Source organism: Capillibacterium thermochitinicola, assembly GCF_013664685.1.
Classification (GTDB): Bacteria; Bacillota; UBA4882; order UBA10575; family UBA10575; genus Capillibacterium; species Capillibacterium thermochitinicola.
In genome coordinates this window covers 1-56823 of record NZ_JAAKDE010000009.1, presented here as the reverse complement: position 1 = coordinate 56823, position 56823 = coordinate 1, and the positions used below count along the sequence as shown (strand labels likewise).

Here is a 56823-nt window from a genome sequence, read left to right as displayed (position 1 = left end):
CGCGCAAATCTGTAAGGATGCCGGCGAAAGTGCGCTGGGTCTCCGCCTGGAACTGGCCGGGAAGATCATCATTCTTTTTATGGCGGTTCCGGTCATGGTGGCCATCTTCGAGATGGTCCTCCGCCTGTTTTAGGGTTGGCGGTGAAGGGAGGATTGGGATGAGGAGGAAAAGCGGTGGTCGCCGGTGGTGGGCGGGGTGGTTTGCCGCTCTCCTTCTGGTGGCTATTCCCGTTCAAGGTCAGGAGATTGATCCGCTTGGCCCGATTCTTGACCAGGAGATTGCGGCGCTGGATCTTGAGGCCATCTCGTCCTTTCTGGCCCAGTTGGACGGGGAGACCCGGGCGCTTTTACCCCAGTGGGACCTGCGGGGTTGGGTCCGGGGGGGAATGAAACTGGATCTGGCTGAGCTGCTGAAGAAGTTGACCACCTTTCTCGGCCGGGAGGTCGTGGTCAATCTGCATCTTCTAGGGCGGTTGATCCTGCTCGCCGTGATCGGCGGGGTTCTGGTCCATTTTCAACAGGCCTGGGCGGGAGAGAGCCTCGGCAATCTGGTGGCCAACATTATTTACCTGGTCCTGATGGGGCTGGCGATCCAAAGCTTTACCGCCACAATGCAGTTGGCGTACGGTGCCTTGGAGCGGGTGAACAGTTTTGTGCTGGCGATTTTGCCCACAATCTTTACTTTACTGGCGGCGGCGGGCGGGATTACGCTGACGACGGTCTGTCATCCGGTGGTCTGGGGAGGAACCGGAATCGTACTCAGTCTCGTCCGCAACCTGGTGCTTCCCTTAATTTTATTGGCGGGCACCGTCGGGCTGGTCTCCCGCCTGGTCGAGGGCTTTTCCGTGACGAAACTGGCGGGGGTTGCCCGGCAGGGTGCGGTGCTGCTCCTCACTTTTCTGGTGACCATTTTTCTGGGGGTCATTTCCCTCCAAGGGGTGACGGTGGCCGCGGCGGACGGACTTGGTCTTACGGCTGCAAAGTTTTTGACCGGTAACCTGGTCCCGATTGTGGGCGGTGTGGTCTCCGACAGTCTGGAACTGGCCGCCGGTTGTTCGTTGCTCATCAAAAATGCCCTTGGTGCCTTTGCGGCTTTGGGCGTGGTTTTACTCTGTGCCTATCCAGCCCTGAAAATTCTGGTAGTGGCCTTTATTTACCGGTTGGCGGCGGCCTTTGTACAACCGCTGGGCCAGGACCGTCTGGCCGAATCGTTGCAGGAGATCGGCCAGACGGTGATGGTGATCTTTGCGACGGTGACCGTGGTCGGTTTGATGTTCTTTTTCTGCCTCACCATCCTGATCGGTTTGGGGAATTTGACCGCGGTTGTGCGGTGAGGCGTGCGGTAAGGCGGGTCCGGTTTGGCTTGTTTGAACGGGTGTCGCAAAGGAGGTGCTTTTTCATCAAAGAGGCGCTCAAAAGCTTGTTGGCGCTGATCTTGTTGGCCGGTTTCTGCGAGCTTCTGCTGCCCGAGGACGGAATGCGCAAGTACGGGCGGATGGTTGTCGGTTTGATTGTCCTTTTTTTCCTTGTTAATTTGGTAATGCGGGTGGGACAGGATTTTACGCTGGCCCTTCCTGAGGTCTCCGTCGCCGGGGGGCGGGCCGACCCGGCAGCCTTGGTGGCGGAAGGCGTTAACCTGCGTCAGCGGGGCGAAGAGCAGGCGGCGGCGCTCACGGCGCCGGCCGTCCAGGCGAAAGTGGAAGAGTTGCTCCAAACGATTACGGGGACCGCCGGGGTGCAAGTGGAGATCAGTACCGCGGCGGGGCAGGGCCAAAGGGTGCGGGTGGTTTTGCCGGCCGACCCGGGGGTCCCGGTGGAGGTTTTAAAGCGGACAGTGGCCGCGGTCTTGGCGATGGCGCCGGATCAGGTGGAGGTGAAAAAGGAATTTGCCGAAGAAGAGGGATCATGATGAGGGGTTTTCCCCGCCTAAATTGGTGAATTACCTTGGTTTGCAAAAGCTTCCGGCCAAGGAGCGCAAGATGGTTTTGACCCTGTTTTTGCTGGCCGGAATAGGTATCGCCTTTATGTTCTGGGGTGGAGGCGGCCGGCCCAAACCGGAGTGGGCCACTCCGGAATTACCAGTCAAAGGGCCGACGTTGCTGGAAAAGGCGGAAGAGCAGTGGTCCGAGAGCCGCCTCGAACGGGAAGTGGCCGCCATTTTGGCGCAGATTAAAGGGGCGGGACGGGTGGTGGTCGACCTGCACCTGGCGACGAGTGAGGAGAAGCAGTGGTTATACCGGGAGGAACGGCAGGAACGGGCCGCCGCCGGGCAGGGGAACAGCCCCGGCGAGCTTATGATCCGGCGGGAACCGGTCTTCCAGCGCCAAAGCGGCGGGGTCGAGGCGCCGGTTTTATGCGGGCAAAAAGCACCGGCGATCAGTGGCGTGCTGGTGGTGGCCGAAGGAGCGACCGATCCGGCCGTCCGCCGGCAGCTGGGCGAAGCAACCGCGGTTTTACTGGGGATCGCGCTCCACCGGGTGATTGTATTACCATGGGGTTAATATTTTAAAAGTTTAATAGGTAAAAACCGAGAAGTGGAGAAACTTAAAGGGAGGGTAAAGATTGGAGCTCAAACAGCCGGATCCGATTCTGACCTGGATTTTGGTGGGGGTCAGCTTTTTCCTCCTGCTTGGGGTCGGGTTTTACAGCCGGATTGCGTTTGACGCTTCCGGCCGCGGCGAGGCGTTACCGGCCCCCCCGTTGGCCGTGGCCGTTTCCGCCCAAAAGCAGTTCAGCGACGAGGCGGTTCTGGATGAGTTCCGCTGGAACCGGGACCGGGAGCGGAGTCGCCTCCAGGAAACCTTGGAAGAGATGCTGCGCACGACGGAAGGCGACCAAAGGGCAAAGGTCCATGATGAACTGCTGACTTTAATGAAACGCCAGACCATCGAGCATGAGCTGGAAAACCTTTTGGCGGCCAAGGGGTATAACCAAAACGCGGTGGCGGTTTATCCCGAGACAGTTGCCGTGATCGTCAAGGGTAAAACGTTGAATCCCGATGCGGTTGCCGAGATCGGGGAACTGGTGACCAGGGTTACCGGTTACCGGGTGGAACAGATCCGGATTATGGAGTAGAATAAAGAGGATAGCTTGGGCGAAAAAGGGCGCTGCCGTTCCGGAAAAACAAAAAGAAAAAGAGGAAAATTAGGACCAGGTGCGAAATAAAAATAAAAAATAACGGTTTCATTTGCCAAGCTAAGGAGAGTGTGACTGATGAATATTAAGGAAATCAAAGAGCTAATGCAAATGCTGGTTGAGACTGATATTACCGAACTGAATCTGGAAAGCGACGGCACAAAGATTATGATTAAAAAAGGTGTCCCCGGTGTGGTGCAACCGGTGGTTACGGTCACACCGGCGACGGCTCCGGCAGCGGTAGCGCCCGCACCCGCACCGGTCCAAAATGCCCCGGCGCCAGAGCCTGCTGAGCGGGAGCAGAAACTGGGCCCCAACCAAGAGTATGTTTGTGCCGAGATCGTGGGGACCTTTTACCGGGCGCCCGGACCGGGAGAGACCCCCTTTGTTGAAGTGGGCGAGATGGTCGAACCCGGGAAGACCTTGTGTATTATAGAAGCCATGAAGGTTATGAATGAGATTGAAAGCCCGTTCCGGGGTAAGGTGGTCGAGATTTTGGTGGACGACGCCGAACCGGTTGAGTATGGACAACCCTTGTTCGTCATCGAAAAAATCTGAGCAATTTTGCAAGCGGAAACGTCCAAACAAGTGTCGGAGGTGTAATATCGGTGTTTGGCAAGATTTTAGTCGCCAACCGGGGAGAGATTGCCTTACGCGTGATCCGGGCCTGTAAAGAGCTGGGGATTGAAACGGTGGCGGTGTATTCCGAAGCCGACCAGGATGCCCTGCATGTGCGTTATGCCGATGAGGCCGTGTGCGTTGGGCCGGCCTCGCCGTCCAAAAGCTATCTGAACATCATCAATCTGATCAGTACGGCGACGCTGACCGGTGTAGATGCGATTCATCCGGGGTACGGTTTTTTGGCCGAAAACCCGCGGTTTGTTGAGATCTGTGAGACCCATAACATTAAATTTATCGGGCCGCCCGCTTCGGTGATGGAGAAGATGGGCGACAAATCACGGGCGAAAAGAATCATGAAGGAGCAGGGCGTTCCAGTAATTCCCGGTTCGGACGGACCCTTGAACTCTGTTGAGGAAGCCCTGGACGTTGCCGCGGAGATCGGTTACCCGGTGATCATTAAGGCTTCGGCCGGTGGCGGGGGCCGGGGCATGCGGGTGGTGCATTCCCCCGAGGACTTGAAGCAAGCGGTCCAGACCGCCCAGATGGAAGCGGAGGCGGCCTTTGGCCACCCCGAGGTTTATCTTGAGAAATACATAGAAGAACCGCGGCACATTGAGATCCAGGTTCTTTTTGACGAGTACGGCAACGGAGTGTATCTCGGCGAACGGGATTGCTCCCTGCAGCGGCGTCACCAGAAAATTTTAGAGGAGAGTCCTTCCCCGCGGGTCTCGCCGGAACTGCGGAAAGCCTTGGGGGAAGCGGCGCTCAAAGGCGCGCGGGCGGTAGGCTACAAGAACGCCGGGACCGTGGAGTTTTTGGTCGACAAAGACGATCGGTTTTATTTTATGGAGATGAATACCCGGATTCAGGTGGAGCACCCGGTCACCGAGATGGTTACCGGTATTGACCTGGTTAAACAACAGATTTTGATTGCGGCCGGCGAGAAGCTGCCCTGGCGGCAGGAGGAGATAAAGCTTAAAGGGCACGCTATTGAGTGCCGGATTAACGCCGAGGATCCGGAGAAAAATTTCCTGCCCCATCCGGGGTTGATCAAATTTTACCATGCGCCCGGCGGTCCGGGGATCCGGGTGGACAGCGCCGCCTATTCCGGTTGTTTGATCACCCCCTATTACGACTCGATGATTGCCAAACTGATCGCCTGGGGGGAGACCCGGGAGGAAGCAATCGCCCGGATGATCAGGGCTTTGGACGAGTTTGAGGTGGAAGGGATTCCGTCGACGATCCTCTTCCATTTGGAGATTCTTCACCACCCCGACTTTATCAGGGGCGAAGTGACGACGGATTTTGTCAGTAACTTGCTAAAAGAGTTGCAACTGGAATAAAATCTAATCAAATCGAAAGAAATTTTGTTGCGGTGAACAGATAAGCCCGCGGCGGGCGGGTGTGAAAACAATTTCGTGATGGAGGTGGCAGGAGTGGCCAGAGATTTTAATCCTGAACACGAGTGGGACGAAAAAAACGGTTCGATTCGGATCGCCAATGAAGTGGTGGGCGTGATCGCCGGGCTGGCGGCGATGGAAGTGAAAGGCGTTTACGGGATGAGCGGCGGGATGGTGGACGGCATAACCGAGCTTTTGAAGAAGAAAAATCTTTCCAAAGGGGTCCGGGTCGAAGTCGGTGAGAAAGAAGCGGCGATTGATCTCTCGATCATTGTCGAATACGGAACGAAAATTCCGGAGGTGGCCGTCGCCGTCCAGGAGAACGTGAAACGGGCCATTGAGAGCATGACCGGACTCACGGTGGTCGAGGTTAATGTCCACATCCAGGGGGTTGAATTTCGACAGGAAGAGCCCGTGCCGGAGGAAAAACGGGTAAAATAATCGGGGGCAAGGAGGAAAGAACGGATGAAAATATCCTACCGTTTGGTCATTATCGTCAGTTCCTTAGTGATGCTGGTCCTCTCCATCTTCTTCTTCGGCCTGTTGCTAGGGGAAGACGTGTTTCGGGTGCTCGGGATGTTGACCCCCGCTGAAGAAGGTAAGGTCTTTAATCTCCTTGCGTTTCTCTTCTTCTTTATCTTCTTTATCCTGTTGTGGATGGCCGGGTTGCATACCAAGAAGGAACTCAAGACGATCATCCACGAGACGGAGCTCGGTGAGATCCGCGTCTCTTCACCGGCCGTGGAGGCCTTAGCCCTCCGGGCCGTGAAAAAGATCAAAGGGGTGAAGGAAGCGGAAATCCGCGCCATTACCGAAAATGAACGGCTCAGCTTTCAAGTGGAGATTGTCAGTTCCCCTGATATCAATATTCCGCAGTTAATCTACGAAATCCGGGAAGAACTGCGGGAGTATATCCATGCCACGCTCGGGATTCCGGTGAACAACGCGGAAGTAACCGTGACCAAAGTCACGTCGGAACCGCGGGCGCGGGTGGAATAAGGAGGGGAGGAACAATGACCGAGAAGGATAACAACCAGCTTTTACAGTTGTTCTTAACATATAAAGGCCGGATCTTTTCCTCGGCTTTGGGGATTGTGACCGGTATTTTGGTCCTTTGTCTGGGGTGGATCAAGGCCTTGTCCTTTGCCTTTTGTGTTTTGGTCGGGTACACGTTGGGGAAAAGATTCGACCGCGGCGATGAGTTGAAACTGCCAAAACTGAGAGGGCTCTTCCAAAAACGGCGAATTTATTAACTTGAGGTTGAGAACAGATGGGTAGACGCTTGGCACGCGAACTAGCATTCTTAGCTTTATTCCAGCATGATATGGGTCGGATACCCTGGCCGGATGCCGTCCGGTGGCTGCTCACCGAGCATGAACTTTCCCCCGATGCCGTCGCCTTTCTTCAGGAGATTGTGGCCGACGCCATCGCGAAACGGGAAGAGATTGACAACATTTTGCGGCATTATTCGCAAGACTGGCCGCTGGTCCGCATGGCCAGCACCGACCGGAACATTCTACGCTTGGCGGTCTATGAACTGTTATACCGGAGTGATATTCCGGTGGAAGTAACGGTGAATGAGGCGGTCGAAATTGCGAAAAAGTACGGAGACGAGGATTCCGGGAAGTTTGTGAACGGGGTTTTGGGAACCGTCATCCGTGCCATCCGGAAAATGGTGAACGTTACCGCTGAGGTGGACGGGGGAACCGATGAGTGAGTAGTTACTATCTAGGTTTGGATACCAGTTGTTATACAACTTCACTGGCGTTAACTGATGCGGCGGGGCGCATCCTTCAAGACCAGCGCCGGGTCTTAACGGTGGAAAAGGGGGCAAAAGGGCTTCGACAATCGGAAGCCCTTTTCCAACATTTAAAGAACCTCCCGGCTTTGGTTGAAGAGGCGGCGGCTTTCCGGCCCCTGAAGGGGGTGGCGTACGCGGCCCGCCCGCGGCCGGTGGACGGATCCTATTTGCCGGTCTTTCTGGCAGGGGCCAATTTTGCCCGGGTGATTGCCGCCACGGCCGGTGTCCCGCTCCTGGCCTCTTCGCATCAGGAAGGACACATCCGGGCGGCGCTGGAGGGCGCCGGGCTGGCAAGTGACGCCTTTCTCGGGCTGCATCTGTCGGGAGGAACCACGGAACTGCTGGCCGTCCAGAGGAAGACCGGCGGTTTTGCCGTCAAGCTGTTGGGCGGGACCTCCGACTTGCACGCGGGACAGATGATCGACCGGATCGGCGTGGCGATGGGCTTGCCTTTTCCGGCCGGCCCCCATTTGGAAGCGTTGGCGCAGGGGGGACAAGCCACTTTGAAATTGCCGGTGGCCGTCCAGGGTTTGACGGTCAGTTTTTCCGGGCCGACTTCGGCCGCCTTACGCTTGTGGGCGCAAAAACCGGCCCCCGCCGATCTGGCGCGGGCGGTCCTGGACTGTCTGGTCGAATCGGTCTTCCGCCTGGTGCAGGCCGGCGTGGCCACCGGTGAACCGGGCGGCCGGGAAGTATTGTTGTTCGGCGGGGTGGCCAGCAATACCTACCTGCGCCGGGAGCTTACGGCGCGGGTGGCCCGCTGGGACCAGGGGGTCCGGGTGTATTTCGGTAAAACCGAGTTATCGGCGGACAATGCGGTGGGCTTGGCTTTGCTGGCCCGCGATTACTTTACGTCGGCGGCCGCGAAGGGAGGAACAGAACATGGAGAAGATGTTGATCATCGACAGCCATAGTTTGGCGCACCGCGCCTACCATGCCTTGAAGGACACCAACCTGCGGACGAAGGATGGACTGCCCACCAGCGCGGTGTACGGGGTGGCGACAATGATCCTCCGTCTGCTGGAGGATGAACAACCCGCCTACCTGGTGGTGGCCGAGGATCTGGGCAAGACTTTCCGGCACGAGGTCTATGCCGAATATAAAGGGACCCGGAAAGAGCTGGATGCGGACCTGCTGGCCCAGTTTCCATATATCAAAGAGTTTTACGAGAGTATGGGGGCGGTGGTGCTCGGGGTCGACGGGTACGAGGCCGACGATGTGATCGGGACGATGGCCCGGGCCGCCCGGGAAGCCGGGATTCCGGTCTGCATTGTCACCGGGGACCAGGATGCCTTCCAGTTGATCGACGACGGGGTCTGTGTTTATTACACCCGGCGCGGGATCACCGATCTGGTGCGCGCCACCCCCGATTATCTGCAGAAGAAATACGGGTTAACGCCGCGGCAGTGGGCGGATTTTAAGGCGTTGAAAGGGGACCCGTCCGATAATATTCCCGGGATCCCCGGGATTGGGGAGAAAACCGCGGTTAAACTGCTGAACGACTTCGGCAGCCTGGACGCGCTGCTCGCTAGCCCGGAGAAGATTGAAAATGAACGGCTGCGCAAACTGCTGGTCGACCACCGGGCCGAGGCGCAACGCTGGCGTGAACTGGTGACGATCAAACGGGACGTACCGCTGCCGCTGGCACCGGCGGGTTGCCGGTTTCACTTTGACGCGCCGCGCCTGGCGGACTTCTTCCGCAAGCTGGAGTTTCGAAGCCTCCTGGTCCGCGTGGCGGGCCAAGAAGCCAAAGCCCCGGCGAATACCGCGGAGGTTAAGGTGGGGCCGGTCTTAATGCCGGAAGCCCGCCTGCTGGCCGGTGACGACCTGCCGGCCTTTTTCGAAGGCAGCGACCGGGAGCCGGTAGCCCTCCAGTTTTTGGCGGCGGAAGCCTCCTGGCAGCGGGGGGAAGTCCTGGGGGTTGCTTTTTCGAAAGCCGGTGATCAGCACGGCTATCTACCCCTGGGCAGTGGGGCGCCATCCTGGCCGGAGCCGTTGGTCCGGTGGCTGGCCGATCCGGAGGCCCAGAAACTGGCCTTCGACGGCAAGACCCAGATGGTCCTGGCGGACCATTACGGGTACGCCTGGGATGGCCTGGCCTTTGATGCTTTGATCGCCGCCTATCTGGTCAGCGGGGGCCGGTGGCAATTGACCCTGGAGAACACGGCCCAGACTTTACTCGGGGTCGAGCTTCCGCCCTTACAGGATGCCAAGGGGAAGAAGCGGGAGATCCTTAATCTGCCCACCGACTGGGCGGAGGATGCTTTGGCCGGTGCCGGGACGAGCCGGACGGCGGCCCTCCTCAAACTCCATCCGGTTTTGCGGGCGGAGATTGGACAGGCCGGGGTCGAGGAGTTATTTTACGAGGTGGAGATGCCGCTGGTCCGGATCTTGTTTGCCATGGAAAAAGCGGGGGTGAAGGTCTCCCCGGAGCAGCTGGCTACCCTGAAAGCCAATTATGCCCGTTGGATTAAAGAGCTGGAAACCGAGATTTACCGGTTGGCGGGGGAAGAGTTTAACATCTCTTCGCCAAAACAGCTGGGGGTGATTCTTTTTGAACGGCTGGGCCTGCCGGCGGGGAAGCGGACCAAGACCGGTTATTCAACGGATGCGGAAGTCCTGGAGGAACTGGTCGACAAACATCCGCTCGTCGAGAAGGTGCTGGCCTACCGCGGTTTGGTGAAGTTGAACTCCACCTATGTGGAAGCCCTCCTCGGGCTGGCCCAGCCCCCCGGTTACCTGATCCATACGACGTTTAACCAGGCGGTGACCGCCACCGGGCGGTTGAGCAGTACCGATCCGAATCTCCAGAACATCCCGGTCCGCACGCCCGAAGGGCGGGAGATCCGCCGTTGTTTTATACCGCGCAGCGCCGACACGGTTTTTCTTTCGGCCGATTACTCCCAGATAGAACTGCGGATACTGGCCCATTTTGCCGCCGATGAGAAGCTGCTGGCGGCTTACCGGAGCGAAGAGGATATCCACCGGCGGACGGCGGCGGAGATCTTTAACGTCCCGCCCGACCAGGTGAGTCCCGAATTGCGGGACCAGGCCAAGGCGGTCAACTTCGGAATTATCTACGGCATCAGCGGGTTCGGCCTGGCGAAAGGGGTCGGGGTCTCCCGTAAAGAAGCGGAAGCCTTCATCAATGCCTATTTTGCCCGGTACCAGGGGGTAAAATCCTATTTGGAAGAGTCGATCGCCGCCGCCCGGGAAACGGGTTATGTGAGCACAATTATGAACCGCCGGCGGTATTTGCCCGATCTCAAAGCCCGCAATTTCCAGCGGCGTTCCTTTGCCGAACGGATGGCGCGGAATACGCCGATCCAGGGCTCGGCCGCCGATCTGATAAAACTGGCGATGGTGCGGGTGGACGCGCGGCTGCGCCGCGAAAAACTCCCCGCGACCATGCTGTTGCAGGTCCATGACGAGTTGCTCCTTGAGGTGGAGCGGGCCGCCCTGCCGGAGACGGAGAAGGTTTTGCGCGAGGAGATGGAAAGGGCCTTTGATTTGCGGGTCCCGTTGGTTGTTGAGATGAAGAGTGGCGATAATTGGGGGGATTTATAGGATGCCCGAATTACCAGAAGTCGAAACCATTCGCCGGTCTTTGCTACCGCTGGTGCAGGGGGCGGTGATCGACAAGGTCCAGGTTTTTCTGGCGAAGGCGGTCAAGCCCGCTCCGGCGGAGTTTGAGACGGCGCTCACCGGAAAGCGGATCACCGGCCTGGCGCGGCGGGGGAAGTACCTTCTGTTCCAGCTGGACAGTGGGCAGTGCCTGGCGTTCCATCTCCGGATGGCCGGGCGTTTGGTCTGGCAAAGCGGAACGGCGCCGCTGGCGAAACATACCACGTTGGTCATGAAGCTACAGGACGGGAAGAGCCTTCATTTTGTTGACCCGCGTAAATTCGGCACCGCCGTGTTGTTTCCCCCGGCGGCCCCACCGGCCGGTCTCACCGCGCTCGGTTTGGAGCCGTTAACGACGGAGAAGGAAGAGCTTTTGGCTGTTTTGGCAAAGGCGGCGGCCCGGCGTTCGGGGCCGGTCAAGGGGCTCCTCCTGGACCAGCAGGTCCTGGCCGGGTTGGGCAATATCTACGCCGATGAGGTTTTGTTCGCGGCGGGGGTCTCTCCCCTCCGTCCGGCCCGGGAGGTAACCAGGGCCGAATGGGAAAAGATTTACGATTCCATGGTGCGGATTTTAAACGCCTCGCTGGCCCACCGGGGGACGTCCCAGCGGGATTATGTGGACGGGCGGGGCAAGGCCGGTGAATTCCAGAATTATTTAAAGGTTTACGGCCGGAAAAAAGAACCCTGCGTGAACTGCGGCGCCCAGTTGGTCTATGCCCGGGTCGCCGGCCGGGGGACCCATTACTGTTCCACCTGCCAAAGATAGGAGAAAAGACCCCAAGGGGGAAAGGAAAACGATGGCAACGGGTTTCGTGATTGGCCTGACCGGAGGGCTGGGGACTGGCAAAACCACCGTGGCGCGGATTTTACAGGAACTGGGGCTGACCGTGATCAGTGCGGACCAAATCGGTCATCAGCTGCTGGAGCCGGGAACCGCAGTGTACGAAAGAGTAAAGGAGTTTTTCGGACCGGAGATTCTGGACGCGGCCGGCCAGATCGACCGGCGGGCGTTGGGACGGATCGTTTTCCGGGACCCGGAAAAGCGGGGGCGTTTAAACGACCTGACGCACCCGGCGATCATTGCCCGGATCAAGGCGGAAGTGGACAGGTTAAAGCAGGCGGGGAAGGATGTGGTCGTCGAGGTACCGCTCCTTTTTGAAGCGGGTTTGGCGGCGAAGGCGGAGATCGGTTTTGATGAGATTTGGGTGGTGGCGGCTTCCCCGGCGGTGCAACTGGCGCGGGTGCAAACCCGGGACGGACTGGGGGAGGAAGAAGCCCGGCGGCGGATTGGGGTGCAAATGCCGCTTGAGATGAAGATTGCCCGCGCCGATGTGGTGGTCTATAATGACGGCAATGAAACGGAATTAAAGGAGAAAGTGAAAGCGATCTTCGCGGCGCGGAAACAGGCGCATATTTCTTCGGCGGACGCATAGGATGGACTAAGGTTTTAAGTCGGGTGGTGAAGGTTATTTTTTTCGTAATCAGAAAACGCCATCTTAAGCTCTTTCTGCTTTTGCTCCTGGTGCTTTTGGGCGGGGTGCTCCATAAGCCGGTTGGGCGCCTGGTGTTCCCATTTCCGTTCCGGGAGGAGATTGAGCGGCGGGCCGAATACGCCGGAGTCGATCCCCAACTGGTGGCCGCCTTGATCTATGTGGAAAGCAAGTTTAACCCGAAAGCCCGGTCGACAAAGGGAGCCCGCGGGTTGATGCAGATCATGCCGGAGACGGCCGCTTGGGTCAGCGCCCAAAAGGGCCTTGATTTACAGGAGGAGGATCTGGACCGCCCGGAGGTTAACATCCCAATTGGGGTCTGGTATTTGAGTTACCTGTTCCGGGAGTTCAACGGGGACCGGGTTTTAGCTCTGGCCGCCTATAACGCGGGCGGCGAGAAGGTCAAAGCCTGGCTTGCTTCCGGGGCCTGGAGCGGCCGGGTCAATGATCTGCACAGCATCCCTTATCTGGAGACCAGGCGCTACGTGGCGAAGATCATGCGAACCTACTGCGTGTACCGGTATTTGTACAATCACCGGGCCTGAACGAAACAGATTGCCGGCCGGCGGTGCAAATAGCAATTTACTCAGCGAATGATGAGTGTTGGTATGACGAAAGGATGGACAAGCAGGAAATGGCAGGAATGAAGATTGGCTGGATTTCCCTGGGTTGCCCGAAAAACCAGGTTGATACCGAATACATGATCGGCTTATCGGAAGAAGCCGGGTTCGCCAGGACGGCAAATCCGGAGGAAGCCGACGTCCTGGTGATTAACACCTGTTCATTTATTGAGTCGGCGACGCAAGAGTCGATCGATACGATCTTGGAATTTGCCGCCTACAAGCAGAAAAACTGCCGCTTGTTGGTGGTGGCCGGTTGTCTTCCCCAAAGGTACCGGCAGGAACTGGTGAAAGCCCTGCCGGAAGTGGATCTTTGGGTCGGGACCGGCGAGTATGCCCGGTTGCCGGAGCTCTTGACGGCAGCTTTGGAAAAAAAGGGTGCGGCCCGGTTGGTTGCGGACGCCCCGGCGGGCTGGCTGCCGCCCTCCCTTGCCGACCGGCCGTTGACGACCCCGCCCCATTATGCGTATGTGAAGATTGCCGAGGGTTGTAATCACCACTGCCTGTACTGTATCATTCCCAAGCTCAAGGGGGAGTACCGCAGCCGGAAACCGGAGAGCATCATCGCGGAAGTCGAGAACCTGCTGGCGCGGGGTGTGAAGGAGATCAACCTGGTGGCGCAGGATACGACGGCTTACGGTACCGACTTCGACGGGGCGTTTAACCTTAGTTCTCTCCTCTCTCGCCTGGACAAGCTGGAAGGCGATTTTTGGATCCGTCTTTTCTACACCTATCCGTCGTTGATCAATGAGGAGCTTTTGCGGACGATCCGGGACTCCAGGCATATCTGCCACTATCTGGACATTCCTTTACAGCACGTGAGCTCCGCCGTGCTCAAACGGATGGGCCGCCGGGGTACGGAAGGGGAAATCCGGGCGTTAATCGGTCGGGTGCGCCAGTACCTTCCGGAGGTGGCGATCCGCTCCACTTTTATCGTGGGTTACCCGGGGGAAACGGAGGAGGACTTTGCGCAGCTCTTGGCTTTTTTGGCCGAGGTGCGCCTGGATTGGGTGGGGGTCTTTCCCTATTACCGGGAGGAGGGAACCGCCGCCGCGCGGTTACCGGGGCAAGTCCACCACGCCACTAAAAAACGCCGGGCCCGTCTGGTTTTGGAACAGCAGCAAAACCATTCCGCCGCCAAAAACCGGGCGTTGATCGGCCGCGAACTGCGGGTTTTACTGGAAAAGGAGAAGGCGCCGGGGTGGTGGGAAGGCCGGTCTTACCGGGAAGCCCCGGGGATTGACGGGGTGGTGCAGGTCCAGGTAACCGCAGACCAAAGGAACCGGCTCGCTCCCGGTACTTTCGTCCAGGTTCAAATTGAAGCGGCGGGCCCCTATGAACTCAGCGGTAAAATAAAAACGAACGGCTAAAGGATATCCCCGATCCGATGTCGAACTCGAACATTGTGCCAATCCGGGACTACTGAAATCGTGGTGATAACAGATGAGAATAGCAGATTACTTAACCCTTTCCAGGATTATTTTGACACCGGTCTGTTTATTTTTTCTTTTTTTCCCGATGGAACATAAGGAGATCTATGCAGCCACGATCTTTATTTTGGCCGCGTTGACCGATGGTCTGGACGGTTATGTGGCCCGTCGCCGCAACGAGTCCACTGCTTTTGGAAAGTCGTTTGACCCCATTGCCGATAAAATCCTGATCGGCGGTGCCCTGTACAGTCTCTTTATGTTGGACAAGGTTAGCGGTTGGGTCGTGGCGGTCATCCTCGCCCGGGAGATCTTAATCACCGTCCTGCGTGCCAAGGCGCAGAAGAAAGGACTGTCGGTGGCGGCGGGGCTTTGGGGCAAGATTAAGACTTTTTCCCAAATCATTGCCATTACGATGATCATTCTTTCGGTGCCCGGGGCGCAGATCGTACTCTATATTGCGGTCTTCTTCACCGCTTTTTCGGGCCTTGATTATCTCTGGAAATGGAAAAGGGCGTTTTTGCCGCCCCAAAAATAACCTAAAGATTGAAAAAGGTTTTGGTATGCCGCAAGAGAGCGGCTTTGAAATTGCCGACCTGGGGCAGATATTCGCCGGTCGCCGGATCAATCCGGTACCGGTATTTTATTTTTTCCTCCTCGGTGCGGAGGGTTTTTAAGGCGTCAACCAGGAGATCAATCTCGGTTTTGGTGTTGTAAAAGCCGAAACTGACCCGGACCATCCCCGGGAGGAGGCATTTTTTCCCCGCCTTTGCTAAATTTTCCGCGGAAATAATCTCGGCTTCGGTTAACCCTAAAAGATGATGAACATAGGGACGGGCGCAGAAACAGCCGTGCCGGACGCCGATGCCGGCCTCAAAGGCCAGGTAAGCGGCGACTAAACCGTGGGGAATGCCCTCCAGGTTGAAGGAGATCACGCCCACCCGGGGGTAACGCTCCGGCGGCGGCCCGTAAAGCGTCAAACCGGGCACCGTTTTGAGCTGGTTGTAGGCGTATCTGGTCAGTTCCGCCTCGTGGGCGACCAGCCGCGGGAAATTATTCCGGGCCAGCCAGCGCAGGCTGACGGCGAGGGCGAGCGCCCCGATGAGATTTGGGGTCCCCGCTTCATCCCGGTCGGGCGGTGGGGCAAAAACAACTTGTTCCCGGGAAACAGCAATTACGGTACCGCCCCCGACCTGGTCCGGGATGCCGTTACGGAAAGCGGAGAGCGGCCCCAGGAGGATGCCGGAACCAAAGGGGGCATACATTTTGTGCCCGGAGAGCGTTAAATAAGTGATCTGGGCTGGTCCCGCCTGTAACCGGATGGGGTAATGGGGGGCCAGTTGGGCGGCGTCGACGGACAGTTGGGCCCCATAATGCTGGGCAAGTTCGGCGATGGTTTGGATCGGGTTGATGATGCCGGTGACGTTGGAAGCGCCGCAGACGGTGACCAGTTTGACCGGACGGCGCGATTTTTTCAGCTTCCTTTCGAGGTCGGCCAGATCAAGGCAGCCGTCTTTGGTGAGCTGGATAAACTGGGCCTGTTTTCGTAACCGCCAGGGCAGATCGTTGGAATGATGTTCCATCCAAGTAGTGAGGACTTCCGCATTGTCCAGGGGTAGTCGCTGGGAAAGTTTGTTCAGTCCGTCGCTGGTGTTCTTGACAAAAAGGGCGATGTACTGATCGGCCGGGGCGCCAAAAAAATCCAGGATGATCCGGCGCGCTTCCATATAGACTTCGGTGGAGAGTTGCGATTTGTAGCCAAAGCCCCGGTGGACACTGGAATACCAGGGTAAAAAGGATTGGACGGCCTGCACGACGGCGGTGAGCGGCGGTGTGGTTGCCGCATTATCCAGATTGATATAGGGCCGCTTTGTTCCATCACTCAAAGGGACAATGGTGTCGAGTCCGAGGATCTCGGCGCGTATTTGCTCATGCCAATTTTTTTCCATCGTGTGGCCTCCCCGCCTTTTTTCAAAATATACTATGCCTAAGGGAGAAGGGTTGTGAAGGGTTACCAAGAGCGGGAGCTTCCGCCGTATTTTCCAGCGAAAATGCCGTTTAACCCCCTGTTTAGCTGGGCAGATTACAAATAGACCATTCAGAAAGGAGGTTCAGAAAGTGGCTGCTGGTCAAAAACGTAATACCCTTGTGTACGCCCAGGCGAAAAAGGCTTTGGATCAGATGAAGTACGAGATCTCCAAGGAATTAAACATCGACACTTCTCCGATCCAGGGCGACTATTGGGGGTATATGACCGCCCGTGACTGCGGTGCGATCGGGGGTCATATGGTGAAGAGGATGATTGAAGCGGCGGAAAGAACCCTTTCCCAACAGGCGGTGGCCAACGTCCAGGCCGGGTTCCGCTCCGGATTGGCTGCCCAGTCCAATGCAAACGATCAGAACACGACTAATCCGAACTTAAATCTGAACACGCTTAATCAACACTATTAAAGCTTTTTCGTTGGCAATCCAAACGCGGGGGATTGCGCCCGTCAGCGAAAAAGCCCGCCTCAGGAACATAGTCAAGACAAACGAAAAGAGACAGTCCGCCGGACTGTCTCTTTCTTTATGTTTTGGGTCTTTAGATCAAACCGTATTTTTTGCCGACCCGCTCGAGGACGGCCAGGGTGTCGTCCAGATCCTCCTGGGTGTGGGTGGCCATTAAAGAGAGGCGTAGACGGGAGAGTTTTTTAGGGACGGCCGGATAATAGACGGAGTTGACGAAGATCCCGGCCTGGTGCACTTCCCGGCTGACTTTCTTCAGGATATCCTCATCCCCGATGATGATGGGGATAATTGCCGTTTCCGCATTGCCCAGGTTAAACCCCATCCGCTTCAGGTTGGAGGTCATGTACTCAATATTGGACCATAAGCGCTTGCGCAGCTGCGGTTCGTTCTGAATGACGTCGATCCCGGCGATCAGCGCCCCCACGGTGGCGGGGGGCAGCGCCGTGGAGAACATGTGCGACCGGGCGTAAAAACGCAAGTAATTGACGACTTCTTTGGAGGAGGCCACAAAACCGCCCACCCCGGCCAGGGCCTTACTCAGGGTGCCCGCCACCAGATCAATCTGGCCTTCCATCTTGAAGTGTTCGGGGGTGCCCCGCCCGTTCGGACCGATTACCCCGGTGGCATGGGCTTCGTCGATCATGATCCGCGCATGGTAACGGTCGGCCAGAGCCTTAATTCCCGGTAGATTAGTGATGTCCCCGTCCATACTGAATACGCCGTCCACGATGATCAGTTTCCCGTTGTAACCCTGTTTTTCCGAAGATTGCAAAACCTTCTCCAGGCTGTCCAGGTCATTATGTTTAAAAGTGCGGAGGGTCCCGCCCGACAGGCTGCACCCGTCGATGATACTGGCGTGGTTTAAGCGGTCGTTGATCGCCACGTCGTTCTTGCGGACGAGGGCGGAGACACAGCCGACATTGGAGGCATAACCGGAGGAAAAGACAACCGCGTCTTCGCAGCCTTTCATCTTGGCCAGTTTATATTCGAGTTCTTTATGAAGTTCAAGGTAACCGCCGAGCAAAGGGACGCTGCCCGCGCCCGCCCCGTATTTTTCCAGGGCTTTCCGTGCCCCTTCAACCACGGCCGGGTGGGTGGTGAGGCCCAGATAGTTGTTGGAGGCCATCATGATCATTTCCCGTTCCTCATTGGTGTAACGGTCAAGGATTTTGACCCGGTGTTCGGATGGACTTGTTAGGATCCGTGACCAGTGGTGATATTCATTGTTGATCAACTCTTCCGTAAACTCATAAAAGGGCCTAGTTTTGGCGAAGATGTCCCGGTCGGGCAGTTCCAGAAAATCACTGAGGTTTTTTCCTTGGTATTTCACCTTAATCCCCTCCTTAGGCTTATGCCGTTACGGTCCGACGGAGTAAATACTGTCATCAAAGGCAAAAAAAAAGAAAAAAATCTTGTAAAAGGAAAATATGAACATCATTAATCTTACTCCATTTTTTGGCTTGAAGCAAGGGTGAAAAGAAAGTGAAGCGGACTTATATGAACAATTGGATTTCGGCCTCCCGGGCCAGTTGCAGAAAGGTCGTCACGTCGCCGACCGAGAGGTGGTCGTAGTCGATTAACTCCGCTTCGGTGATCCCGAGCATCTCCATGGTGCCGCGGCAGGCGATAAAATTGACCTGGCGTTCCATCGCCATGGCCAGCAATTGGCCGACGGTTTCAGTTTGGCGCAGCCGGATCAGTTTGTTCATGAAAAGCGCGCCGAGGCCGCCGAAGTTCATCTTGGAGAGGCCCAGTTTATCCGGGCCGACCGGTAAAAGGAGTTTAAAGAGGCGTTCCAGGGGATTATGGGCCCGGCCCCGTTCCTTCCGGAGGAGGGCGAGCCCCCAGAAGGTGAAGAAAATGTAGGCCGTAAACCCTTCCCCGGCGGCCGTCCAAGCCATGGCCAAGGCCGAAAGGGCTTTATCCAGATCGCCACTGAAGCAAATAATACAGATCGCCGGTTTTTTTTGCGGCAACCGTCCAACCTCCTTTGCAATTTGATTATGATTCGGCAAATTGATCAATTTGTTTGTTATTTGTCATTTATTTGTTATTTATACATGGTAAAACAAGAATTACCTTTATCGTCGTTTCGGAAGATATGCTATAATCGTAAACATGGAGGAGATATTATGTTAAGCATCTTCCGCGAAGGGTTTTTTAAAGATCTCCTAATTTGGTTTGTCATCAGTGTGGTCCTGGCGTCCCTGGTGGCGGCGGGGGTCGGTTTGGTCACCGACCGGTATTTCTCCGCCACGGTGGACGGTTTAATCGGGGATCAGGGGGAGTATGATCTCTTGTTTCAAGTCCGCAGCGACTTGAAAGAGACGGCGGTTGCCCGCCTGAAGGAGATCATTAAAGAGCGTGTCCCCGGGTCCACCGTTAAAGTGGGCGTCAGTGTCGCCGGGAAGACCGCTGTTTTTGTCGGGCTGGCGCCGCAGCACCGGAAAAAAGCGGTTTACACTAATCTGAACAACTACTTTCGTGATATTCCGGGCGCGGGCGGGTTTAGTCTCATGACCGAACCCCGGTTAACCATGTCGGCCATCCCCGGCAGTGTGGCCGATCTTTATATCCGTGAAGCCGAGCGGATTCCCGGTGTCCGTTTTGCCTTTCGCGACGGGGGTAGTATTGCGGTTATTTTGGAGAAGGCTACCAAGATGAAGGAGGTCAAAGCGGCGCTGGAAGAGCTTTTGGCCAGTTACCGCCTGTTGGAGATCGGGTTTCCGGCCGGCTATCATGTGGGCAACCCGATTGAGGTCGGACGCAATCTAACGGAGTTATTGGCGGGCAAGGGTGGCGTGACGCTGATTCGGAACGTCACCTCCGGGAAGAGCAGTGATGACCAGGAAGCGTTGCTCCTGACCATGGCGGAGATGAAACGGTTCCTCCTCTCCTATGCCGGACAGGTCAAAGTGATTCCCGCCCAAGGGGTTACGCTTAATCAGGGGGACCTTTTGGTTCTCTTTGACGATGCGGAGCATCCCCTGGCCGCGGGAGAAACGGTCGGGGCCCAGGATGTGATTGTGAAGGTCACCGGTGAAGAGGAAGACGGGGCGCTCCCCGGGCTGATCATTCAGGGGGATTCGGCCGGTTTTACCAGTGCATCGGCGCGGCTTTTGGGTGACGACCAGAAAGCCGGGGCGATCGTCGCCCACGTGATTATCAACAGCCCCAAACAGCAATTGGCGGAAGCCCTGGACGAAGCCATTGCTTTCCTCAGCCAGTTCAACTCCTTTCAGGAGTTGCCGGCACAAGCACGGCAAGTGATCACGGCGGCGGAGACGATTCAGGCCGCGTTGAACAACATTAATGGTCTTGGGGCGGACAATGCGGATCTGGCGAAGATCCAGAGGATCGCTTCGTTACTCGAAGGGGTCAGTCATGAGCTGCAGGATATGGCCGACCATTTGGCCCGGCTCCGCTGGGTGGAAAACCAACTGGATAAAGCCCTCCGTGGGTTGGAGGGGATCCATGCCATTACACGTTTGGGTTTTGTCCCGCAGAATCTGGGTTACTTTGGGGATCTGGGGCAAAAGATGGGCCGTCTGGACCGGGAGTTGCAAACCTTGATTGAGAACTTACGGGAGAAAGCCCGGGCCCTGGATGATTTCATCAACCGGTTTAATCCCTTGGTCCATACCCTGCTCGACTGGGAGAGGAAGACGACGAAGCTGGCCGGGCAGCTTGACCAAGTCGGCGACGTCTTGGGCGGGGGCAGTACCGGTTTTGCCGCCTTAGCCGAGTTGACGGGGGTTACCGATGCGAGTTTGCGGCAGTTTGCCACCTTTGATTTTGAAGCCTTACGCCAGGGGCTGTCGCCTTTGGAGAATGGTTTTGCCGAGCTCTCGGCCGGTAATGTGCCGCTGATCCTTGGCGAACTGGAAAAGATCAAGTCTTCCCTCCCCAAACTGAAGGACGAGGAGATTGCCAAGACGATTACCCTTCTGGACCGCTATTTAGGGGGTGAAACCCTGCCCGGTGAAAAGGTGGAACTCTTTGTGAATGCCGACTATGACCAGAAAGAAGTGACCCGCCTGGTCAATAGTTTCTTTGATTCGGAGGAGGTCCGGATTCTGTCATTGCCCGCGGGAATTCTCCAACCGGATGTCCGGAATGAGGTTACGCGGCTCTTGGGGGAAGTCCGGGGGGTCATCGCCGCCCTGACCGTGTTGATTCTGGCGGTTTTAATCTTTTTGCAGGATCAGGCCCCGATTCTGGCGGCATTACACCATTTGGAACTGCTCTTTCCGTACCGGGAAGCAACCGGGAAGGCGCGGGCACAGCAGCGTAAAGGAACGGCGATCCGCCGCTTCTTCCCGAGGATCTACGCGGCAGGCTTGGGCGGAGGCTGGCTGTGGGCGACGGTCAACCTGGCCGGGGCCAATGTTCCTTACTTCCCCAACCGTTATTTTTTACTGGTTGGTGCCCTTTTTGGCCTCCTTTTTTACCGGATGGCGGAGAAGTTCCACCGTTTGAATCTGGACGAAGTGGTTGCCGGTTATGCCCTTGGGTTTGATTTTACCACGGTGATGCGGGAGATTGTGATCCCGGCCGGACGGCCCGGGCTGATGCAAAAACTCAACCGACGGAAGATGGTGATGAAATGAACACCCCCCCACGACAGCCATTATTACAGATTCAGGGGTTGAAAAAAAGTTACCGCAAGCGTCCGGTTTTAAAAGGAATAAATCTTAATATTTTTGCTGGTGAGACGATAATAATTATGGGACCGAGTGGGTGTGGAAAATCCACTTTGGTCCGGTGTATTAACCGTTTGACTGAACCGGACGACGGCCATATTATCTTCGACGGGGTTGAAGTGACGAGTCTTCCTTTTGCGCAGTTATCGGGGCTCCGCCGCCGGATTGGTTTTGTCTTTCAGCAATTCAACCTGATCCGCCGGCTCAATGTCCTGGAGAACGTCACTTTTGCGCTGCGCATTTACGGCCAGGAAAAAGCGGAGGCCGAAGACCGGGCCATGCAGGCGCTGGCGCGGGTTGGCTTAAAGGAACGCGCATTGAATTTCCCGGCCGAACTGAGCGGCGGGGAACAGCAGCGGGTTGGGATCGCCCGTGCTTTGGCTTTAGAACCCCAGTTGATGCTCTGGGATGAACCCACCGCCGCCCTCGACCCGATCCTGGTCAGTGAGGTTATTGAGATCATGGAGGAGCTTGTCCGGCAGAAGGAGACCACGATGCTGGTGGTCACCCACGAAGTCGGTTTTGCTTCCCGGGCGGCCGACCGGATTATCTTTATGGACCACGGAATCATTGTGGAAGAAGGGCCTCCTGATGTGGTTCTTTCGACACCCCAATCGGAGATTGCCAAAAAATATAAAAAGCTCTTACAAACTTGACGAAAACATGTTATACTATGCCAGTAATATTTTTGTTTCGGGGGTGTATTTTTGAAGGGGTTTCAGCAAACTTTGCAGAATAGAATTGCTATCAAAGGCCAAGCCCTTCACTCCGGGAAAATGGTGGCGGTGGAACTCATACCCCAGCCGGTCGATACGGGAATCCGGTTTTGCCGGGTCGACCTGCCGGACCAGCCTGTTTTGCCGGCCAAGCCAGCCAATATCATTGATACGACGCGTAATATCGCCTTGGGGACGAGGGAGTGGCGGATACAAACCATTGAACATTTGATGGCAGCGTTTCATGGTTTGGGCGTGGACAACCTGCTGGTGGCAGTGGATGGGCCGGAAATTCCTCTGGGAGACGGGAGCGCCCGCTTTTTTGTGGAGGAGATCCTCCGGGCGGGGTTGCTTGTTCAGGAAAAACCGCGGAAAGTACGGAAAATTACCAAACCGGTCTGGGTGACCGATGGGAAAGACCCCCGTGCTTATCTGATTGCGCTTCCCGGCGAGGGCTTTCGGGTCACTTACTGCTTTACCTCCGACCATAAAGTAACAGGTAACCAGTTTGCCCAGTATCTGATCACCCCTGAGACTTTCCTGGAAAACATCGCGCCGGCCCGGACCATCGCGTTCTGGCGCGAGATCGAGGCACTGCGTAAACAAGGATTGGCGCTGGGCGGTAATATGGAGGTCGCAGTTGTGGTTGGCGAAGATGGTTATTTGAATGAATTGAGGTTTCCCGACGAGATTGTCCGCCATAAAATCCTCGATATCTTAGGCGATCTTTACCTGCTCGGCCCGTTGGAAGGCGAGATTATTGCGGTCCGTTCCGGACATAAACTCGATTTGGAGCTGGCTTTAAAACTCGAGGAATGTTTAACTTAAGGAGGTTTGGGTGTGGAAATAAATCAGATTAAAGAATTATTGCCACATCGTTATCCCTTTTTACTGGTTGACCGGGTGCTTGACCTGGAACCGCGGAAAAGGATCAAAGCTTTGAAGAATGTGACCAATAACGAGGAGTATTTTACCGGACATTTTCCGGAAAGGCCGGTGATGCCGGGCGTCCTAATTATTGAGAGTATGGCGCAGGCGGCCGGTTTAACCTTACTCGTGGAAAAAGAACACCGGGGGAAGATTCCCTTTTTCACCGGGATCGACAAGGCCCGCTTCCGGCGGCCGGTGGTGCCGGGGGATCAGCTTTATTTAGATGTGGAGCTTTTGCGGGTGAAAGGCAATTTCTGCTATGCCCAGGGGAAAGCGACGGTGGACAACGAGGTTGTCGCCGAAGCGCAACTGATGTTTGTTTTGGGTTCGAAAGAAGCCCAAGATGAATAAAAAAGGATATACTTCGGTTAGGGGGTCCCAGATTGAAAGTAGTAGAGAATAAAGTGGTAACTTTGAGGGAGATTCACGAAACGGCTATAGTTCATCCCGGAGCAAAATTGGGAAAAAATGTTGTGATCGGTCCGTATGCGATCATCGGTGAGAACGTAGAATTAGGTGATGGGTGTGTTGTGGGACCTCATGTGGTGATTGACGGATGGACGAAGATTGGCTGTAACAACAAATTTTACCATGGCGCTTCAATCGGGGTAGAACCGCAGGATCTGAAGTTCAAGGGTGAAAAGAGTTTCTTGTTTATCGGTGACGGTAATGTCTTCCGCGAGAATGTCACGGTGAGCCGCGGGACCGAAGGCGGTGGCGGCGAGACCCGGATCGGGAACAACAACTTGTTCATGGCCTACTCCCATGTGGCCCATGATTGCCAGGTGGGGAACAATGTGGTGATCGCCAACTGTTCGGCGCTGGCCGGGCACGTGGTGGTGGAAGACCGGGTGGTCATCGGCGGGCTCACCGGGGTCCATCAGTTTACTAAAATCGGCAAGATGGCCATGATGGGTGCCTGCTCCAAGATTGTGAAGGATGTACCGCCGTTTGTGATTGTTGATGGTAATCCTGCCCGGGTCGCCGGGATTAATGTGGTTGGACTTCGGCGCAATGGGGTTCCACCGGAGGTCCGTGAAGAGATCAAACGGGCCTACCGGATTCTTTACCGTTCCAACCTTACGATCGAGCAAGCGATCGAAAAGATGGAACATGAGTTGCAGGGTACGGAGGAGATTGATCATTTCATCCGTTTTCTCCGCAGTGCGGAACGGGGAATCTGCCGGTAGCCGGGGAATAAAGGGACGGCGGCAAGCCAAGACTAGACAAATATGGTCTAGTCTTTTTTCGATCAGACAGAAATCGATGTTTGGAGGGGAAAAACAATGACATGGGGAATTTTAGCTGGAGAAGGCCGTCTGCCATTGGAAGTCGGCAAAGGAATGCGTGCGGAAGGAATTGAACCGGTTGTGCTGTGTACCGGAAAAAATGCCGACCAATTCGTGGAAATGGGGTTTACGGTCGGCCGGGAGCAGATGGGACAGTTAGGGGCAATGCGCCGTTTTCTCCAGGACCATCAGGTTGACCAAATAGTTATTGCCGGCCGGTTTGGCAAGGAATTTTTGCTGGCCGGGTCGGTAGACCAAGAAATCATGGAGATCCTGGCCAAACTGACCAGGCGAAACGACGATGCGCTGCAATTGGCGGTGGTCAACTATTTTGAGGAGCATGGGATCAGAGTGGAGACCCAGACCAGATTTTTGCGGGCACTCATTCCGGACCGGGGGATCCTGGCCGGCCAGGACTTAAGTCCGGAGGAGATGGCCGACGTGAGATTGGGTTACCGGATGGCCAAAGAGATCGGCCGGCTGGATATCGGGCAGAGTGTCGTGGTGAAAAAGGGAATGGTCTTAGCCATTGAGGCGGTGGAAGGCACCGACCAAACCATCCGGCGGGGCGGGCTGTACGGCGGCCCCGGGGTCGTGGTGGTTAAGGTCGCCAAACCCGAACAGGATCTCCGGTTTGATATGCCGGCGATTGGCTTGAACACCCTTGAAGCCATGATTGAGATTAAAGCGCGGGTTTTAGGGGTTGAGGCCGGGGCCACTTTCCTCTTGGACCGGGAAGAACTGTTGGAAAGGGCGGAGAAGCACGGGATTACCGTAGTGGCCATAGATGAACTTACCATAAAAGGCAACTAATGCGAGAAGGTATTTGCCGCGCCTGGGCGAATATGTTTTAAGTGGCAAAAGATTTGCTCGAGGAAGCGAATAAACAGGGAAAGAAGGAGGGGGAAATGACGAAAAAGAAGCTGATCATCGCTTTTCTCCTTTGTCTTGTCATCTCCACCCTTCTTTTTTTTCTGATCCGGACTTATTGGTGGCCGCAAAGCGAGCCGATTCCATTATTACCCCTGGTTCAGGAGGAAGACATCGCCCCGGTGACCAATGCGGGCGAGGGACCACAGTTAAAAGGTGTGCAGATCGCGCTGGTCAATAAGGATAACCACCTGAACTGGAAATTAACCGTTGAGCGGGTGATTGAAGAGGGGGAGATTTGCCGTCTTTTTGGGATCAAAGGGGAGTATTTTACGGTGAGCGGCCGAAAATACCTGGTTGAGGCGGCGGAAGGCGAAATGGGCCAGGACTTTACTTGGCTCCGCCTCACCCCGGAAGTGGTTTTAACCGGGGAAGGAATCCGGATGGTGGCCGCCGAGGTGAATTGGGAAGCGGCGGCGGGCGAAGAGATCACCGGCCGCGGGCTGGAAGCGGATAGAAAAAACGTTAAGATCCAGGCGGAAAGATTTACGTTTAATCTGGAAAAGCAAAGGATGACTTTGCCCGGTACATCCCAGTGGTCTTTCCAGTAATGTCGTGTGAATGGGGTGAAGAAGGCCGATGGCCCAGAAGAGATCCATGATCCTTTTCGTAACGGTTGTCCTTGTCTTGGTCAGCGCTTTACCGGGATGGGCTGCTGAAAAAGGCCGTGAAGAGGTGGAGGTCGTCGTTCCGCCCCAAGGCTTGACCGAACTTGATTTGGAAAAAGAGTTCTGTGTCTATTGGGGTTATCCGGGTGCGCCGGTTGAAGTGATCGTGGCGGGTTCCGGACTGCGCCTCACGGCGTTAAAAATCAGTTATGACCAGCGTAACCAGCTGTTGACCGCGGAAAAGGCCGTGCGGCTGGAAACCGGGAAGATGGTTGTTACCGGAGAAACGCTAGTTCTCACTTCCGAGCTTGTGCGGTTACCGGAAGGGGGCGAAATCACCACCATTGAACCGGAAAGGTTGCGGATGGTGGTGAAGGGTCCCTTTTCTTACCACTTGGAAGAGGAAACTTTTCAAGGCGAGGGCGGGTTTACCCTCTGGGGATCCGAGTGGGTAATGGAAGGAGAGCGTTTTGACGGCAGTCTGCGCGAGGAACAAGTTACCGCGATGGGTTCGCCCGTCATCCGCTGGGAAAACGGGATGATGGTGGGCGAGGCCGGGACGGTGATTACTTACGATCTGGCCAGTGGACAAGCCACCGCCGAAGGGCCAACCAAAACCCGGTTTTATCAGAATAGAGGAGTGCATTCCAGTGGCGATTGAAGCGCAAGGTTTAGTGAAAGAATACGGGAAACGCCGCGTTGTGGACCAGGTCAGTCTGGAAGTCAACCCGGGCGAGGTTGTCGGTCTTTTGGGCCCGAACGGAGCCGGAAAGACCACCACTTTTTATATGATCGTCGGTTTGGAAAAGCCAGTTGCCGGACGGATTAAGATTGATGGAACCGACGTTACCGGTTTCCCCATGCATCTGCGGGCCCGCTACGGGGTTTCGTATTTGGCCCAGGAACCCTCGGTTTTCCGGAAACTAACCGTGGAACAGAACATACTGGCGATCTTGGAATTGGTGATCAAAGACAAGAAACAGCGGCTCGAACGGTGTAACCAGCTGCTGGAGGATTTTAACCTGACGAAGGTGAGAAAACAAATGGGGTTCATGCTTTCCGGCGGTGAGCGCCGCCGCGTGGAGATCGCCCGGGCGCTGGCCCAGAACCCCCGTTACATTTTGTTGGATGAGCCCTTTACCGGAGTGGACCCGATTGCCGTTGCCGATCTGCAGGATATTGTCGGTGAATTGAAAAAGCGGGGTTTGGGAGTCCTGATTACCGACCACAGTGTCCGGGAAACCCTGGCGATCACCGACCGGGCCTATATCATGTATTCCGGGAAGATTCTCGTTTCCGGAGATGCCAAGGCCATCGCCGAAGATGAGAAAGCGCGGAAGTTTTATCTGGGCGACCGCTTTAATATGTGAAGCGGGCAGGGATAATTTCTCAATAAACGGGAGTAATCAGTATGCGGATTATCACAAAGTATTTGATCAGAGAACTGATGGGGCCTTTCTTATTTGGCTTTTTAGCCTTTAGCGGTATGTTTATCGGATGGTCCTTGGTCAATGTGATCCAATGGGCCGAATCATATTCGGTGCCATTGCTCACCGTTTTACGCCTTTGGGCTTACAATGTCCCGGAGAATCTCGCTTATGGGGTTTACATCGGGATGCTCCTGGCGACCCTTCTGGGGCTGGGCCGGATGACCAGTCACAGTGAGACCATTGCGATGCAAGCAGGCGGCGTCAGTTTTATGCAGATTGCCGCCCCGGTTCTGATTATTGGTGCCCTCTTGACGGTAGGAACTTTTTATCTCAACGAATCCCTGACGCCAATGGCGAAACGTGCCTACCGGGAAGAACGGACCTTTATCCGGCAGGGCAAACCGAAAGGGATTATCGATGAATATTTCTCGGCGGAACGACTCAAAGGCGGGAAAAAACGGCTGATTTACGCCGAACAATACAATGCGACGGAAGAAAAATTTATCAATGTGACGATCCAGGAGATGGAGCATGGGCAGCTGGTCCGGACCCTGAAGAGCAAAGAATTGTTATGGGGCGAGAGCGGATGGTACTTTCGGGAAGGAGAAATCTTTAACTACCGGGAAGAGGCGGTGATCCCGGTCCGGGTGACGGAGGGATACAATCCGTCCGGTTTTGAAAAAACACCCGAGCAAGTCGTTCGCTTGTCCAAGCAGCCGGAAGAGATGGACTGGTGGGAGTTGAAATGGTACCTGGAGAACACGGAGTTAAGCACCAGAAAACGGCGGCAGTACGAAGTGCAGCTCCATCTAAAGATGGCTTTCCCCTTTGCCTGCCTGGTCTTTGCCCTGTTGGGAACGCCTTTGGCCTTACAGTCTCAACGGCGTACCTCTTCGGCGGGTTTAGGAATTACCCTTTTGAATGTGATCTTTTATTACGTTTTAATGGCCGTGGGGACTTTTCTGGGACAATCGGGAATAACGTCGCCCTGGGTGGGCGCCTGGCTCCAGAACCTAATCATTGGTGGTTACGGCTTGTATCTTTTTGTCCGCAAAGCATTCAACATCTAGCAGAGGGGGAGCAAAGTGTACGGTATTGTTCTGGTGTTGACCATCGCCTTGCTGGGTGGGGTAATTGCCCTTTTGGGCGACCGGGTTGGGATGAAGGTCGGCAAAAAACGGTTATCCCTCTGCGGGCTGCGGCCTAAATATACGTCGATGATTATAACGGTGGTAACCGGAGTTTTGATCGCCGGAACCACTCTTTTGTTACTCACCATGGTCTCCAACGACGTACAGACGGCGCTATTTCGGATGAAAAAATTACAGACGGAACTGGCGCAGACGAAAACCGATCTGGATGCGGCCAAAGCGCGGATGCGCCAGGTGGAAGCCGAAACCAAGGCGCTGCAAGAGAGTAAGGTGGCGCTGGAGGTTGAAAGGGAGCGTTTGCGTAAGGAGATTCAGGCGTACGCGGGGGAGGCCGCTTTGCTGCGGGCCAACGCGGAGCGGGGTGAAACCGGCGAAAAGCTAAAAAAAATTGAAGCCAACGGGGAAGGGCAGGCCAAGTGAATGCAGATTTTGGCGATTGACCCGGGGAGGGTGAAATTTGGGTATGCGGTGTTAACCGCCGACGACCGGCGGGTGTTGTGCCAAGGGATCGCGGAAGTTACCGGCCTGGTTCGGGTGGTGCAAGAACTGGTGGACCGTTTTCAGGTGACCACGGTGGTGATCGGCGACCGGACGGCCGGTGCGGAGTTTGCCACGACCCTCCGGGCGGCTTTAGAGGCCAATCACGTAAGTTTGGTTCCGGTGCGCGAGGATGGTTCCAGCCGGGAAGGCCGGCACCGCTTTTTACAGGCCAACCGGCGGGGATGGCGCCGCTGGGTTCCCCTGGGTCTGCAGTCCCCCTGGCGGCCTTATGATGATTATGTCGCGGTGGTACTTGGCGAACGTTATCTTGATCGGCAATGAAAAGGGGCCTAACCAGTTGTTTTTATTTGTGCTTTACCGGATCAGGTAGTTGTAACCTTCGATGGTGAACTCATCTGCGATCTCCAGTTTGTCCCGGACCTGCCGTAAAACGGCACTGTCGATCCGCGCCGGAGCCTCGCCCAACGTCTCCCGGTAGATGCGGCGACTGACCGTACTTTCCGGGTGGTTCTGGACAAACTGAATAATCTCCTCGATCTCCCGCTGTTTGTTCTTCATATGCTTCCCCCTCTTTCTCCTGTGGCTTTCCCTTAATAATTTATCCCGCGGAAGGCGGAAATACGCTGATTATTTATAGGGTGATTACCATATGGACCCGCTTGAGCGGAGGTTCTTAAAGATTAGGCGTTTTGTTAGTAAGCCGGAGGTGCAGGACCAACATAATATGTACAAACACCCGTATTAAGGGGAGAAAAGGAGGAGTAAAATGGCGGTAGAAGTAATCGCCGAGGCTCAGGTCCAGGTCCTGGTGGAAGACACCATCGATCTTTTTACTCCGGCACAAAAAATCGACGAAATTCGCGCCAATGTCCAAGATTTACGCTGCCATGTTATCCCCGGCAAAGTAATTTTCCAGGGGATCCTGCACAAACAGATCTTCTTCGTGAACGAGGATAACGTGGTGGTGCACCAGGGAGTAGATATCCCCTTCTCCGGCTTTGTCGATATTCCGGAAGCCGAGCCGGGACAGTTCTGTCAGCTGGCGGCTTCCGTTGAGTTCATCGATTTTCAGCTCCTTAGTCCCACAACACTCCGGGAGACCACGGTGATCCTGGTTAATGTGCGATTGTTGAGCAACGTTCCGCTGCCGCTGGTGTTGACCGTCAACCAAAACACACCCCAGCGGCCGGCCGTCTTTAACGGAGTAAAGAATGCCTTTGTCGCCCGCGGACCGGGCCGGTCGGCAAAAAAATAAAGAAAAATAAATCTCCAGGATTTGATGGTTGCTTTTTTTCGTCTGATCATGTAAAATAATTTAAGGATTTACAAGCGCCCGTAGCTCAGAGGATAGAGCACTGGCCTCCGGAGCCAGGTGCACAGGTTCGATTCCTGTCGGGCGCGCCACTAAGAAATTAAGAAGCGACGCGGTTTTCACGGCGTCGCTTTTTTGGTTTGGCCCCCTTTTTGGCAATCCCTTTTTAGTTTATTTTCGGAAATTCCCCCCAATTTCGTATTCGCTTCCTGCTGCTTTTTGGGCAAGACGTGACTACAAATGTTTTCAGTCGGTGAGAAATGGATGTACCGTCAGCCATTGCCGGGGTACCCCGGGATCAAGGCCGGCGTGAATGGGTTCTGGATTAAGAAGGGGGTAGCCCTGAAGCAAAATCCTGGATAATATAAAACGTCTCAGAGGTTGTTCCCCATGAGACGCACATACCAGTAAGGGTTGGTATATTAGTGATATATTAAGTAATATATTATATAATTATATATGAGATATATTAGAAGATCGGCTTAAAAAAGCCAATTTCAAAATGTTAATTTTGGAGTTATCGTCATTTTCTTACTGAAATGAATTTGTCTGTGGTATGACGGCCCGGGTTTTTACCCACAGTGTTTTTGGGAGGATAATCTGAAGATGAAAGGTTAATTCATTGAGGTATGAAATCAAGTGAGGGGTCAATAATTTGTTGTATTCCCTGTTTTTTACATGCCATTTTACGCTCATCCCGGGAGTCAGGCCTTTGACCGATGAAGTGATGGTGAATGGATCGATGATTGGATCACAGAATAAGATGTTGTTCTCTCCGACAAGTGTTTTATATTGGTAGGCAAAGCCGGTGATGAAAACCCGGTCATATAAAACTCTGATCCGGACATCTCTAACTTCCGTCCAGCATCGAGTGATCTTAATAACTTTTTTGGGCGGCGCATAGTTTTTTTGGATAAGGTAGCGGACATCCTGCTCACAAATTACTACATCAGTACAGATCGGAATGAAAAAAGTATCGGAGGTCCCAATATAGTTACCTTTGTTAATGGCAATGGCGGTATACATTCTCCTGAATCCCTCGCCTTCCTTTATATCCCGTTCGGTCTGGCCGGCGTGAATATTTGCTAAAAGGGAAGGACTTTTTCCGGAATCCAAGTTTCCAGCTGGATTTTGTCCGGGGAATCCAGCACGCTTTTTAAATGGTCGCTGTCGTCAAACTCTTTGTAGTGCAGATATTTTCTTTGAATATCCTGCGTCCGAACCCAGCCGTAATGTTTGACCCGGATATCCGATTGATAGACCGGGATGGGTCCTCTTGCCTCCAATGGAATTCTCCCGCAGTGAAGTTTCCGCCGGGGCCAGGAATAGGTCTGACGGGGATTATAGCGGAATAACATCCGGACCCTTTTCACCCACGGATCCCAGGATCCGTCCACCCGGTAGTGCTGCCGGTCGCCCCAAAAATCGAAAAGCCGGAATTCAACGGCGTCAAATTCATCTTGACTAATTAAGCCGATAACTTCATGGGCCATGCGTTTTTCGAAAACTTCATCGGCATCGATGGCCAAAATCCATTCCGGACCACGGTTGACGGTATAATCCCATAATCGGATCCTTGCAGTGCTTTCGTCCTTTGCCATCAAGGATTCGGTTTCCCGGTAAAGCCGGACTTTGGGAAAGGAGAGACAGAGATCCGGAGTGTGGTCGGTTGAGCCGTCGTCAAGGATGATGATTTCATCAACAAACTTTGATAACTCGGATAATACTTCCGTAAGATAACGGTCGGCTTCGTTACGGACGAGCATCATCGCGGTTAATTTGGGTAAGGAGCCCGACATGGGAGGATACCTCGCTAACGGAATATTTTTTCGATCAGCCGTTGCCAGCGTCGCCGCCAGACCGGTAAAGCGAAATGTTGGGCGACCGCCCGGGCGTTATCTCCTAAGTGACGCCGTTCTTCCGGTGAGTTAATCAGATCCCGGATCACTTCAATCAATACTTCGGCGGATGGATTGATGATGATGCCGTTATGATCATGGATGACGAGATCGGCGAGGCCGCTGTTTTGGCCGACGATCACGGTTTTACCCAAGGACATGGCGGCCAGGCATATCATATCGGTTTCCTGGAAACTTTTGCCCGGCAACAGCACAAGATCCGCCTGCTTCAAGATTTTGCCGGTAACCGGTTCGGTAATTAAAAGACGGCGGGGATGCTTTTCGGACCATTCCGTCAGATACTTGACTGTAGCCGCCGGGCCGGCATTTGCCAACTGAAATTCGATACGGTCATCCATCTCCAGCAATGTTTCCATGGCCCGGATGGTTTCGCTGATTCCAGCTTCAGGGGTGAGGGGGCCGGGGAAAAGGATCCGGACCGTATTTGTGCATGACTCCGGCGCGCCCGGCCTCGCGGCGACGGGGGCTTCTTCTTCTGCCCAGGCGGGTATGAAGTTCGGCAGATACTCGAAGGTATTATACAGTCCGGGCCAGGTGGCGGTGGCCCAGTGGATGAGACCGCTCTCGACGGTGACCACCTTTTGGGGGGCGCGCAAGGCCATCCAGAGGCGGCGCTTCCACTCTTCCCGTTCCGCTTCGGTCGGTAATTTTGCTTCAAATAACGGATCATCCCAGGAGATGCCATGGGCTACAGCGATGGACGATTCGTGGACCTGCGGGTAAGCCAGGATGAGGTCGAAATAGATACACCAGTCAAATCCGTGCGCTTTTTCGTAGAAATCATCGGAGGTGGCGGGCCAGGTGAGAAGCTGGGCTCCGTCCCGCAGAACGCCAAAGACCGGCACCTCCGGAAGCAGTTGACTATGCCAGCCGTTTCCCGGTTGAAACCAGGCCGCTTCATAACCGAGATCCAAGAGTAATTTGGAGAGTTCGATGGCATACTGCCGCCGGTAATCGGAGACGAATTTCCGGGCTAGGGGGTCCATTAATTTCAATGTGGCGATGGCAACGGATCCTTTACGCATCGATTTCACCTCGGTGTTTATCGAAAAACGGCTTCAATCACCTTACGCCAGCGGTGTTTCCATTTTTCCAAGGAGAAGGCTTCCGATACGGTTTTGGCGTTTATACTCAGCCTCTGTCTCAGCTCGGGATCTTCGATCAAACGGGCTAAAGCTTCCATCAATGTCCGGGTATTCAGCGGCCGGAGCAATAAGCCGTTATATTCGGGGATGATCAGATCGGTAAGGCCTCCGGTGCAACCGGCGATGACCGCGCAGCCGGATGCCATGGCTTCCAGACAGGATAAGGAGGTTCCTTCGGAAGCTTTGGTCGGGATGATGGCGATGTCCATTTGCCGGTAAATCTCGGGCATTTGGTGGGGAGGACGCCAATAATAATAGACCTGTTCATATCGGCTGGCCCAGCGCAGCAGCTCACCTTCGTGATGGTCGTTATGGCTGCGCCCGACAATATGAAACTCAGCCTGGGGATATTTGGCCGCCAATTTTTCGATGGCGGCGATCGTTTCGTAAATTCCCCGGACGGAAGTTAGCCGGCGCGGATAAAGAATCCGCACGGTTTCCCGGGGTACTTTTTCTTTTAGCGGGTAAAAACTATGCAAATCCACAAAATTGGGGATATAGATCATTTTTTCGCTTAATCCGGGCCAGGTGGCATTGATATACCGGATCGTTGCCGTATCGCAGGAAACGATCGCTGCGGGGCGGTTTAAAGCGCTCCACCAACGGTAACGCCATTCCCGGCGATGGCGTTCGGTGGGCACAATCCTTTCCCAGGTGGGATAATCCCAATAGATGCCGTGGGAGATGGAAATACTTTTCTTAAAGGCCTGCGGGTAAGCCAATAAGGTACTGAAATAAACGGCAAAATCGATCCGGTTGGCCTGTTCATGGAAAGCATGGTTTAAGGCCGGGCAAGTTTGGTATTCCGCCTCACCCATCGGGATGCTGTAAAGGGGAACTCCCGGAAGGATTTCCTGTTCCCAACCGGAGCCGATCTGCCACCACTCCACGTGGTAACCCATCTCCAGCAACAGCTTGGTAAATTCAATGCCATAACGTTCCGCGCCGCCGTAGATCATCCGGTTGCCGTCGTTATGGATGTGGTATGAGGTGAGAATGCCAACTCTGCCTTTACTCATCGGGATCACCTTATGCATAATATGCACAAGAGCCGGTTCCGGGGAACCGACTCTTGTGCGAATTGACGAAATTACTCGACTGATACGGCGACGAAAACAAAATCCGTATTGAGCGCTTTTCCCAACAAGGTAGGCCCGCTTTTGGTCCCCGGCAAACCGACGGATATGTTGACCTGGGCGTCGGCCGCCGGAGCAAGGCCGGAGATGACCTTTTGGTCAATGAGCCCGATAAAGCTGCCGATATATTGTTGGGTTGGTGCCGGGTCTTCCGACAGGAATACGCTGACGGTCAGCGCGTTAGCCAGGAGGGTTGCTTCCCGGTCGGTCGTCCCGGATGCCGGTCCCCAGTCAGCGGTTAAATAGACATCGGCATTGACCTGGCCTGTATTAGCGACGGCGATCGAATTAGCGACGACATCGCCGGCTTCGATCGTTTCATCGATGATCGCGGTGGTAGGGTTAATCGAGATCGCAAGGTCATACGTCTCCAAATCATTGTTTAGATTTGTCTGTGCAAAAGTAAATGGCATATAAATCACTCCAATGCTTGGATTTTAGGCTTCAATATAAAAATATGAAAATATTATCTGAAAGGTACTTGAAAAGGTACTTATAGCAGCCTGAGCATTTGGTATATTTTAGGCCGGGCTCTTGGCCATGGCTGCCATCTGTTCCCGGTGCTCAAGGAGCGGTCCGGACGGGGATTGATTTTACTCCGGGGCGGTGCGGAGTCAGGAGGGATTGGCGCGGCGGTGACGAAGATCCGAGGGTAATTGGGTTTTTCGGGGGGAAACTAAATTGCGTCGTGAAAAACCAGGGATGGGGGCGTGTGGAAGAATGGCGTTGTCAAAAGGTGAGGCGCAAAAGCGGATTGGCGAGTTACGCGAAGAACTGAACCGCCACAATTACCTTTATTATGTCTTGGACCAACCGGAGATCAGTGATGCGGAGTACGACCGTTTATACAGAGAACTGGTGGCTTTAGAAGAGCAGTATCCCGACTTGATTACGGCCGACAGCCCGACCCAACGGGTCGGCGGGGAACCGGCGGCCGGTTTTCGCAGCACCCGCCACCGGATCCCGCTTTTATCCTTGAATAATGCCTTTAGCGAACAGGAACTGCGCGATTTTGACCAGCGGATTAAACGGGCAGCCGGCTTGGAGGATCCGGCATATGTGGCCGAGTTAAAGATTGACGGGTTAACCGTCGCCCTTACCTATGAGGACGGTGTGCTGGTGCAGGGGGCGACCCGGGGCGATGGGGTGACCGGGGAAGAGATTACCGCCAACATCAAAACGATCCGGACCATTCCCTTGCGGCTGCGGGGTAATCCCCCCGGGCAGGTAATCGTCCGCGGCGAAGTCTACATGAGACGGGCCGATTTTACAGAATTGAACCGGGTCCGGGAAGAACAGGGGGAAGCACTCTTCGCCAATCCCCGGAATGCGGCGGCCGGATCGCTCCGGCAGTTGGACCCGAAGGTCACCGCTTCCCGGCGGCTGGATGCCTTTTTTTATGATCTGCTTTGGTGGGAAGGGGCCAGGGACGTACCCGCCACCCAGTGGGAGGCGATCAACCAGCTTAAAGAGTGGGGCTTTAAAGTCAACCCGGAATCGGCCTTATGCGCTTCCATCGAGGAGGTAATTGCCTATTGCCGCCGCTGGGCGGAGAAGCGCTTTGCTTTGCCCTATGAGATCGACGGGATTGTGGTTAAACTGAACTCCCTGGCCGCCCAGGAAGCGCTGGGGTCGACCGCGAAAGCACCCCGGAGTAAAGTGGCTTTTAAATTTCCCGCTGCGGAAGTGGAGACCAAAATTGAGGACATCATGATCAGTGTGGGCCGGACGGGGGCCCTTACGCCCTTGGCCTTGCTCACTCCGGTCCAAGTCGGCGGTTCTGTGGTCAGCCGCGCGTCCCTTCATAATGAGGATTACATCAGGGCAAAAGAGATCCGGATTGGGGATCCGGTGATTATCCGGAAGGCGGGGGAGATCATCCCCGAGGTGGTGCGGGTGGTTAAGGAGAAGCGCACCGGGGAGGAAGTGGAGTTTAAGTTTCCGCAGGCTTGCCCGGTTTGCGGTGCGGCGGTAGCCCGGGATCCGGACGGGGCGGTGATCCGTTGTCTGGGGGCGGCCTGCCCGGCCAAGCTCCGCGAGTTTATCCTGCATTTCGCTTCCCGGTCGGCGATGAATATTGAAGGCCTGGGGCCGGCCATTATCGACCTGCTCCTGGAGAAGGAGCTGATCAAGGACCCGGCTGATTTATATAGTCTGAAGTTTGATGACCTGGTGACTCTGGAGCGCTTCGGGGAGAAATCGGCCCGTAATTTGCTGGCGGCCATTGAGCGCAGCAAAGAGGTACCCTTTGCCCGTGTCCTTTACGCCCTGGGGATCAGGCACGTCGGGGCGGAGATGGCCCGCCGGCTGGCCAATGCCTTTGGGAGTATGGACCGGCTGCTGGCGGCAACACCGGAAGAACTGATGGCGGTCCCTGAGATCGGGGCCACCATTGCCGCCAGTATTGCGGCTTATGCCGCGGAAGCGCAGAACCGAAGACTGATCGAAAAATTGAAAGCCGCCGGGTTGCAGATGACGGCGGCCCCGGAGGCGCCGGCCGGCGCGTTGCCGCTCAGCGGTAAGACCTTTGTCTTAACAGGAACCCTAGCGTCGATGACCCGCCGCGCGGCGGAAGAGGCTATCCGGCGTTTGGGCGGAAACCCCGGTTCTTCGGTGAGCCGCCGCACCGATTATGTGGTGGTGGGCGAGGACCCGGGGTCCAAGTACCAAAAAGCTCAAGAGTTGGGGGTTCCGATCTTGACGGAGGAGGAGTTTGTCCAGCTGTTACAGGATTATGCCGGACGTGAAGAAGAAAAATGAAATTCAAGTCACTGGAGTAAACGACTCCGGCAGGATAATGCATAACATGAGCGATGGGAAGTATTTTTCTAAAGCAGCAGGGGAAGGAGTAGGCCGATGGTTCTCACCAAGGAACAAGTACGGGCCTTGGCGGAAATTGCCCGGTTGGGGGTGAGCGAGGAAGAGCTTGCCGTTTTAACGCCCGCGATCAATCGTACTTGTCAATACATTGTTGCAATCCGGGAAGCCCCTGTACCGGAGGGAATAACGGATGTGCCGCCGGGCGAACCGGCCAACCCGGGACGGGAGGACGAGGTACAGCCCTCCTGCTCCGGGAGGCCATCCTAAGCAATAATCCGCAGCAGGCCAGGTTTTGCCATCAGACGCCGCGGTTTTTCGAGAACTGATCCTTTATAATATCTGGACGTGGAACGGAGAAGGGGATCACGCATGGAGCTTACCAAGATGGATGTAGTTGCCTTGCGAAAGGCGCTGGACCGGCGGGAAATATCAGCGGTGGAGCTGACCACCTACTATTTGGACCGGATCGCGAAGCTGAATCCGGAGCTTAATGCTTTTATTACCGTCCCGCGGGCGGAAGCCCTCCAGATGGCGGCCGCCGCCGACCGGCGGATCGCCGCGCAAGAGAACGTCTCGGCCCTCACCGGGATTCCGGTGGCGATCAAGGACAATATTTGCACGAAAGGGATCCGGACGACTTGTGCCTCACGCCTGCTGGCGGATTTCTATCCCATTTACGATGCCACGGTGGTCGCCAGGTTGAAAGAAGCCGGGGCGGTGTTGATCGGCAAGACCAACCTGGATGAGTTTGCCATGGGTTCGGCAACGCAATATTCGTTTTACGGGGTAACGCGTAATCCCTGGGACCGGGACCGGAGCGCCGGCGGTTCCAGCGGCGGTTCGGCGGCGGCCGTGGCCGCCGGGATGGCGCCCCTGGCTTTAGGGAGCGATACCGGCGGTTCGATCCGGCAACCGGCGGCTTTTTGCGGAATCTGGGGGTTAAAACCGACCTACGGACGGGTTTCCCGCTACGGTTTGGTCCCCTATGCCCCGTCCTTCGACCAGATCGGGCCGCTGGCCTCAAGCGGACGGGACCTTTTCCTTTTGTTCCAGGCGATTGCTGGTTACGATTCCTTGGATCCCACTTCCCTCCCCGGCCAGGCTGGCATGGACGGGGAACTTTCCCGTTCGATCCGGGGCTTACGGGTGGGGCTCCCCCGGGAATTTTTCGGGGCGGGGTTGGACACCGGACTTAAAGAACGGGTCTTGGCGGTGGCCAGGGTTTTGGCGGAAGCCGGTTGTGAGCTGGTGGAGCTTTCCCTGCCGTCCGTGGCGTACGCGGCGGCCACTTATTATCTCCTGGCTTATGCGGAAGCCAGCTCCAGCATGGCCCGGTACGACGGGGTTCGTTTCGGGAGCCGGGAAGAGGCCGACCAGGGAATCGCGGGGATGATGACCGCCCCCCGGCAGGGTTTGGGGCTGGAGGTAAAACGCCGTATTCTGTTGGGAACCTATTTTTTAAGCCCCGGGTGCTACGAAGAGTATTACCGGCAAGCACAGAAGGTCAGGGCCTGGATGAAGCAGGATTTTGCCGCCGCGTACCGCTGTTGTGATCTGCTCTTAACCCCGACGACGGCGGCACCGGCCTTCCGGTTTGCGGAAGAAGCAAGGGATGAACGGGCTTTGCTTTTGACGGAACAATATACGGTGGCGGCCAATTTAACGGGCTTCCCCGCCCTGTCCTTCCCCTGCGGCCGGATTAACCACTTACCGGTAGGGGCGCAGCTGATGGGTCCGGCGGGGACGGAGACCCTTTTGATCCGGGTGGCGATGGCTTATGCGGAGCGGGCATGACGCATGAAAACAAAGGATTGCCAAATTAAGTTAATAATTTAGTTAAGATGAATATTTAACCGCGTTTAATTAAAAAAAATAAATTCCGTTGAAAATTGCTTTTTCGTGAAACATAAGCCAGGCGGAGCCCGAATACACTAAAAAAGAGGAAAAGCAGCAATAGCGAAACGTTGCTTTCTCCCGTTTCAGGGAGGAGCCGGGTACAATTTGCTGCTTTTTGTTATAAATATCCATAATTCCTTGACGAGCGCGGAAAAACAAGATAAAGGATTTTTGGCTTTTATCTCAAATGTATAATGTTGATATGTATGGAGGGGAGAATGAATGTTAACAAATTTGGCAAAGAACCAGGAAGAAACGGTGTCAACTTCCACTGACGCGCAGGCGGCAGACGAATTGTTGAAGATCGAAAATCTTCATACTTATTTCCATACGGAAGAAGGCATAGTCAAAGCAGTCAACGGTGTCTCTTTCGATCTGCGCCAATCTCATGTTTTAGGAGTGGTCGGCGAAAGCGGTTGCGGAAAAAGTATGACCGCCCTCTCGGTGATGCAACTTCTCCCTGAACCAAAAGGGAGGATCCACGCGGGAAAGATCCTTTACAACCGCGGGGAAAAAGGGGTTATTGATCTGGCGCAGCAAGACCCGCGTGGCCCCGTGATGCGCAGTATTCGGGGAAATGAGATCGCCATGATCTTCCAGGAACCGATGACATCATTAAATCCGGTTATGACCATCGGGGAGCAGATTATGGAAGTCGTGGAACTCCACCGCCAAGTTTCGCGGAAAGAAGCCTTGGCGATCGCCACGGATATGATCCGGAAAGTCGGGATCCCCAGTCCTGAACAGCGGGTGAAAGAGTACCCCCACCAGCTCAGCGGTGGCATGCGACAACGGGTAATGATTGCGATGGCGCTTTCCTGCAACCCCCGCTTGTTAATCGCCGATGAACCGACGACGGCGTTGGATGTGACCATTCAAGCACAGATCCTTGATTTAATGCAGCGGTTGCAGGAAGAATACCGGATGGCGATTATGATGATCACCCATAATTTAGGGGTGGTGACCAAGATCTGTGACGAGGTCGTCGTTATGTACCTTGGGCAAGTGGTGGAGCGGGGAACGGTCCGCCAGATTTTAAAGGAATCATTACACCCCTACACCATTGGTTTGGTGCGGTCGATCCCGACGATCGGGCCGCGTCATGAACGCCGGTTGACGCCGATTCCGGGCGTGGTGCCCAATCCGACCGCGGCTTTACCGGGATGCGCTTTTCAGGACCGCTGTGACCGCCGGATGGCGATCTGTAGCGAAGAACCACCCACGGTGGAAGAGAACGGACATCAGGTGAGGTGTTGGCTTTATGGTAAGTAACCAGATAACGAACAAAGATCCACAGGAACAAATTATCCTGGAAGTAAAGGATCTGCAGAAATATTATCCGATCCAGCGGGGTGTTTTTCGTTCGACCGTTGGTCATATTCGCGCCGTGGATGGGGTGAGCTTTAGCGTGCGCGCTGGCGAGACCCTTGGTTTGGTCGGGGAGAGCGGCTGTGGGAAGACCACCACGGGCCGGTGTATCATCCACTTGGAAAAACCAACCGGCGGGGAGATGTTTTTTTATAAGGATGGGGTTAAAACCGCGATTACCCAGAAAACCATCCGGAACCTCCGCCGTGATCTGCAGTTCATCTTTCAGGATCCTTATTCCTCGCTGAATCCCCGCATGACGGTGGAACAGATTGTGGCCGAGCCTTTAATCACCCATGGGCTCAAGAACAAAACCGAGCTGCGCGACCGGGTGGTTGAACTCTTGACCGCCGTTGGTCTTTCCGGGGACCATCTTCGCCGGTACCCCCATGAATTCAGTGGCGGCCAGCGGCAACGGGTGGGGATTGCCCGCGCCTTGGCTTTAAAACCGCAATTGGTCATCTGCGACGAACCGGTCTCGGCGTTGGACGTTTCGGTTCAAGCCCAGGTCATTAACTTGCTCCAGGATTTACAGGAACAATACGGCCTGACTTATCTGTTTATTGCCCATGATTTGAGTGTAGTTTATCATATTTGTAACCGGATCGCCGTAATGTATTTGGGACGGATTGTGGAACTGGCGGAGGTGGATGAACTATTCGCCAATCCGAGACACCCCTACACGGAAGCGCTCTTTTCCGCCATTCCGCTTCCCGATCCGGACAACCAATTGGAACAGATTATTTTGGAAGGGGATGTGCCCAGCCCGGCCGACCCGCCCAGCGGGTGCCGTTTCCATCCCCGGTGTCGTTATGCCCAGCCCATCTGCAGCCAGGAACAGCCTGAGCTTCAGGCGCTGGCGGGGAGTGAAAACCATTTGGTGGCCTGTCATTTCGGAGAAAAACTGTCCTTGCGCGGGCTGAAAATTGCTTAAAATTAAACAACAACAACTTAAGGCTTTGGTTTTACAACATAAGGCTTTGGGCTTTATGATATGGAATGATAAGTATCGGATGGGGGGTGGTTAAGGGAAAAAAAGTTGATTCTTACCGTGACAGTTTATTTAAATTTTGGAGGTGTGAAAGATTGAAAGGTAAAGTTTGGTTATGGGTTATTCTCGCGCTTGTAGTGATCGTGGCCGGGGTAGTCATCTGGACCGGTCAAGGCCCGAAACAGGCGGGAGGGAGCCAGAGCGTCAAGTTCGATCCGAACATCTTTGTTTATGTGGGGGCCGGCGATGCGGAAACGCTTGACCCGTCGAAGGCCTACGATACGGCTAGTTCAGAAATTATCTTTCAGTATTACGACAATTTAATTGCTTACAAAGAAGGAAGCCTGGATGAGTTCGTGCCGATGTTGGCAACCGAGGTGCCCTTGGTGGCGAACGGCTTGATCTCCCCGGACGGGAAAACCTATACCTTCCCGATCCGGAAAGGGGTTAAGTTCCATAACGGCGCCATTTTAACCCCGGAAGATGTGGAATATTCCTTTGAACGGAATATCCTGGCTGATCCGACGGGCGGCCCGATGTGGATGTTGATTGAGCCCTTGTTTGGCGTAGCTACGATTAAAGATCTGGCTTGCCAGATTGCCGGCGTTGATTCCTTTGAGGAAGTCGACGAAGCCGGGCTCGTGGCTACCGCGAAACGCGTGATGGACGCGATCGAGGTCAAAGGGGATAACGTTGTCTTCCATCTGCATGCTCCATATCCACCGTTCTTGTCGATCCTTGCCCGGAACTCCAGCTGGTCGGTGATCCTCAATAAAGAATGGATGATTGCCAACGGGGCTTGGGACGGCAAACCGGAAACCTGGATTAAATGGCATGACCTACCCACCGAAGAACAGACTCTCTTTGACAAAGCGATGGGGACCGGTCCATACAAACAAGTGGAGTGGGACCGCAGCAACAGTAAGCACACGATGGAAGCCCATGCCGATTACTGGCGGGGACCGGCCAAGATTAAGACGGTGATCGTCAATAACGGTGTGACGGAGTTTAACACCAGAAAATTGATGTTGCAAAAAGGCGAAGCGGACGCGATTTATGTTCCTGTTGAAAATTCTCCGCAGTTGGAGGGGATGGAAGGAGTAACGATCATCCGGAACCTCCCGCGGTTGAGTAACGTGTGCGCCATCTTCAACCAAGAGATCAACGCCGTGGACAACGAGTTTGTCGGCAGCGGCAAGCTGGATGGGAACGGAATTCCCCCGGATTTCTTCTCGGACATCAATATCCGGAAGGCTTTCTGCTATGCCTTTGACTACGAGTCCTTCATTAAAGAAGTGGTCCTGGGTGAAGCCTCTGTTCCCTATGGCGTCATTCCGTTGGGCTTGAGTGACTTCTTCGATACCAACGGTCCGCGTTATGAATATAATCTGGAGAAGGCCACCGAATACTTTAAGAAAGCCTTCAATGGCGAAGTCTGGGAGAAAGGCTTTAAACTCACTCTGGTTTGGAACATTCCCAATACCACCCGCAAGACCGCATGCGAGATCTTAGAGCACGGAATTGAGTCGATTAACCCCAAATTCCAGGTGGAAGTTCAAGGAATGGAATGGGCGACCATGTTGCCGCGGCGCCGCGAAGGGCGTTTACCGATGGTCTTCATCGGCTGGCTGGCCGACTTTGCCGACCCGCACAACTTTGTCTACCCATATCTGCATAGTAAAGGCGATTTCATGGCCTTTACCGGTGAAATTGGCCGGAAGTTTGCGGAGGCCGAGTTTGATGAACTGGTTAACGCCGGGATTAAAGAATCCGACCCGGCCAAACGGAAGGCGATTTACACCGAACTGCAGAAGAAATCGATTGAACTGGCACCCCATCTCATGCTTTATGATGCCTATGACCGCAGAGCACATCGGGATTGGGTGAAAGGGTATGTCTTTGATCCAATCTGTCCGGCGTTTTACGATTTCTATGCCCTTTCCAAGAGCCTGGATAATTAGAAAAAAGACCTTTTGCAAGCGGGGGCTCAAGGAAGCCCTTGGGCTCCCGCTTGTTATATTATTTTCAATGCGGTAGGTGTAGTAGATGCTCTCTTATATAGTTCGGCGCTTGTTATTCTTACCGGTGGTGCTCTTTGGGGTGACCGTCCTAATCTTTGCGCTCATCAGTACGCTGGGGCCCTGGACGCGCGTGGCCACTTTTGTCCCGTCACCTGACGCCGAGCGCCATGTGGATCTGGAGGCGATCATCCGGAAATACAACCTGGATGACCCGCCCCTCAAAATGTACCTGCGATGGGTGAACAATCTCCTGCGCGGCAATTTGGGCTGGTCCCAGTCCAGCCATATGACGGTGAATGAGGCGATCGCCCGCCGTTTCCCGGCGACGTTGGAGCTGACACTGTTTGCGGTGATCCCCGTTATTCTTGGGGGGATCTTTTTGGGCGTAATTTCAGCGGTAAATCATAATAAACCCATCGACCATGCCACCCGGGTGATGGCGATTACCCTTTGGTCCATGCCCGACTTTGTGCTGGGCTTGGCCGTGCTGATGGTGGGCTTTGGCATCTTGGGTTGGTTCCCGCCGGGGCGTTTAAGTGCCTGGGCCGAACTGGAGATCCTGAGAACGTCGTTCCGTTCTTATACGGGGATGCACACCATCGATGCCCTTTTGAACCTGCGCTTCGACATTTTTTGGGATGCTTTGCGCCATATCATCGCGCCGGTCTTTACACTGGCCTGCTTGTGGTGGGCTTTTATGCTCCGGATTACCCGTTCCAGTATGTTGGACGTCTTGAATCAGGACTATGTCCGGACCGCGCGGGCAAAAGGCTTGGACGAGAAGACGGTCATTAGAAAACACGCCTTGGGAAACGCGCTGATCCCGGTGACCACCGTGGCCAGTAGCATGCTCCTGGGGTTGTTGGGCGGGGTGGTAATTGTGGAAACGGTCTTTAACTACCCCGGACTGGGCCTCTTGACCTCGACGGCGGCGACGCGGTTGGATGTGCCGTGTGTGGTCGGGGTGGCGCTCTTTTACGCCGTTATTTTAGTCGTGGTTAACTTGGTCGTGGACGTATTGTATTCAATCATTGACCCCCGAGTACGATTGGAGTAGGTGTGAAATGAATATCTTTAGACGACTGGTGAAAAACCGCATCTCGCTTTTTGGCCTGATTTTACTGTTGTTTTTTGTGGTCGTAGCCATTGCCGCACCGTGGCTGGCTCCACCGAAGGAAGGCAGTGATCCATACCGGATTCCGCGCCGGGGTTGGACGCTGGAGCCGACTCCGCCCTCGGCCCAATATCCGCTGGGATTAACCCAAGGGCAGTATGATATTTATTACGGACTGGTCTGGGGGACGCGGACGGCATTTCGGGTTGGCATCATCGTCATTGCTTTCCGGGCCCTCATCGGCATTATCCTTGGTTCGATCGCTGCCTACTACGGCGGAATACTGGATGAAATCCTCATGCGGTTTACCGATATCTTCATGAGTTTCCCCTATTTAATTGGGGTGGTTGTTTTTGTCTCCATCTTTGGACCGGGTTTAAACAATGTGATGATTCCCTTAATTGCGCTGGGTTGGATGCCCTACGCCCGGATGATCCGGGGCAACATCTTGGCGGTGAAACAAGAGGAATATGTGCTGGCGGCCAGGGCCATCGGGGTCAGCGACTTTAAGATCATTACCCGGCATATTCTGCCCAATTCCATCTTTCCGGTGCTGATCCAGGCTTCGATGCAGATCGGTTCCATTGTCATCAGCGTTTCGGCCTTGAGTTTTCTCGGGCTCGGTGCGCCCGAAGGTTATGCCGACTGGGGGCAGATGCTTAGTTTTGCCCGGAACTGGATGCTCGGTGACCAGGGTAATGTGCTGAAATACTGGTTTACGGTGGTTTATCCCGGTCTGGCCATGGTCCTCTTTGTCCTTTCCTGGAATTTGATTGGCGATGCCTTCCGGGATATTATGGACCCGCGGATTCAGGCCTAGAATGAAGCCAGGATAAAGTTTGCTTTTTGCGTTTTTATCCCCTTTGTTTTTATACATACTTCATTTTTTCTTGGGTAAGGCTAAAAGAGAAACGGAGGGGATGAAATGCAGAAAAGAAACTGGATTATCCTGTTGGCTTTTCTTTTGACGGCAATATGTGTGGTACCCGCCGGCGCCAATTGGATCTATACGGTACGGCGGGGAGATACTTTGTTCCGAATTTCACGCCGGGTCGGGGTGAGCGTCAACACTTTACGGAGCTGGAATGGTTTATGGACGGATCATCTCCGGGTCGGGCAGCGGCTCACCATCCCGACGCAGACCACGGCCAGGGCAGCCGGGGGATCCCGCGCCGGTGTCGACCGTTATTTACTCGCCCGTTTGGTCCATGCCGAAGCGGAAGCCGAACCATACAGCGGTAAAGTAGCCGTGGCCGCGGTCATCCTGAACCGGGTCGAGAGCCCCAAATTCCCGAATACTTTGGCCGGGGTAGTTTTCCAACCTTTAGCCTTTGAGTCGGTGGCCAACGGCCGGATTTACAACAATCCCAGCAGTGAGGCGATCAAAGCCGCCGGCGATGCGATCAACGGGTGGGACCCAACCGGCGGGGCGTTGTACTTTTGGAACCCGTCGAAACCGGTCAGCCGCTGGATCTGGACCCGACGCATCATTGCCCGCATTGGACGGCATGTCTTTGGCCTCTAATTTCACCCGCAACCGGCTTTCCGTTTAAAAGCTGGCTGGCGGGGAAATAATAGGCAAGAAAGGTCCGGTTCGAAAATAGGACTAAAACAGGGGTGATGATCGATGGTGAACTGGAACAGCGGGCTGCTGCGGATGGTTTTTACCTTCCTGAGCCTCTTTTTCCTGGCTTATGTGTTGCCGGGGCTCTCCGCCTATACCGTGACCCATCTCTTGGTGGTCAGTATCTTGTCGGCTTTCTTGGCGACCATTGGGGAAACCGTCGTCCTGGCCGATACACCGATGAAAAAGGGTTGGCTCCTCTTCGGTGTTACGGCTTTGACCATCTATTTTTATGCTTTTGTCTTCATGCGGGAGCGCCTTTCGGCGGTCAGCGTGTTGTTGGCCGCCGGGCTCGTTGCCGTTCTTGATTACCTGCAACGGATACGCGTGGAAGCGGGTGCCGGACGGGATGTAACCGGCGAAGGCCAGGCGGAGCCCGGCCCCGAGCAACAGGAATAATAAACCGGTTGATCATGGCGGGCATTTCCGCTAGAATAAATAAGCAACAAACAGACGAAAACATTCTGGGATATGCGACGCTCTGCTTTTTGAACCTACAGCATTACGACGGGAGATCTATATTTAAACGTGGATATCGGGCCTCATTCAGTGCAGAGGAGGATAGAAGCGTTTGTGCGATCACCCACCTATCCGCAGGATAGGTGTCAAAAAACAGACGACGGTATCCTGGTTTTTTTATTACCCAATAAATCGCGAAAAGATTATCCCGAATAGATAAAGGAAGAAAGCCCTCCCCGGGCAGGGAGGGCTTTTTCTTTTGCCTTTTGCAAACATTTGTTTGGCAAAAAAGAGGATCGGGGTCGGCTTTGCCCAATTATATACGAAAGTGAAAAAACGGAGGGGTTCGATGGCGCGGATTCGCTGCCTGCATTTGGCCGATCTCCACCTCGGCTGGGCACCCCGGGACTGGGGGGGCCGGGAGGCCGAACGGCAACAGGAACGGGATAGCTTATTAAGAAAAGCCGTTGATCTGGCCCTTGATCCGGCGGCCCAGATCCAATTGGTTTTGATTGTCGGCGACCTCTTTGAGTCCCATCGCCCGCCGGCGGACCTGGTCGCCGGCGTCCTGGCGGAACTGGAACGGCTGGTGCGCGCCGGACTTCAAGTGGTGACGGTACCCGGGAATCATGATGAGATTACCTACCACGATTCGGTGTATCGTAAGTACGGCCGGGAGTGGCCGGGCCTTTTGGTGACCAACCCGCACCCGGAACGGATTGGGGTGCTGACCCTTGGCGGAACACCCTGTTATCTCTATAGTCTGGCCTATACCGGCGGTTTAACCGGGGGAACGGAGCCGCTTCGGGATTTTCCCCGGGGCACGGAAGATGGGCTGCACGTGGCGATCTTCCATGGCTCATTGGACTGGATGGCCGGCGAGCGCAGTCTTCCCCTGTCGACGCAGGGCTTGGCGGAGGCCGGTTATGACTATGTGGCACTTGGTCATCTCCATCAACATCAGGTTAAAACAGTAGGCAATACCTTGTTTGTCTACCCGGGCATGGTCGAGGGAAAGAACTTGAGCGACCCGGGAACCGGATTCTTTACCGTGGTCGAGCTAGGCGCAGGTGCGCCGCGGGTTGACAAAATACCGGCGCCGGTCCGGCCTTACCGGCAGGTGACGCTGGATGTGACCGGAATGGACGATGGCCGATTGGGAGAGGAAATAAAAAAGATGGCCGATCCCGAGGCCGTGGTGGATTTTCGGCTCACCGGGGTCCTTTCGTTCTTACCCGATTGGGCGCTCCTGACGGAGCAACTGAAGCGACAATATTTTTACTGCGAAGTACGGGATGAGACCGCCTTTCTTGATCCGGCCATCCTCGAAAAGTGGGCCGAAGAACCGACTTTACGGGGGGCTTTTTTACAGCGGATGTTAAGACGGATGGCGGCGGCCGCCACCCCGGAAGAACAGCGCCGCAACTATCTGGCCATGGCAAAAGGCATTGCGGCTTTACAAGGGGGGAAAGCCCGTGGGGAACGTTAAGTTTGACCGGGTACGTTTGACCGGGTTCGGTCCCTACCGGGAAACTACAGAATTTATCTTCACCGATGGGCTTAACGTCTACGTGGCCCCCAACGAGTCCGGAAAATCAACTTTGGTCGCCGGGATCACTGCTTTGCTCTTCGGTTTACCCCAGACTACCGACCCCACGGTTTTTGGGCAAGCCCGTTACCTGAACTGGGATCACCCCCTTGGTTTCGAGGGCGAGTTGTTCTGGCGGGTTGACGGGGAAAGCTACCGCCTGCGGCGGAACTTTCAAAACAACCAGATCTCCCTCGCCCGGCTGGAAAACGGTGAGTACCGGGAGATCATCGGTGGAACCCATAATCCCCGGGCCCAGCGGCGTAACCTGCGTTATGAGGAGAAACTGAAAGCATTAATTGGCCTCAATTCCCAGGGCTTGTTTGAAGCTACTTTTTGTCTGACCCAACCGCTCCCGGAGGCCGATGAGCTGGACGGCCGGGTCCAAGAGTTGCTTTCCGGTACCGGGGTGGGGTTTAAGTATGCCACCGACCAACTGGCCAAGGAGTTACGGGAGCTCACCCGTTTCACCGGCCGCCGGGGTGTGACGGCCAAGGATGCTTTTGAACCCCGCCTCTTGGAACAGTTGGCGGCGGAGATTGAAACGACGAGAGCGGCGATTGCGCGGGACCGGGAGCTTGTCGACCAGTTGGAAGCGGTCCGGAAGCGGTTGGTGGAAAAGGAGAACGCCCGGGGGAATCTGGAGGAAAAACTGGCGGCGCAGGAACGGATGTTAAACCTCTGGAGCCAGTGGCAGCAATTGAAGCAGAATTACGAGGCGGCGCGGCAGGTCTATACCCAGGTGCAGAAGAGTAGGGAACAAGCGCGGGAGTTAGATGCGACGCTGCGCCGGATCGAGGAAGAAAAGACCGCTTATCACTGGGGGCCGGCTGTACCGCCCGAAACGGCGGCGATCCTTGGTGAACTGGAGGCCATCGTTCAGCAAAAGACCCGGCTGCACCAGGGGATTTCCGAGTTGGAAGCAGAAAAGGGCACCGTCCTGGCGGCCGACCAGAGGACCGGTAATGTCGTTTCCGGTCCGGACTGGTCAGCCCTGGGGCCCCAGCCCGTGGCGGTAGTGGAGAGGCGCCGCGAGCAAGCGGCGGAGGCGCTCGCCTTCTGGGCCGAATGGGAGCAGTTGGAAGCGGCGGTGGCCGAGAACTGGCGGGTCCGGGCGGAAGAGTACTCATTGTTTGAAGGGGCCGATCCGGAACTTGTTGAAACGTTAAAAGTTTGTGAGTCCCGGCGGGCCTATCTCCGTTCCGTGTTGGAAAATGCCTCTTTGAAATGGGAAAACGCGAAAGCGGAACGAAGACGGCTTGACTACCGGCGGCACCTCCGGCTGGTTTTGGCGCTCGGTGCCGCGGCCGCCGGTGGTGGGCTGGCCGTCCTTTGGGCCGGCGGGCGTGCCGGCCTCCCCCTCGCGTTGCTGGCCGGTGTGCTGCTCGGTGCCGCCGGCGGTTATCTGGCGGGTTGTCTGTTCCTTCCCGCTGGGTTACGGGCGCAGGTCCAGCAGGAAGTGGTGAAGAATGAGGCGCAGGTTAATGCGGCTAAGCGCGCGATCGATGAATTCGAAGCACGGGTTAAACCATTTACGGACCGCTACCCGGAGGTGGCGGCCGCCGTCCGCCGGTGGGAAGATTTGGTGGACGAAGGTGAAGAACTGGTCCGCCGGCAACAGGAGTTACGCCGCCGGGAGCTGGGGGCCTACGCCGGCCCGGTGGCGCAGTGTCCCTTGACAGCCGGTGGGTTGCTTTTGAACGGGCGCTGGCCCGATTTGTTCTCCTTCGCGCAGGTGGTGGCCCCGGACGAAGATTTGACCTGTCTGGGCGAACTGGTGGCCTGGCTGGCGGAGAAACCGGCCCGTTGGTGGCAGCAGTTACAGGCGGAAGCCACTGCTTATGAAGAGGAACAGGCCCGGCGGCGCCGGCAGGAGGCCCGGCAGGAGGCCAACGAAGAGTATCTGGCAAAACAACGGCAGCAACTGGCCGCCTTGGCGCAAAGGGAAGAAGAATTACGGGGCCGGATCGACCCGCTCCTGACGGCGGCGGGCGGCGATTACCAGGAGGCGAAAAGGCTTTGGGCCAACTGGCAGGAGCTGGAGCAAAAAGAGGAGAAAGCCCGTGCCGCCCTGGAGAACATCCTGGCGATCCATAGGGTTAATTCCTTGGCGGATCTGGAAGCCAAAAGCGATGACGCGTTCCTGGAGGCGCAAACGCTCCTCAGTGAACGCCAGAAGTTGGTCGCGGCCCACCCGGGCCTCGCCCAACTGGAAACCGCCACCGAACCGGAGGCGATTGAGGCCGGTTATGCCCGGCGGCGGGAAGAAGTTGCCCGCGCCCAGGCTGAATTGCGCGTCCTTGATGAGGAGATTCGCCGGCTCACCATGGAGCTGGCCCGGCTGGAAGGCCAGGAACCGGTGAACATCGCCCGGGCCGAGGAAAAATTGACGGAGCTTACGGCGCGCCATGCGGAGGTTGAACTGACTTGCGACGCCCTTGCCGTCGCTTATCAGGAATTGACCGCTGCGATCCATGATTTTCAGAGCACTTACCGCCGCCGCCTGGCCGCGGCGACCACCGAATATTACCGGGGCATCACCGGGTTCAGTGGACGCCGGGTGGAACTGGATGAAGCCTTCCGCGTGACCGTGTCCATCGACGGACGGCCGGTGGCGCCGGGCCAACTGAGCCACGGGGCCCGCGACCAGTTGTATATCGCCCTGCGCCTGGGCATTGCCGATCTTTTGGCCACCGAGGCGGTTTTGCCTTTTGTTTTCGATGATCCGTTTTTAAACTGCGATGCGGAGCGTTTGAACAAAATCCGTGCTTCATTGCAGCTGCTGGCCGCCGAACGGCAAGTGATCCTCCTTTCCCACCGGGTTGATTTTGCCGCCTGGGGGGAGGAGTTGGTGGTCAGGAGGCTGTCTTGAGCGGCCGTTAATTTCGTAAGGCGCAAGACCCGAAAGGGTCTTTTTTTTGTAATAGTAATTTTCGGGATAAGACCGGATTTAAGCATAAAAAAGATGTTGGGTCGATAGTAATGGCAAAGGGGAGATTTGTTCATAAAGGAGGGGGAAAGATGGAATACTTGGCACGAATCACTTTGGAGCACCAGGGAATCCAGGAAATGCTCCAGGTCCAAAAGGAACTGAACCAGCGACTGAAGAAAGCCAAGGGGGTTAATATCGTGCATCTGGAGAACACACTCCGTTTTTGGCGGGACTTTCTCGCCCAGGAACATATGAGTTGGGAAGAGGAATTTGCCTTTGCCCTTTACCGTAAATTGAACCATGGTTTACCCGAGCGTTTGCAGGGTGACCACGAACGGATCAAAGCCGCGCTGGCGAAACTGGAGGCCACCATCAAACCTTTAAGCAGCGGCCGGCCTAACGCGGGCCGGGAGTTTGTACGCTGGGGTGAAGAGTTCACGGCGACGGTAACCGACCATCTCGCCCGGGAAAATACGGCCCTGCTGGCGCTAAAGGGGCAAGGGGAGACGGGGCAGGATCTGGGGGGCCAACCGGAAGACGCACCCTGGGACCGGTTGCGACAGCTGGTTCAGGTGGCCGATGAGCTTTGCCAGGAATATCTGCAAAGACCAAGTGCTCTCCGGAGCCGGCAGGAAAACATGGTGGCCGTGGAGGAAGGACCGGAACAGGACCGGGAACCGGGACCGGTGGAGACCGGTGGGATTGAAGGACCGCCCGAAGCCGAAACAGGTGAAGCCTGTTCACTTTAAGCGGTAGTCAACCGCGTCTCCTGAAAATTTTTGGCCCGAACAGATTTCGGGCCTTTTTGGCCGGTGGAAATCTGGTATAATACGGGGAGAAGGAAGCAAAAAAGTTAGACCAGGAGCCAAAACGATGCACTATTGGGCCGATCTTCACGTACATTCACGCTACGCGATGGCCGCCAGTAAAGAGATCACCCCCGAACAACTGGTCTTTTGGGCGCGCCGGAAAGGATTAACGCTCATCGGGACCGGCGATCTCACCCACCCCGGGTGGCGGGACGAGCTCCGGACCAAACTGGAAGAGGCGGAAGAAGGCCTCTGGCGTTTGAAACCGTCCTGTGAGCTCCCGCCCGGTTCGGACCTGCCGATGGCCCCGACGGTCCGGTTTGTCCTGGCGGGAGAGGTCAGCACCGTATATAAAAAGGCGGGGAAAACCCGGAAGGTCCACCATCTGATCCTGTTGCCCCATTTTGAAGCGGCGGAGCGTCTTGCCGGCCGCCTGGAGCGTTACGGCAACCTGCACAGTGACGGGCGGCCCACTTTGGGATTGGACAGTCGTGATTTATTGGCCATTACCCTGGAGGTGGCTCCCGCGGCGGTGCTGATCCCGGCCCATATCTGGACACCCCATTATTCGGTGTTCGGAATGAAGACCGGCTTTAACAGTCTGGAAGAGTGTTACGGGGACTTAACCGCTGAAATCCATGCCGTGGAGACCGGATTGTCCTCTGATCCGGCCATGAACCGCCGGCTCAGTATACTTGATGATTACGCCCTTGTCTCCAACTCGGACGCCCATTCCCCAGCCAAGCTGGCCCGGGAGGCAACACGGTTCGAAACCGAACTCTCTTTTTCCGGCTTGCGGCGGGCGCTCCGCCGTCCGTTTCCGGGGCTAATGGGAACGGTTGAGTTTTTCCCGGAAGAAGGAAAGTACCATTGGGACGGGCACCGGGCCTGCGGGGTGCGCTGGTCTCCCCAGCAGACGATGGCTGCCGGGGAAAGATGTCCGGTCTGTGGACGCCGGGTTACCGTCGGCGTACTCCACCGGGTGGCGGTCCTGGCCGACCGGGCGGAGGAAGGACAACCCCCGGCGGCCCGTCCGGCGGAAAGGTTACTGTCCTTATCCAAAATTATTGCCGAAGCAGAACAGGCGGGAGAAGGAACGAAAAAAGTCCAGCGTCTGTACGACCGGATGCTGGCGACCCACGGTCCCGAATTGAGTATTCTTCGGGAGGTTCCCCTCGAGGACTTAGCGGAGACGGCCGGGGTGCGGGTGGCCGAAGGAGTACGCCGGGTACGCCTGGGCCTGCTTAAGGTTACCCCCGGGTACGACGGGGTGTATGGTACGGTTGAAATTTATTAAAGCAACCCACCCGGAAGGAAGTTGTACAGGAAGGAAGTTGTCAGTTGCCAAAGGCAGATGAATTGTCACCGGCCCACTGGGCTTACCTGGGCGATGCCCTCTACGAGGTTTATGTGCGCGAACAATTGGTACGGGACCCGGCTTACCGCAATACGGGCGAACTGCACCGGGAAGCCATCAAATATGTACGGGCGGAGGCCCAGGCCCGGATCGTGAGTTACATCACCCCCCGCCTTACGGCGGAAGAGCGAGAGCTGATCCGTAAAGGACGGAACCAAAAATGCGGGCATATTCCGGCCCACACCAATGCGGTGACGTACCGTTACAGTACAGCCTGGGAGAGTCTCCTCGGTTATCTGTACTTGACGGGAAGGAAAGAACGCATGGCGGAGTTGATGGCGGCCGGTTTTGCTTATTTAAAAGCAGAACAGGAGAGAGCAACACCACAAGCCGGGTCGAAGCCCAAAGCCGCCCGACAGGAGGGAGAAACATGGAAGTAAAGCTCTTAAGCCATACGCCCGAACCGGAGCGGGTCGTCGCCACGGCGGCGCGGCTCTGCTATGCCCCACAGGCCGCGGAGGAAGTGTGGGCGGGGTTTACGCCGGAGAAACAACAGGAATTTATCGATAAGCTTGTGGACTACGGCCACCTTTCCCCCTTTGAGCATGTGGCTTTTACTTTTGCCATCACCGGGGTGAGCCGGGCTTTAAGCCACCAGTTGGTGCGGCACCGGATTGCTTCCTATTCCCAGCGATCCCAGCGTTACGTCAACGAAGCCGCTTTTGCGGTGGTCGTTCCTCCTACGGTGGCGGCCGATCCGGTGGCGCAGGAAGAGTTTATGCGGGTGATCGGGCAGATCCAGGCCGGGTATAACCGCCTGACGGCGCTGGGGATCCCGAAGGAGGATGCCCGTTATTTACTGCCGAATGCCTGCCAAACCCAGTTGATCATGACGATGAACGCCCGGAGCCTGTTGCATTTCTTCAGCTTGCGTTGTTGTCGCCGGGCCCAGTGGGAGATCCGGGCATTGGCCTGGAAGATCCGGCAGGAAGTGATCAAGGTCGCTCCCCTGCTCTTTCGGGAAGCGGGACCGGCCTGCCTGGTCCAGGGCAAATGCTCCGAAGGGGCGATGACCTGTGGCCGGCCTTATACGCGGGAAGAGGTTGACGGAGAGGCTTAGGGAAGATCGGATGGACAAATGGGGCTGTCAATTGTCTTGGCCAATTTGTACGGTTTTAGATTAAGCTTTTGTGTTCTATGATCTGTCCGGTGTCCGCGGGGCTGCGGGCAGGATAATCTTCATCCAAAGAGGTGGAAGCGGATTATGGCGGCGCAAGAACGGGGAGAATGGCTGGAAGGGCGAAATCCGGTCTGGGAGGCACTGCAGGCCGGAAGGAAACTGAAAAAAGTGTATATTGCGAAGCAGGCCCATGGCCCACAGGTAAGCGCCATTGTCGCCTTGGTGCAGGAACGGGGGATCCCGCTCGAATATTGTGAACGAAAGGAATTGGACCGCCTGGCCACCACGGGTCGCCACCAAGGGGTCATGGCGTTGGCGGAGCCGCTGACCACCGTAACCGTGGACAACCTGTTGGCTCAGGCCCGCGCCCGGGGCGAAAATCCGCTCCTGGTGTTGTTGGATGGCGTCGAGGATCCCCACAATGTGGGGAGCATCATCCGGACGGTGGAGGTCGGTGGCGGTCATGGGGTCATCCTGCCGGAGCGGCGGTCCGCCGGTTTAAACGCAACGGTGCTGAAAGCATCGGCCGGCGCGGCGAATCATCTTCCGGTGGCGGTGGTTAAAAATACAGTGCGCGGGATTGAAGAGCTGAAAGCCAAAGGTTGTTGGGTGATCGGTGCCGACCAGGCCGGGGATAATCTCTGGACGTCAACCTTTGACTTGACGTTGCCGCTCTGCCTGGTTCTGGGCAGCGAAGGGAGAGGCCTTTCCCGGTTGGCCAAGGAGAAATGCGACCTCCTGCTGCGAATTCCCATGCAAGGGCGGGTTTCTTCGCTTAACGTTTCCGTAGCGGCGGGAATTCTGCTCTACGAGGTACTCCGCCGTCGCCGTCCACATGACATACAGGAGAAGGATTAAACCCGGTCCAATATTATGTAATTAATCCAGCTAACGGCGGTGAAGATAAGCAATTTGCCTTGACGATTGTAATGGCCTGTTGTATAATGTTCAGTAAATGGGACATGTTATATCTTTTATTTTGTCTGGAGGCGATGTTCGTGGGGGCCAATCCGCAAAAAAACTATGAAGTTTATGATAATATGATGGATGAGGCAATTGTCGAAGCCGCCAGGCAAGGTAATATCGGTGCCCAGGAGTACCTGATTAATAAATATAAAAATTTTGTCCGTGCCAAAGCCCGTTCTTATTTTTTGATCGGGGCTGACCGGGAAGACATCATCCAGGAAGGGATGATCGGCCTTTATAAAGCGATCCGGGATTTCCGCCATGATAAGTTGGCTTCTTTCCGTGCTTTTGCCGAACTTTGTATCACCCGCCAGATTATCACGGCGATTAAAACGGCGACCCGCCAGAAGCACATCCCGTTGAACTCTTATGTCTCATTGAACAAACCCATTTATGACGAAGAATCCGACCGGACCTTGATGGACGTAATCTCCGGGAACAAAGTGACCGACCCGGAGGAGTTGGTGATCAGCCGGGAAGAATATGTGGATATTGAGAATAAGATGGGTGAATTTTTAAGTGATTTGGAATGGCGTGTTTTGGTTTCGTATCTGGACGGCCGTTCTTACCAGGAGATTGCCCAGGACCTGCACCGGCACGTCAAATCCATTGACAATGCGTTGCAACGGGTGAAAAGAAAGCTCGAACGTTATTTGGAAAAAAGGGAAGAGAGCAACTTTAAAGGCTAACGCCAGAAATCGCCAGGAATGGTCCATAAAATAAGTGTTGACATAGAAACGAAGCTGTAGTATAATCATTTTTGCGATTGACGGAGGGGTACCCAAGTGGCCAAAGGGGGCAGACTGTAAATCTGTTGCGTGATCGCTTCGAAGGTTCAAATCCTTCCCCCTCCACCAAATAATATAAAACCGCGGGGTGGAGCAGCTGGTAGCTCGTCGGGCTCATAACCCGGAGGTCGAAGGTTCAAATCCTTCCCCCGCAACCAAGAGCCCTCATAGCTCAGTAGGTAGAGCGCATCCATGGTAAGGATGAGGTCACCAGTTCGATTCTGGTTGAGGGCTCCATTTTATTTATTTTCTTTTCCCGGTTGAGAACGGAACTGTGGGTAAAAAGCAGGAACAAAAAGTTACATAATTATAACAAAATTGAGGGCAAGCAAAGACTATCGAATCCGGATTAAAGATGGTCTTTTTCTTTTTATGGACGGTTGGAAGGGAGTAAAGAGGCGGCTGAATGGAGAATCTATGCTATAATGATGAAGGAATTTTATGTTTTTAGGAGAATAAAGAGTTATTTGCGTTACCCATAATGGTTCATAAAGGAGGATCAGAAATGGCAAAG

At 55.4% G+C, this 56823-nt stretch carries 58 protein-coding genes, 4 tRNA genes, 1 other RNA gene and 1 pseudogene (1 of these 64 only partly in view); 55 read left to right on the top strand and 9 right to left on the bottom strand.

Going from position 1 to position 56823, the window contains the following annotated elements:
- From spoIIIAD to pgsA, 18 genes are all read left to right on the top strand, one after another.
- Positions 1-133 carry the 3' portion of a stage III sporulation protein AD gene (spoIIIAD, locus tag G5B42_RS05035; protein WP_181339363.1) on the top strand. 251 nt of this gene lie to the left of the window's left edge, so 133 of the gene's 384 nt are visible here — the last part of the coding sequence; the start codon falls outside the window, past its left edge; its stop codon occupies positions 131-133.
- A 25-nt stretch (positions 134-158) separates the two neighbouring features.
- Positions 159-1334 carry a stage III sporulation protein AE gene (gene spoIIIAE / locus G5B42_RS05030; RefSeq protein WP_181339362.1) on the top strand — a complete coding sequence of 392 codons (1176 nt, stop codon included), beginning with the start codon at positions 159-161 and terminating at the stop codon, positions 1332-1334.
- Positions 1331-1909 carry a stage III sporulation protein AF gene (locus G5B42_RS05025; protein ID WP_331274048.1) on the top strand — a complete coding sequence of 193 codons (579 nt, stop codon included), beginning with the start codon at positions 1331-1333 and terminating at the stop codon, positions 1907-1909. The genes spoIIIAE and G5B42_RS05025 overlap by 4 nt, the downstream gene beginning before the upstream one ends.
- Positions 1887-2501, top strand: coding sequence for a hypothetical protein (locus G5B42_RS05020; RefSeq protein WP_181339360.1), 615 nt, complete (start codon positions 1887-1889; stop codon positions 2499-2501). Before G5B42_RS05025 ends, G5B42_RS05020 begins: the two co-directional genes overlap by 23 nt.
- Before the next feature lie 61 nt (positions 2502-2562).
- Positions 2563-3075: a SpoIIIAH-like family protein gene (locus G5B42_RS05015; protein WP_181339359.1), complete on the top strand. Its 513-nt coding sequence runs from the start codon at positions 2563-2565 to the stop codon at positions 3073-3075.
- A gap of 138 nt (positions 3076-3213) precedes the next feature.
- A complete protein-coding gene (accB, locus tag G5B42_RS05010; protein ID WP_181339358.1) occupies positions 3214-3693 on the top strand; it encodes an acetyl-CoA carboxylase biotin carboxyl carrier protein in 480 nt (159 codons plus the stop codon).
- A 50-nt stretch (positions 3694-3743) separates the two neighbouring features.
- On the top strand, positions 3744-5099 hold the full coding sequence (accC, locus tag G5B42_RS05005) for an acetyl-CoA carboxylase biotin carboxylase subunit (RefSeq protein ID WP_181339357.1): 1356 nt from the start codon (positions 3744-3746) through the stop codon (positions 5097-5099).
- A 78-nt stretch (positions 5100-5177) separates the two neighbouring features.
- A complete protein-coding gene (locus G5B42_RS05000) occupies positions 5178-5597 on the top strand; it encodes an Asp23/Gls24 family envelope stress response protein (RefSeq protein WP_181339385.1) in 420 nt (139 codons plus the stop codon).
- 24 nt (positions 5598-5621) lie between these two features.
- On the top strand, positions 5622-6155 hold the full coding sequence (gene amaP / locus G5B42_RS04995; RefSeq protein ID WP_181339356.1) for an alkaline shock response membrane anchor protein AmaP: 534 nt from the start codon (positions 5622-5624) through the stop codon (positions 6153-6155).
- Positions 6156-6169: 14 nt separating this feature from the next.
- A complete protein-coding gene (locus G5B42_RS04990) occupies positions 6170-6409 on the top strand; it encodes a DUF2273 domain-containing protein (protein WP_181339355.1) in 240 nt (79 codons plus the stop codon).
- Between the two features lie 17 nt (positions 6410-6426).
- The gene (nusB, locus tag G5B42_RS04985) at positions 6427-6873 is read left to right on the top strand and encodes a transcription antitermination factor NusB (protein WP_181339354.1); all 447 of its coding nucleotides are present in this window, start codon (positions 6427-6429) and stop codon (positions 6871-6873) included.
- On the top strand, positions 6870-7871 hold the full coding sequence (locus G5B42_RS04980; protein ID WP_181339353.1) for a tRNA (adenosine(37)-N6)-threonylcarbamoyltransferase complex transferase subunit TsaD: 1002 nt from the start codon (positions 6870-6872) through the stop codon (positions 7869-7871). The genes nusB and G5B42_RS04980 overlap by 4 nt, the downstream gene beginning before the upstream one ends.
- Positions 7840-10524 (top strand): DNA polymerase I, encoded by a 2685-nt coding sequence (polA, locus tag G5B42_RS04975; protein WP_181339352.1) that lies wholly within the window; start codon positions 7840-7842, stop codon positions 10522-10524. The genes G5B42_RS04980 and polA overlap by 32 nt, the downstream gene beginning before the upstream one ends.
- A 1-nt stretch (position 10525) precedes the next feature.
- Entirely contained in the window at positions 10526-11347 is an 822-nt protein-coding gene (gene mutM, locus G5B42_RS04970) for a bifunctional DNA-formamidopyrimidine glycosylase/DNA-(apurinic or apyrimidinic site) lyase (RefSeq protein ID WP_181339351.1), read from the top strand.
- A 31-nt stretch (positions 11348-11378) separates the two neighbouring features.
- The gene (coaE, locus tag G5B42_RS04965) at positions 11379-12014 is read left to right on the top strand and encodes a dephospho-CoA kinase (protein ID WP_181339350.1); all 636 of its coding nucleotides are present in this window, start codon (positions 11379-11381) and stop codon (positions 12012-12014) included.
- Positions 12015-12040: 26 nt separating this feature from the next.
- Positions 12041-12616 (top strand): lytic transglycosylase domain-containing protein, encoded by a 576-nt coding sequence (locus G5B42_RS04960; RefSeq protein ID WP_331274046.1) that lies wholly within the window; start codon positions 12041-12043, stop codon positions 12614-12616.
- Positions 12617-12690: 74 nt separating this feature from the next.
- Entirely contained in the window at positions 12691-14061 is a 1371-nt protein-coding gene (rimO, locus tag G5B42_RS04955; protein WP_231133244.1) for a 30S ribosomal protein S12 methylthiotransferase RimO, read from the top strand.
- A gap of 73 nt (positions 14062-14134) precedes the next feature.
- Entirely contained in the window at positions 14135-14656 is a 522-nt protein-coding gene (gene pgsA, locus G5B42_RS04950) for a CDP-diacylglycerol--glycerol-3-phosphate 3-phosphatidyltransferase (RefSeq protein ID WP_181339348.1), read from the top strand.
- A gap of 1 nt (position 14657) precedes the next feature.
- Here the strand turns inward: pgsA and G5B42_RS04945 are convergent, their stop codons facing one another.
- Positions 14658-16067, bottom strand: coding sequence for an aminotransferase class V-fold PLP-dependent enzyme (locus G5B42_RS04945; RefSeq protein WP_181339347.1), 1410 nt, complete (start codon positions 16065-16067; stop codon positions 14658-14660).
- 169 nt (positions 16068-16236) lie between these two features.
- Here G5B42_RS04945 and G5B42_RS11810 point away from each other — a divergent pair.
- Positions 16237-16452 (top strand): annotated as a pseudogene (locus G5B42_RS11810) (small, acid-soluble spore protein, alpha/beta type); the annotation flags it as partial.
- A 247-nt stretch (positions 16453-16699) separates the two neighbouring features.
- Here G5B42_RS11810 and G5B42_RS04935 read toward each other — a convergent pair.
- Together G5B42_RS04935 and G5B42_RS04930 are read right to left on the bottom strand one after the other, a co-directional pair.
- Positions 16700-17956, bottom strand: coding sequence for an aminotransferase class I/II-fold pyridoxal phosphate-dependent enzyme (locus G5B42_RS04935; protein ID WP_181339345.1), 1257 nt, complete (start codon positions 17954-17956; stop codon positions 16700-16702).
- Between the two features lie 163 nt (positions 17957-18119).
- Positions 18120-18602, bottom strand: a complete 483-nt coding sequence (locus G5B42_RS04930) for a DsrE/DsrF/DrsH-like family protein (protein ID WP_181339344.1) — start codon at positions 18600-18602, stop codon at positions 18120-18122.
- A gap of 156 nt (positions 18603-18758) precedes the next feature.
- Here G5B42_RS04930 and G5B42_RS04925 point away from each other — a divergent pair, with 156 nt between their 5' ends.
- The 12 genes from G5B42_RS04925 (at position 18759) to G5B42_RS04870 (ending at position 29205) form a co-directional block, all read left to right on the top strand.
- The gene (locus tag G5B42_RS04925) at positions 18759-21236 is read left to right on the top strand and encodes a hypothetical protein (protein ID WP_181339343.1); all 2478 of its coding nucleotides are present in this window, start codon (positions 18759-18761) and stop codon (positions 21234-21236) included.
- Positions 21233-21985: an amino acid ABC transporter ATP-binding protein gene (locus G5B42_RS04920; RefSeq protein WP_181339342.1), complete on the top strand. Its 753-nt coding sequence runs from the start codon at positions 21233-21235 to the stop codon at positions 21983-21985. The genes G5B42_RS04925 and G5B42_RS04920 overlap by 4 nt, the downstream gene beginning before the upstream one ends.
- A 72-nt stretch (positions 21986-22057) precedes the next feature.
- Positions 22058-22873: a UDP-3-O-acyl-N-acetylglucosamine deacetylase gene (gene lpxC / locus G5B42_RS04915; RefSeq protein WP_231133243.1), complete on the top strand. Its 816-nt coding sequence runs from the start codon at positions 22058-22060 to the stop codon at positions 22871-22873.
- Positions 22874-22879: 6 nt separating this feature from the next.
- Complete coding sequence (gene fabZ / locus G5B42_RS04910; RefSeq protein ID WP_181339340.1) at positions 22880-23326, top strand: 3-hydroxyacyl-ACP dehydratase FabZ; 447 nt, start codon at positions 22880-22882, stop codon at positions 23324-23326.
- A 32-nt stretch (positions 23327-23358) separates the two neighbouring features.
- A complete protein-coding gene (lpxA, locus tag G5B42_RS04905) occupies positions 23359-24165 on the top strand; it encodes an acyl-ACP--UDP-N-acetylglucosamine O-acyltransferase (protein ID WP_181339339.1) in 807 nt (268 codons plus the stop codon).
- Between the two features lie 96 nt (positions 24166-24261).
- A complete protein-coding gene (locus G5B42_RS04900; protein WP_181339338.1) occupies positions 24262-25077 on the top strand; it encodes an LpxI family protein in 816 nt (271 codons plus the stop codon).
- A gap of 95 nt (positions 25078-25172) precedes the next feature.
- Positions 25173-25745: a hypothetical protein gene (locus G5B42_RS04895; RefSeq protein WP_181339337.1), complete on the top strand. Its 573-nt coding sequence runs from the start codon at positions 25173-25175 to the stop codon at positions 25743-25745.
- Between the two features lie 46 nt (positions 25746-25791).
- The gene (locus G5B42_RS04890) at positions 25792-26463 is read left to right on the top strand and encodes a hypothetical protein (protein WP_231133242.1); all 672 of its coding nucleotides are present in this window, start codon (positions 25792-25794) and stop codon (positions 26461-26463) included.
- Positions 26453-27172 (top strand): LPS export ABC transporter ATP-binding protein, encoded by a 720-nt coding sequence (gene lptB / locus G5B42_RS04885; protein WP_181339335.1) that lies wholly within the window; start codon positions 26453-26455, stop codon positions 27170-27172. Before G5B42_RS04890 ends, lptB begins: the two co-directional genes overlap by 11 nt.
- 41 nt (positions 27173-27213) lie before the next feature.
- Positions 27214-28302 carry an LptF/LptG family permease gene (locus G5B42_RS04880; protein ID WP_181339334.1) on the top strand — a complete coding sequence of 363 codons (1089 nt, stop codon included), beginning with the start codon at positions 27214-27216 and terminating at the stop codon, positions 28300-28302.
- A gap of 15 nt (positions 28303-28317) precedes the next feature.
- On the top strand, positions 28318-28803 hold the full coding sequence (locus tag G5B42_RS04875; RefSeq protein WP_181339333.1) for a DUF3084 domain-containing protein: 486 nt from the start codon (positions 28318-28320) through the stop codon (positions 28801-28803).
- On the top strand, positions 28804-29205 hold the full coding sequence (locus tag G5B42_RS04870; protein WP_181339332.1) for a RuvC family protein: 402 nt from the start codon (positions 28804-28806) through the stop codon (positions 29203-29205).
- 33 nt (positions 29206-29238) lie between these two features.
- Here G5B42_RS04870 and G5B42_RS04865 read toward each other — a convergent pair whose 3' ends face one another.
- A complete protein-coding gene (locus tag G5B42_RS04865; protein ID WP_181339331.1) occupies positions 29239-29442 on the bottom strand; it encodes a hypothetical protein in 204 nt (67 codons plus the stop codon).
- 208 nt (positions 29443-29650) lie between these two features.
- Between G5B42_RS04865 and G5B42_RS04860 the strand changes: the two genes are divergently transcribed.
- Together G5B42_RS04860 and G5B42_RS04855 are read left to right on the top strand one after the other, a co-directional pair.
- Positions 29651-30139, top strand: a complete 489-nt coding sequence (locus G5B42_RS04860) for a DUF3794 domain-containing protein (RefSeq protein ID WP_181339330.1) — start codon at positions 29651-29653, stop codon at positions 30137-30139.
- A 74-nt stretch (positions 30140-30213) separates the two neighbouring features.
- Positions 30214-30288, top strand: a tRNA-Arg gene (locus G5B42_RS04855).
- Between the two features lie 439 nt (positions 30289-30727).
- Here the strand turns inward: G5B42_RS04855 and G5B42_RS04850 are convergent.
- The 5 genes from G5B42_RS04850 to G5B42_RS04830 form a co-directional block, all read right to left on the bottom strand.
- Positions 30728-31222, bottom strand: a complete 495-nt coding sequence (locus G5B42_RS04850; protein ID WP_181339329.1) for a hypothetical protein — start codon at positions 31220-31222, stop codon at positions 30728-30730.
- 59 nt (positions 31223-31281) lie between these two features.
- Complete coding sequence (locus G5B42_RS04845; protein WP_181339328.1) at positions 31282-31995, bottom strand: glycosyltransferase; 714 nt, start codon at positions 31993-31995, stop codon at positions 31282-31284.
- 14 nt (positions 31996-32009) lie between these two features.
- Positions 32010-33140, bottom strand: a complete 1131-nt coding sequence (locus G5B42_RS04840) for a glycosyltransferase family 4 protein (RefSeq protein ID WP_181339327.1) — start codon at positions 33138-33140, stop codon at positions 32010-32012.
- Between the two features lie 17 nt (positions 33141-33157).
- Complete coding sequence (locus G5B42_RS04835) at positions 33158-34279, bottom strand: glycosyltransferase family 4 protein (protein ID WP_181339326.1); 1122 nt, start codon at positions 34277-34279, stop codon at positions 33158-33160.
- Between the two features lie 71 nt (positions 34280-34350).
- On the bottom strand, positions 34351-34809 hold the full coding sequence (locus G5B42_RS04830) for a hypothetical protein (protein ID WP_181339325.1): 459 nt from the start codon (positions 34807-34809) through the stop codon (positions 34351-34353).
- Between the two features lie 307 nt (positions 34810-35116).
- On the opposite strand from G5B42_RS04830, the gene ligA reads away from it, so the two are divergent.
- From ligA to G5B42_RS04720, 22 genes are all read left to right on the top strand, one after another.
- On the top strand, positions 35117-37156 hold the full coding sequence (ligA, locus tag G5B42_RS04825; RefSeq protein WP_181339324.1) for an NAD-dependent DNA ligase LigA: 2040 nt from the start codon (positions 35117-35119) through the stop codon (positions 37154-37156).
- Positions 37157-37252: 96 nt separating this feature from the next.
- Positions 37253-37483 carry an Asp-tRNA(Asn)/Glu-tRNA(Gln) amidotransferase subunit GatC gene (locus G5B42_RS04820; RefSeq protein ID WP_181339323.1) on the top strand — a complete coding sequence of 77 codons (231 nt, stop codon included), beginning with the start codon at positions 37253-37255 and terminating at the stop codon, positions 37481-37483.
- Between the two features lie 102 nt (positions 37484-37585).
- Complete coding sequence (gatA, locus tag G5B42_RS04815; RefSeq protein WP_181339322.1) at positions 37586-39010, top strand: Asp-tRNA(Asn)/Glu-tRNA(Gln) amidotransferase subunit GatA; 1425 nt, start codon at positions 37586-37588, stop codon at positions 39008-39010.
- A 324-nt stretch (positions 39011-39334) separates the two neighbouring features.
- A complete protein-coding gene (locus G5B42_RS04810) occupies positions 39335-40384 on the top strand; it encodes an ABC transporter ATP-binding protein (protein WP_181339321.1) in 1050 nt (349 codons plus the stop codon).
- Entirely contained in the window at positions 40374-41414 is a 1041-nt protein-coding gene (locus tag G5B42_RS04805; protein WP_181339320.1) for an ABC transporter ATP-binding protein, read from the top strand. The genes G5B42_RS04810 and G5B42_RS04805 overlap by 11 nt, the downstream gene beginning before the upstream one ends.
- A 152-nt stretch (positions 41415-41566) precedes the next feature.
- Entirely contained in the window at positions 41567-43432 is a 1866-nt protein-coding gene (locus G5B42_RS04800; RefSeq protein WP_181339319.1) for an ABC transporter substrate-binding protein, read from the top strand.
- 85 nt (positions 43433-43517) lie between these two features.
- Positions 43518-44549: an ABC transporter permease gene (locus tag G5B42_RS04795; protein WP_181339318.1), complete on the top strand. Its 1032-nt coding sequence runs from the start codon at positions 43518-43520 to the stop codon at positions 44547-44549.
- 7 nt (positions 44550-44556) lie between these two features.
- A complete protein-coding gene (locus G5B42_RS04790; RefSeq protein ID WP_181339317.1) occupies positions 44557-45426 on the top strand; it encodes an ABC transporter permease in 870 nt (289 codons plus the stop codon).
- Positions 45427-45531: 105 nt separating this feature from the next.
- Positions 45532-46131: a cell wall hydrolase gene (locus G5B42_RS04785; protein ID WP_181339316.1), complete on the top strand. Its 600-nt coding sequence runs from the start codon at positions 45532-45534 to the stop codon at positions 46129-46131.
- 102 nt (positions 46132-46233) lie between these two features.
- Positions 46234-46629: a hypothetical protein gene (locus tag G5B42_RS04780; RefSeq protein ID WP_181339315.1), complete on the top strand. Its 396-nt coding sequence runs from the start codon at positions 46234-46236 to the stop codon at positions 46627-46629.
- 59 nt (positions 46630-46688) lie between these two features.
- Positions 46689-46868, top strand: a non-coding RNA gene (ssrS, locus tag G5B42_RS04775) — 6S RNA.
- Positions 46869-47017: 149 nt separating this feature from the next.
- Entirely contained in the window at positions 47018-48178 is a 1161-nt protein-coding gene (locus G5B42_RS04770) for a metallophosphoesterase family protein (RefSeq protein WP_331274045.1), read from the top strand.
- A complete protein-coding gene (locus G5B42_RS04765; RefSeq protein WP_181339313.1) occupies positions 48165-51149 on the top strand; it encodes an AAA family ATPase in 2985 nt (994 codons plus the stop codon). The genes G5B42_RS04770 and G5B42_RS04765 overlap by 14 nt, the downstream gene beginning before the upstream one ends.
- A gap of 149 nt (positions 51150-51298) precedes the next feature.
- Complete coding sequence (locus G5B42_RS04760) at positions 51299-51958, top strand: hemerythrin domain-containing protein (RefSeq protein WP_181339312.1); 660 nt, start codon at positions 51299-51301, stop codon at positions 51956-51958.
- Between the two features lie 124 nt (positions 51959-52082).
- Positions 52083-53315, top strand: a complete 1233-nt coding sequence (locus G5B42_RS04755) for an endonuclease Q family protein (protein WP_181339311.1) — start codon at positions 52083-52085, stop codon at positions 53313-53315.
- Between the two features lie 44 nt (positions 53316-53359).
- Positions 53360-53815, top strand: a complete 456-nt coding sequence (locus G5B42_RS04750; RefSeq protein ID WP_181339310.1) for a Mini-ribonuclease 3 — start codon at positions 53360-53362, stop codon at positions 53813-53815.
- Complete coding sequence (gene thyX / locus G5B42_RS04745; protein WP_181339309.1) at positions 53806-54495, top strand: FAD-dependent thymidylate synthase; 690 nt, start codon at positions 53806-53808, stop codon at positions 54493-54495. The genes G5B42_RS04750 and thyX overlap by 10 nt, the downstream gene beginning before the upstream one ends.
- A gap of 144 nt (positions 54496-54639) precedes the next feature.
- Positions 54640-55413 (top strand): 23S rRNA (guanosine(2251)-2'-O)-methyltransferase RlmB, encoded by a 774-nt coding sequence (rlmB, locus tag G5B42_RS04740; RefSeq protein ID WP_181339308.1) that lies wholly within the window; start codon positions 54640-54642, stop codon positions 55411-55413.
- A 134-nt stretch (positions 55414-55547) separates the two neighbouring features.
- Complete coding sequence (gene sigH / locus G5B42_RS04735) at positions 55548-56210, top strand: RNA polymerase sporulation sigma factor SigH (protein WP_181339307.1); 663 nt, start codon at positions 55548-55550, stop codon at positions 56208-56210.
- An 82-nt stretch (positions 56211-56292) separates the two neighbouring features.
- Positions 56293-56378, top strand: a tRNA-Tyr gene (locus G5B42_RS04730).
- A 13-nt stretch (positions 56379-56391) separates the two neighbouring features.
- Positions 56392-56467, top strand: a tRNA-Met gene (locus tag G5B42_RS04725).
- A 3-nt stretch (positions 56468-56470) separates the two neighbouring features.
- Positions 56471-56546 (top strand) — tRNA-Thr (locus G5B42_RS04720).
- The last annotated feature ends 277 nt before the right edge of the window (positions 56547-56823 follow it).

Excerpts from the sequence above, each read along its gene's own strand:
- G5B42_RS04830 (WP_181339325.1), bottom strand. The coding sequence starts at position 34,809 with ATGCCATTTACTTTTGCACAGACAAATCTAAACAATGATTTGGAGACG.
- thyX (WP_181339309.1), top strand. The coding sequence starts at position 53,806 with ATGGAAGTAAAGCTCTTAAGCCATACGCCCGAACCGGAGCGGGTCGTC.
- mutM (WP_181339351.1), top strand. The coding sequence starts at position 10,526 with ATGCCCGAATTACCAGAAGTCGAAACCATTCGCCGGTCTTTGCTACCG.
- G5B42_RS04870 (WP_181339332.1), top strand. The coding sequence starts at position 28,804 with ATGCAGATTTTGGCGATTGACCCGGGGAGGGTGAAATTTGGGTATGCG.
- G5B42_RS04865 (WP_181339331.1), bottom strand. The coding sequence starts at position 29,442 with ATGAAGAACAAACAGCGGGAGATCGAGGAGATTATTCAGTTTGTCCAG.
- G5B42_RS04925 (WP_181339343.1), top strand. The coding sequence starts at position 18,759 with ATGTTAAGCATCTTCCGCGAAGGGTTTTTTAAAGATCTCCTAATTTGG.
- G5B42_RS04845 (WP_181339328.1), bottom strand. The coding sequence starts at position 31,995 with ATGTCGGGCTCCTTACCCAAATTAACCGCGATGATGCTCGTCCGTAAC.
- G5B42_RS04945 (WP_181339347.1), bottom strand. The coding sequence starts at position 16,067 with ATGGAAAAAAATTGGCATGAGCAAATACGCGCCGAGATCCTCGGACTC.
- G5B42_RS04880 (WP_181339334.1), top strand. The coding sequence starts at position 27,214 with ATGCGGATTATCACAAAGTATTTGATCAGAGAACTGATGGGGCCTTTC.
- spoIIIAE (WP_181339362.1), top strand. The coding sequence starts at position 159 with ATGAGGAGGAAAAGCGGTGGTCGCCGGTGGTGGGCGGGGTGGTTTGCC.
- G5B42_RS04755 (WP_181339311.1), top strand. The coding sequence starts at position 52,083 with ATGCACTATTGGGCCGATCTTCACGTACATTCACGCTACGCGATGGCC.
- accB (WP_181339358.1), top strand. The coding sequence starts at position 3,214 with ATGAATATTAAGGAAATCAAAGAGCTAATGCAAATGCTGGTTGAGACT.
- rimO (WP_231133244.1), top strand. The coding sequence starts at position 12,691 with ATGGACAAGCAGGAAATGGCAGGAATGAAGATTGGCTGGATTTCCCTG.
- G5B42_RS04850 (WP_181339329.1), bottom strand. The coding sequence starts at position 31,222 with ATGTATACCGCCATTGCCATTAACAAAGGTAACTATATTGGGACCTCC.
- G5B42_RS04785 (WP_181339316.1), top strand. The coding sequence starts at position 45,532 with ATGCAGAAAAGAAACTGGATTATCCTGTTGGCTTTTCTTTTGACGGCA.
- G5B42_RS04895 (WP_181339337.1), top strand. The coding sequence starts at position 25,173 with ATGACGAAAAAGAAGCTGATCATCGCTTTTCTCCTTTGTCTTGTCATC.
- ligA (WP_181339324.1), top strand. The coding sequence starts at position 35,117 with ATGGCGTTGTCAAAAGGTGAGGCGCAAAAGCGGATTGGCGAGTTACGC.
- G5B42_RS04820 (WP_181339323.1), top strand. The coding sequence starts at position 37,253 with ATGGTTCTCACCAAGGAACAAGTACGGGCCTTGGCGGAAATTGCCCGG.
- rlmB (WP_181339308.1), top strand. The coding sequence starts at position 54,640 with ATGGCGGCGCAAGAACGGGGAGAATGGCTGGAAGGGCGAAATCCGGTC.
- G5B42_RS04835 (WP_181339326.1), bottom strand. The coding sequence starts at position 34,279 with ATGAGTAAAGGCAGAGTTGGCATTCTCACCTCATACCACATCCATAAC.
- pgsA (WP_181339348.1), top strand. The coding sequence starts at position 14,135 with ATGAGAATAGCAGATTACTTAACCCTTTCCAGGATTATTTTGACACCG.
- G5B42_RS04890 (WP_231133242.1), top strand. The coding sequence starts at position 25,792 with ATGATCCTTTTCGTAACGGTTGTCCTTGTCTTGGTCAGCGCTTTACCG.
- G5B42_RS04760 (WP_181339312.1), top strand. The coding sequence starts at position 51,299 with ATGGAATACTTGGCACGAATCACTTTGGAGCACCAGGGAATCCAGGAA.
- G5B42_RS04795 (WP_181339318.1), top strand. The coding sequence starts at position 43,518 with ATGCTCTCTTATATAGTTCGGCGCTTGTTATTCTTACCGGTGGTGCTC.
- coaE (WP_181339350.1), top strand. The coding sequence starts at position 11,379 with ATGGCAACGGGTTTCGTGATTGGCCTGACCGGAGGGCTGGGGACTGGC.
- G5B42_RS04860 (WP_181339330.1), top strand. The coding sequence starts at position 29,651 with ATGGCGGTAGAAGTAATCGCCGAGGCTCAGGTCCAGGTCCTGGTGGAA.
- G5B42_RS04900 (WP_181339338.1), top strand. The coding sequence starts at position 24,262 with ATGACATGGGGAATTTTAGCTGGAGAAGGCCGTCTGCCATTGGAAGTC.
- G5B42_RS04840 (WP_181339327.1), bottom strand. The coding sequence starts at position 33,140 with ATGCGTAAAGGATCCGTTGCCATCGCCACATTGAAATTAATGGACCCC.
- G5B42_RS04810 (WP_181339321.1), top strand. The coding sequence starts at position 39,335 with ATGTTAACAAATTTGGCAAAGAACCAGGAAGAAACGGTGTCAACTTCC.
- G5B42_RS04780 (WP_181339315.1), top strand. The coding sequence starts at position 46,234 with ATGGTGAACTGGAACAGCGGGCTGCTGCGGATGGTTTTTACCTTCCTG.
- G5B42_RS05000 (WP_181339385.1), top strand. The coding sequence starts at position 5,178 with ATGGAGGTGGCAGGAGTGGCCAGAGATTTTAATCCTGAACACGAGTGG.
- amaP (WP_181339356.1), top strand. The coding sequence starts at position 5,622 with ATGAAAATATCCTACCGTTTGGTCATTATCGTCAGTTCCTTAGTGATG.
- G5B42_RS04790 (WP_181339317.1), top strand. The coding sequence starts at position 44,557 with ATGAATATCTTTAGACGACTGGTGAAAAACCGCATCTCGCTTTTTGGC.
- G5B42_RS04805 (WP_181339320.1), top strand. The coding sequence starts at position 40,374 with ATGGTAAGTAACCAGATAACGAACAAAGATCCACAGGAACAAATTATC.
- G5B42_RS04920 (WP_181339342.1), top strand. The coding sequence starts at position 21,233 with ATGAACACCCCCCCACGACAGCCATTATTACAGATTCAGGGGTTGAAA.
- sigH (WP_181339307.1), top strand. The coding sequence starts at position 55,548 with ATGTTCGTGGGGGCCAATCCGCAAAAAAACTATGAAGTTTATGATAAT.
- G5B42_RS04990 (WP_181339355.1), top strand. The coding sequence starts at position 6,170 with ATGACCGAGAAGGATAACAACCAGCTTTTACAGTTGTTCTTAACATAT.
- polA (WP_181339352.1), top strand. The coding sequence starts at position 7,840 with ATGGAGAAGATGTTGATCATCGACAGCCATAGTTTGGCGCACCGCGCC.
- nusB (WP_181339354.1), top strand. The coding sequence starts at position 6,427 with ATGGGTAGACGCTTGGCACGCGAACTAGCATTCTTAGCTTTATTCCAG.
- gatA (WP_181339322.1), top strand. The coding sequence starts at position 37,586 with ATGGAGCTTACCAAGATGGATGTAGTTGCCTTGCGAAAGGCGCTGGAC.